Annotated in this window: 46 protein-coding genes, 1 tRNA gene, 2 rRNA genes and 3 pseudogenes (1 of these 52 running past the window's edge); 26 read left to right on the top strand and 26 right to left on the bottom strand. The window is 63.6% G+C overall.

Going from position 1 to position 57,671, the window contains the following annotated elements:
* Positions 1-582, top strand: partial view of an alpha-hydroxy acid oxidase gene (locus GD627_RS14750; protein ID WP_152273166.1) — the 3' portion only. 492 nt of this gene lie to the left of the window's left edge; the window shows 582 of its 1,074 coding nt (coding positions 493-1,074); its start codon lies beyond the left edge, outside the window; it ends in the stop codon at positions 580-582.
* A 549-nt stretch (positions 583-1,131) separates the two neighbouring features.
* On the opposite strand, the gene GD627_RS14745 is transcribed toward GD627_RS14750, so the two are convergent.
* Together GD627_RS14745 and GD627_RS14740 are read right to left on the bottom strand one after the other, a co-directional pair.
* Entirely contained in the window at positions 1,132-2,142 is a 1,011-nt protein-coding gene (locus GD627_RS14745; RefSeq protein WP_152273165.1) for a hypothetical protein, read from the bottom strand.
* Positions 2,143-3,092: 950 nt separating this feature from the next.
* On the bottom strand, positions 3,093-3,638 hold the full coding sequence (locus GD627_RS14740) for a LysR substrate-binding domain-containing protein (protein WP_152273164.1): 546 nt from the start codon (positions 3,636-3,638) through the stop codon (positions 3,093-3,095).
* Here GD627_RS14740 and GD627_RS14735 point away from each other — a divergent pair.
* From GD627_RS14735 to GD627_RS14720, 4 genes and pseudogenes are all read left to right on the top strand, one after another.
* Positions 3,619-3,825: pseudogene (locus GD627_RS14735) on the top strand (helix-turn-helix domain-containing protein); the annotation flags it as partial. The gene GD627_RS14740 and the pseudogene GD627_RS14735 sit on opposite strands and share 20 nt — an antisense overlap.
* A gap of 61 nt (positions 3,826-3,886) precedes the next feature.
* The gene (locus GD627_RS14730; RefSeq protein ID WP_152273162.1) at positions 3,887-4,594 is read left to right on the top strand and encodes a histidine phosphatase family protein; all 708 of its coding nucleotides are present in this window, start codon (positions 3,887-3,889) and stop codon (positions 4,592-4,594) included.
* A gap of 9 nt (positions 4,595-4,603) precedes the next feature.
* Positions 4,604-5,164, top strand: coding sequence for a DUF3090 family protein (locus GD627_RS14725; protein ID WP_152273161.1), 561 nt, complete (start codon positions 4,604-4,606; stop codon positions 5,162-5,164).
* Positions 5,164-5,931 carry an SCO1664 family protein gene (locus GD627_RS14720; protein WP_152273160.1) on the top strand — a complete coding sequence of 256 codons (768 nt, stop codon included), beginning with the start codon at positions 5,164-5,166 and terminating at the stop codon, positions 5,929-5,931. The genes GD627_RS14725 and GD627_RS14720 overlap by 1 nt, the downstream gene beginning before the upstream one ends.
* A gap of 24 nt (positions 5,932-5,955) precedes the next feature.
* Here GD627_RS14720 and GD627_RS14715 read toward each other — a convergent pair whose 3' ends face one another.
* Positions 5,956-6,213: a hypothetical protein gene (locus tag GD627_RS14715; RefSeq protein ID WP_152273159.1), complete on the bottom strand. Its 258-nt coding sequence runs from the start codon at positions 6,211-6,213 to the stop codon at positions 5,956-5,958.
* Positions 6,214-6,471: 258 nt separating this feature from the next.
* On the opposite strand from GD627_RS14715, the gene GD627_RS14710 reads away from it, so the two are divergent.
* Positions 6,472-8,655 carry an acyltransferase family protein gene (locus GD627_RS14710; protein WP_152273158.1) on the top strand — a complete coding sequence of 728 codons (2,184 nt, stop codon included), beginning with the start codon at positions 6,472-6,474 and terminating at the stop codon, positions 8,653-8,655.
* Between the two features lie 325 nt (positions 8,656-8,980).
* On the opposite strand, the gene GD627_RS14705 is transcribed toward GD627_RS14710, so the two are convergent.
* Complete coding sequence (locus GD627_RS14705) at positions 8,981-9,190, bottom strand: DUF4177 domain-containing protein (RefSeq protein WP_152273157.1); 210 nt, start codon at positions 9,188-9,190, stop codon at positions 8,981-8,983.
* Positions 9,191-9,406: 216 nt separating this feature from the next.
* Here GD627_RS14705 and GD627_RS14700 point away from each other — a divergent pair, with 216 nt between their 5' ends.
* Positions 9,407-10,210 (top strand): hypothetical protein, encoded by an 804-nt coding sequence (locus tag GD627_RS14700; RefSeq protein ID WP_152273156.1) that lies wholly within the window; start codon positions 9,407-9,409, stop codon positions 10,208-10,210.
* Positions 10,211-10,243: 33 nt separating this feature from the next.
* On the opposite strand, the gene GD627_RS14695 is transcribed toward GD627_RS14700, so the two are convergent.
* Positions 10,244-10,489, bottom strand: a complete 246-nt coding sequence (locus tag GD627_RS14695; RefSeq protein ID WP_152273155.1) for a hypothetical protein — start codon at positions 10,487-10,489, stop codon at positions 10,244-10,246.
* Positions 10,490-11,141: 652 nt separating this feature from the next.
* Between GD627_RS14695 and GD627_RS14690 the strand changes: the two are divergent.
* Positions 11,142-11,336, top strand: a pseudogene (locus GD627_RS14690) (DUF3090 family protein); the annotation flags it as partial.
* Positions 11,336-11,853 (top strand): annotated as a pseudogene (locus GD627_RS14685) (SCO1664 family protein); the annotation flags it as partial. The pseudogenes GD627_RS14690 and GD627_RS14685, both read left to right, overlap by 1 nt.
* Before the next feature lie 340 nt (positions 11,854-12,193).
* On the opposite strand, the gene GD627_RS14680 reads toward GD627_RS14685, so the two are convergent.
* From GD627_RS14680 to GD627_RS14655, 6 genes are read right to left on the bottom strand one after another with little or no spacing between them, the layout of a single operon-like run.
* On the bottom strand, positions 12,194-13,438 hold the full coding sequence (locus tag GD627_RS14680) for an NAD(P)/FAD-dependent oxidoreductase (protein WP_152273153.1): 1,245 nt from the start codon (positions 13,436-13,438) through the stop codon (positions 12,194-12,196).
* Between the two features lie 7 nt (positions 13,439-13,445).
* Positions 13,446-14,102: an amino acid ABC transporter permease gene (locus GD627_RS14675; RefSeq protein ID WP_194266073.1), complete on the bottom strand. Its 657-nt coding sequence runs from the start codon at positions 14,100-14,102 to the stop codon at positions 13,446-13,448.
* Positions 14,099-14,737 (bottom strand): amino acid ABC transporter permease, encoded by a 639-nt coding sequence (locus GD627_RS14670; protein WP_194266072.1) that lies wholly within the window; start codon positions 14,735-14,737, stop codon positions 14,099-14,101. The genes GD627_RS14675 and GD627_RS14670 overlap by 4 nt, the downstream gene beginning before the upstream one ends.
* Before the next feature lie 5 nt (positions 14,738-14,742).
* Entirely contained in the window at positions 14,743-15,516 is a 774-nt protein-coding gene (locus GD627_RS14665) for an amino acid ABC transporter ATP-binding protein (protein ID WP_152273151.1), read from the bottom strand.
* A 29-nt stretch (positions 15,517-15,545) separates the two neighbouring features.
* A complete protein-coding gene (locus tag GD627_RS14660; protein ID WP_152273150.1) occupies positions 15,546-16,571 on the bottom strand; it encodes an ornithine cyclodeaminase family protein in 1,026 nt (341 codons plus the stop codon).
* A 23-nt stretch (positions 16,572-16,594) separates the two neighbouring features.
* Positions 16,595-17,443, bottom strand: a complete 849-nt coding sequence (locus GD627_RS14655; RefSeq protein WP_152273149.1) for a substrate-binding periplasmic protein — start codon at positions 17,441-17,443, stop codon at positions 16,595-16,597.
* 278 nt (positions 17,444-17,721) lie between these two features.
* On the opposite strand from GD627_RS14655, the gene GD627_RS14650 reads away from it, so the two are divergent.
* From GD627_RS14650 to GD627_RS14625, 6 genes are all read left to right on the top strand, one after another.
* Positions 17,722-18,390: a GntR family transcriptional regulator gene (locus GD627_RS14650; protein WP_152273148.1), complete on the top strand. Its 669-nt coding sequence runs from the start codon at positions 17,722-17,724 to the stop codon at positions 18,388-18,390.
* A 734-nt stretch (positions 18,391-19,124) separates the two neighbouring features.
* On the top strand, positions 19,125-20,315 hold the full coding sequence (locus GD627_RS14645) for an NAD(P)/FAD-dependent oxidoreductase (RefSeq protein ID WP_246165544.1): 1,191 nt from the start codon (positions 19,125-19,127) through the stop codon (positions 20,313-20,315).
* A 39-nt stretch (positions 20,316-20,354) separates the two neighbouring features.
* Positions 20,355-21,773, top strand: a complete 1,419-nt coding sequence (gene hglS / locus GD627_RS14640; RefSeq protein WP_152273146.1) for a 2-oxoadipate dioxygenase/decarboxylase — start codon at positions 20,355-20,357, stop codon at positions 21,771-21,773.
* 55 nt (positions 21,774-21,828) lie between these two features.
* Positions 21,829-23,358 carry an L-piperidine-6-carboxylate dehydrogenase gene (amaB, locus tag GD627_RS14635; protein ID WP_152273145.1) on the top strand — a complete coding sequence of 510 codons (1,530 nt, stop codon included), beginning with the start codon at positions 21,829-21,831 and terminating at the stop codon, positions 23,356-23,358.
* 170 nt (positions 23,359-23,528) lie between these two features.
* Positions 23,529-24,674, top strand: a complete 1,146-nt coding sequence (locus GD627_RS14630) for a Glu/Leu/Phe/Val family dehydrogenase (RefSeq protein WP_246165543.1) — start codon at positions 23,529-23,531, stop codon at positions 24,672-24,674.
* A 121-nt stretch (positions 24,675-24,795) separates the two neighbouring features.
* Complete coding sequence (locus GD627_RS14625; RefSeq protein ID WP_152273144.1) at positions 24,796-27,687, top strand: FAD-binding and (Fe-S)-binding domain-containing protein; 2,892 nt, start codon at positions 24,796-24,798, stop codon at positions 27,685-27,687.
* Positions 27,688-27,886: 199 nt separating this feature from the next.
* Here the strand turns inward: GD627_RS14625 and poxB are convergent, their stop codons facing one another.
* From poxB to GD627_RS14600, 5 genes are all read right to left on the bottom strand, one after another.
* The gene (poxB, locus tag GD627_RS14620) at positions 27,887-29,605 is read right to left on the bottom strand and encodes a ubiquinone-dependent pyruvate dehydrogenase (protein WP_152273143.1); all 1,719 of its coding nucleotides are present in this window, start codon (positions 29,603-29,605) and stop codon (positions 27,887-27,889) included.
* A gap of 1,099 nt (positions 29,606-30,704) precedes the next feature.
* Positions 30,705-31,778, bottom strand: a complete 1,074-nt coding sequence (locus tag GD627_RS14615; protein WP_152273142.1) for an amidohydrolase family protein — start codon at positions 31,776-31,778, stop codon at positions 30,705-30,707.
* Between the two features lie 14 nt (positions 31,779-31,792).
* Positions 31,793-32,920 (bottom strand): ABC transporter substrate-binding protein, encoded by a 1,128-nt coding sequence (locus GD627_RS14610; protein WP_152273141.1) that lies wholly within the window; start codon positions 32,918-32,920, stop codon positions 31,793-31,795.
* A gap of 27 nt (positions 32,921-32,947) precedes the next feature.
* A complete protein-coding gene (locus GD627_RS14605; RefSeq protein ID WP_152273140.1) occupies positions 32,948-33,790 on the bottom strand; it encodes an ABC transporter permease in 843 nt (280 codons plus the stop codon).
* A 2-nt stretch (positions 33,791-33,792) separates the two neighbouring features.
* Positions 33,793-34,488, bottom strand: a complete 696-nt coding sequence (locus tag GD627_RS14600) for an ABC transporter ATP-binding protein (protein WP_210250515.1) — start codon at positions 34,486-34,488, stop codon at positions 33,793-33,795.
* A 300-nt stretch (positions 34,489-34,788) separates the two neighbouring features.
* Between GD627_RS14600 and GD627_RS16610 the strand changes: the two genes are divergently transcribed.
* From GD627_RS16610 to GD627_RS14560, 8 genes are all read left to right on the top strand, one after another.
* Positions 34,789-35,352, top strand: a complete 564-nt coding sequence (locus tag GD627_RS16610) for a MarR family winged helix-turn-helix transcriptional regulator (RefSeq protein ID WP_152273139.1) — start codon at positions 34,789-34,791, stop codon at positions 35,350-35,352.
* 344 nt (positions 35,353-35,696) lie between these two features.
* Complete coding sequence (locus GD627_RS14590) at positions 35,697-37,142, top strand: DUF3375 domain-containing protein (protein WP_152273138.1); 1,446 nt, start codon at positions 35,697-35,699, stop codon at positions 37,140-37,142.
* On the top strand, positions 37,139-37,924 hold the full coding sequence (locus tag GD627_RS14585; RefSeq protein ID WP_152273137.1) for a DUF4194 domain-containing protein: 786 nt from the start codon (positions 37,139-37,141) through the stop codon (positions 37,922-37,924). The genes GD627_RS14590 and GD627_RS14585 overlap by 4 nt, the downstream gene beginning before the upstream one ends.
* Positions 37,921-41,232: an ATP-binding protein gene (locus tag GD627_RS14580; RefSeq protein ID WP_152273136.1), complete on the top strand. Its 3,312-nt coding sequence runs from the start codon at positions 37,921-37,923 to the stop codon at positions 41,230-41,232. The genes GD627_RS14585 and GD627_RS14580 overlap by 4 nt, the downstream gene beginning before the upstream one ends.
* Before the next feature lie 45 nt (positions 41,233-41,277).
* Positions 41,278-42,195: an oxygenase MpaB family protein gene (locus GD627_RS14575; protein WP_152273135.1), complete on the top strand. Its 918-nt coding sequence runs from the start codon at positions 41,278-41,280 to the stop codon at positions 42,193-42,195.
* Between the two features lie 165 nt (positions 42,196-42,360).
* Positions 42,361-43,050: a DsbA family protein gene (locus GD627_RS14570; protein WP_194266070.1), complete on the top strand. Its 690-nt coding sequence runs from the start codon at positions 42,361-42,363 to the stop codon at positions 43,048-43,050.
* A gap of 95 nt (positions 43,051-43,145) precedes the next feature.
* Positions 43,146-43,757 (top strand): DUF305 domain-containing protein, encoded by a 612-nt coding sequence (locus tag GD627_RS14565; RefSeq protein ID WP_152273133.1) that lies wholly within the window; start codon positions 43,146-43,148, stop codon positions 43,755-43,757.
* A gap of 105 nt (positions 43,758-43,862) precedes the next feature.
* Complete coding sequence (locus tag GD627_RS14560) at positions 43,863-44,942, top strand: phosphatase PAP2 family protein (RefSeq protein WP_152273132.1); 1,080 nt, start codon at positions 43,863-43,865, stop codon at positions 44,940-44,942.
* A 199-nt stretch (positions 44,943-45,141) separates the two neighbouring features.
* On the opposite strand, the gene GD627_RS14555 is transcribed toward GD627_RS14560, so the two are convergent.
* The 5 genes from GD627_RS14555 to GD627_RS14535 all read right to left on the bottom strand — a co-directional run bounded on the left by GD627_RS14555 (position 45,142) and on the right by GD627_RS14535 (position 51,000).
* A complete protein-coding gene (locus GD627_RS14555; protein ID WP_152273131.1) occupies positions 45,142-46,374 on the bottom strand; it encodes a beta-ketoacyl-[acyl-carrier-protein] synthase family protein in 1,233 nt (410 codons plus the stop codon).
* A complete protein-coding gene (locus GD627_RS14550) occupies positions 46,367-48,055 on the bottom strand; it encodes a class I adenylate-forming enzyme family protein (protein WP_152273130.1) in 1,689 nt (562 codons plus the stop codon). The genes GD627_RS14555 and GD627_RS14550 overlap by 8 nt, the downstream gene beginning before the upstream one ends.
* A gap of 44 nt (positions 48,056-48,099) precedes the next feature.
* Positions 48,100-48,936 (bottom strand): SDR family oxidoreductase, encoded by an 837-nt coding sequence (locus tag GD627_RS14545; protein WP_152273129.1) that lies wholly within the window; start codon positions 48,934-48,936, stop codon positions 48,100-48,102.
* 118 nt (positions 48,937-49,054) lie between these two features.
* Positions 49,055-49,699: a response regulator transcription factor gene (locus tag GD627_RS14540; protein WP_146363840.1), complete on the bottom strand. Its 645-nt coding sequence runs from the start codon at positions 49,697-49,699 to the stop codon at positions 49,055-49,057.
* A complete protein-coding gene (locus GD627_RS14535; protein WP_152273128.1) occupies positions 49,687-51,000 on the bottom strand; it encodes a sensor histidine kinase in 1,314 nt (437 codons plus the stop codon). Before GD627_RS14535 ends, GD627_RS14540 begins: the two co-directional genes overlap by 13 nt.
* A 147-nt stretch (positions 51,001-51,147) precedes the next feature.
* Between GD627_RS14535 and GD627_RS14530 the strand changes: the two genes are divergently transcribed.
* Together GD627_RS14530 and GD627_RS14525 are read left to right on the top strand one after the other, a co-directional pair.
* The gene (locus GD627_RS14530) at positions 51,148-51,903 is read left to right on the top strand and encodes an ABC transporter ATP-binding protein (RefSeq protein WP_210250514.1); all 756 of its coding nucleotides are present in this window, start codon (positions 51,148-51,150) and stop codon (positions 51,901-51,903) included.
* A 2-nt stretch (positions 51,904-51,905) separates the two neighbouring features.
* A complete protein-coding gene (locus GD627_RS14525; RefSeq protein ID WP_152273126.1) occupies positions 51,906-54,383 on the top strand; it encodes an ABC transporter permease in 2,478 nt (825 codons plus the stop codon).
* A 58-nt stretch (positions 54,384-54,441) separates the two neighbouring features.
* On the opposite strand, the gene GD627_RS14520 is transcribed toward GD627_RS14525, so the two are convergent.
* The 4 genes from GD627_RS14520 to GD627_RS14505 form a co-directional block, all read right to left on the bottom strand.
* Positions 54,442-54,529: transfer RNA gene (locus tag GD627_RS14520), tRNA-Ser, on the bottom strand.
* 104 nt (positions 54,530-54,633) lie between these two features.
* Positions 54,634-55,275, bottom strand: a complete 642-nt coding sequence (locus GD627_RS14515; protein ID WP_152273125.1) for a TMEM175 family protein — start codon at positions 55,273-55,275, stop codon at positions 54,634-54,636.
* Between the two features lie 100 nt (positions 55,276-55,375).
* Positions 55,376-55,492, bottom strand: a 5S ribosomal RNA gene (gene rrf, locus GD627_RS14510).
* A 70-nt stretch (positions 55,493-55,562) separates the two neighbouring features.
* On the bottom strand, positions 55,563-56,078 hold the full coding sequence (locus GD627_RS14505) for a winged helix-turn-helix transcriptional regulator (RefSeq protein WP_152273124.1): 516 nt from the start codon (positions 56,076-56,078) through the stop codon (positions 55,563-55,565).
* Positions 56,079-56,198: 120 nt separating this feature from the next.
* Here GD627_RS14505 and GD627_RS14500 point away from each other — a divergent pair, with 120 nt between their 5' ends.
* Positions 56,199-57,080, top strand: coding sequence for an oxidoreductase (locus GD627_RS14500; RefSeq protein ID WP_152273123.1), 882 nt, complete (start codon positions 56,199-56,201; stop codon positions 57,078-57,080).
* A gap of 156 nt (positions 57,081-57,236) precedes the next feature.
* On the opposite strand, the gene rrf (GD627_RS14495) is transcribed toward GD627_RS14500, so the two are convergent.
* Positions 57,237-57,353 (bottom strand): 5S ribosomal RNA (gene rrf, locus GD627_RS14495).
* Positions 57,354-57,671: the final 318 nt, after the last annotated feature.

Below are 57,671 nucleotides of genomic sequence, written 5' to 3'. Positions count from 1 at the left end.
GCGTCGAGTGAGTTGGTTATTGACCCTCAGCTGTGGCCTGAGACGCCGGGAAAACGGAGGCTTGCCAACCTGCTCGAAGAGGACCTGTCTGGACTTTCGGAGGATGCAACCCGGGGAGCGGAGGATCTGACACTCGACATTATCGGCGAACTACGTGAACGATCGGGAATTGAGGTCATAGTTAAAGGTATTCTGCGCGGTGACGACGCCCGGAGGGCCGTAGACGCGGGGGCCGCCGGCGTCTTGGTGTCTACCCACGGGGGTCGGCGTCTGGGCAAATCAGTCACTTCCATGCAGGCTTTGCCCGAAGTGGTTCAGGCCGTGGGAAACGACTGCGAGGTGTATGTTGACAGCGGTATCCGGACCGGGGACCACGTCGCTGCTGCCCTGGCCATGGGCGCCCGGGCGGTTTTTGTAGGGAGGCCGGTGATGTGGGGACTAGCCACCGGAGGCGAAGACGGCGCGGCGGCCGTGCTCGAACGCTTCACCGAGGAACTGCGCCTGACCATGGCCGCTATCGGTGCCAACACGATCCGAGACATCACCTCTGACATGCTCTGGCGTCCCCAAGCCACCTGCTGAGGAGATTCCGCGAGATTCTGCCCGGCCCAGTGCCGTCAAGTGCCAACCGCTGCCCATGACCTTTCTTCTGACGCTGACATTTGCCGCCCGGACAGCGTAGCGAAGAGCCAAACCACCTGACACTTTTGCGGACGCTTACTCACAGCATCGCTGAAGAACCTTTTGTGCGGGCTGCTTACAGGCTCACCATGAAGGAGTCCTCCTGGGCGAACCGCGTGACCAGCCCTACCCGGATGCCATACGAACGTTTGACGCATTACTTGGCCGGGCGGCCGCCGCGTGCGAGCTGGTGCCGGCATCAACGTCGAGAACCTTTGCCTGCTATGTGGGGTCTTCATCGGAGTACAACACGTCTCAACCACACTGACCAGCCGCACCGGCCTGATCCAACGGGCAGCCCAAATGTGGCTGTTCCTGCTTCCCCCTATTTCCGAAGCCGATTGCCTGCATCACCATGTAAAGGCGGTCCGCAGCATTTTCATTTTCCACTACGTGAAATCGCGCTCGGATCTTTTTGAGGAATGGCCGGTTCGCTGTTGCTCTCCGGCCTCACTTCAGGGGCACACCGAAGAAGGCTGGGAGGAATTCGTCCTTGAACAGGGCGAGCCCGTCATCTGTGATCCCGGATGGCAGATCGTGAGGTACGTCGTCGAACTGCGGTTCCATGTGGTCTGGGAACTTCAGGTGCCCGGTCCGGCCGTCTGAGCTTGTTCCGTAGACATCGCCGGCATTGGATATGACCGAGGGATGGAAATCGAAAGCCGGGTCGATCTGCTGTTGTTCTCCTGTTGTGAGATTAACGATCCATCGTGACTCAACGTTCTGACTGTCGTTCCATCGCATGAGGACGAGTTGCCCGTTGGGGCTGCTCGCACTGTCATAGCTGTGGAGGTTACCTCCTGGGAAGGCACAACCATTGAGGGCGCCCTGGAATGTGAGCGTCTGCCCTGTGTGCAGGTCAAAGGACTCACAGGTGTCGTCGGGTTTTTGTACGGTCATGAACGTCGGACCGAAGAAGACAGAACCGTCCGTCGGTCGGTCGGCGAACGGCGTGGACCATTCGCGTGTTCCGATCGTCGCACCAACCTCAGGATCACCGGAATTCGGTGAACGGAAGATGTCGACTCCATCGATCCTGGTCAGCCAGGTCTGCCCCTGGAGCTCGGGGATAGGCTCCAGTGTGGCGGTCTCGGGATTCAGCACCCGAACGTAGTTGGTGTCCTGTGCGTTCACCTTTGGGTTTTCGTGCATGGCCAGGCCGCCATCGGTGGCGGTGAAGGACACTGCACTGTCAACGTCATCAGCCGGGACCGGTCGGTACCGGGTCACGTCTTCCTCAACAGGAGTTGCACGACCTGAGGAATCCACGACGATGAGCTGCGCGACAGGTTTGCCAGCTTCCTGAGCGGAAGCTGCCTCAAGTGGGACGCCGATCTGATAGAAGACGAAGAACTCCTTACCGTTCTGCAATACGCGGTAGAGAGAAGGCTTAACGCTCTGCTCGGGGTCAAGGCCCAGAGACGGAGATTGGTAGACAATATCCCCGTCTCCGTTAGTCACAGCCAAAGTTTGGTCACCATCAGGTACCTTGGCGGTGTAGGCGGCAAGAGTGCTGGTGATTTCTGATCCTTCGCCGAGGAGCCCGGCGCGCCAGCCGGCTCCACCGGACCAGGGCGCAGGAAGAACTCCGCTGGTGTAGTCCGCGGGATCGAGGAATGCTAGAGGTTTCCCGAGAGACGGCAACGCAGTAGCTGACGTCGCTGCGGACGCGCTGCTGCTTGGCCTCGAGCTGCTAGGCGTCGCGGTTTCCGCGGCAGGTTCGTCACTCGCACACGCGGATGCTGAAAAGGCTATGGCAAACGTTATGACTCCGGCTACGACGTAGTTTTTCGTTTTCGACCGCATTGGTCCCCCATCGGACTCAGACTAGTTACTTCTTCAAAATATCAAATGGCGGACCATACTGATTGCCGTTGAGCAGAACCACCACAGCTGTGATTCTGTGCATGGCCGTCTACGTCCTAAGGAGCTTCATTCGTTAGGGAGCCCCCACCTCGACACTGTAGAAGCCTCTGGTGGCTAGAGCAGCCCTATACCAAGGCAGCAGTTATCACCCGGCAGCTTCGGTTATCGAATAGGGGTATGGTCATCTTGACTCCTACGTTGGATATAAATTGATCACAAAATAGCCTGGAGTGGTCAACGCGCTGCGTGTGAGTTACGGCGGCAAGCCGCAAGGTTTGAGCAACGCTTTGTGGCTTGACCAACCAGTTCCGTTCTCCAATCCGACCCACCACAAAAATCTCCATTTGTGAGTCGCAGCGGTAACCAAGCATTTTCTTGCAGCGCTTTGTCGCCGATTGCCTAGTCTCATAAGCCGACAGGTTACGGACAACTTCAGGCCCCTTTTGAAGGATCACCCATTAGATTCTCGAACCGAGCTGGCTCGGGCGACCGCCTTGTTCCCGCCCGTTGAGACCCCGAAGTCGATTTGCTACATTCCATCCCATCTATAGGGATCCGCGGTACAGGCCTTTGAGGAGCGCGATAATCCCCTGCCGCGCGTGGGGCGGGTCTGTCTTGATCCACGCTGCGTAGATGGGAACGGGTGGTGCGTCTCTGACGGGCCGGTACACGAGGCCTTGGCGGCGGTATTGGTGCGCGGTTGACTCAGCGGTAATCCCGCGGGCTGTGCCGCTGCTGATGACGGTGAGCCAATCGTCCACGTCGTCGGTGCTAATCGTTTGCTTTGGTTGCTCCCCTTCAGGCCAGAGATCCAGCCGGGTGCTGCCGGTGCGTTGGTCCACTGCCAGGGGCAGAGGCGCGACCTGGGCAAGGGTGACGCTGCGCCTGTGTGCCAACGGGTCAGTGACGGCCATTGCGCAGTAACGTTTCTCTTCGCCGATAGGAGTCAGTTCCAGGGCTGTCGTAGCGGGAATGCGGCGCAGAATCGCCAGGTCACTGGTTCCTTCGAGCAGTCCTGCAGTGGATGTGTTGGTCCTGATCAGGCGCAGGTCACTGTGCGGGAAAGAAGCGGCCCACCGGCGCTGGAACATGCAGGTTGCCAAAGCCAAGGGCAGGCTTCGCGGTAAGCAGCCCAAACTCTCGAAGCTGCAGGAAGCACACGTGGTCTCCCTATACAACGCAGGGGAACATACCACCTCCGAGATCGCCGAACTCTTCAAAGTCGCTCGAAGTACGGTGTACCGCATCGTTCAACGAACACGCCCCACAGGCAGCTAACGTACGACGCCGGCCCCACTCACCGTCCGCACCGCTCCGGCCGCATGACTAGGCTGGGGGCATGGCAACAGTAATCCTCGTGCGGCACGGCCGCACCACCGCCAACGCCTCCGGGCTGCTGGCCGGCCGCACCCCCGGCGTCGAACTCGACCAGGCCGGCCGAGACCAGGCCGCCGCCACCGGTGACCGGCTCGCCGTCGTCCCCCTGGTCGGTGTGGTCTCCAGTCCGCTCGAGCGCTGCCGGCAGACCGCGCAATTCATTCTGGACCGGCAGAAGGCCGCCCCGCATACCCCGGTCGAGGCTGGGCTGACGGAGTGCGATTACGGCTCCTGGCAAAACCGCACGCTGGAGGAGCTGGCGAAGGAAGAGCTGTGGAAGACGGTGCAGTCCCAGCCCTCCGCCGTCACCTTCCCCGGCGGGGAGTCCATGGCCGCGATGCAGGCCCGCTCGGTGGCGGCGATCCGGCGCCACGACGCCGCGTTTGAAGCCGAACACGGGCCCGGTGCCGTCTGGGCGGCGGTGAGCCACGGCGACATTATCAAGTCCGTCCTCGCCGACGCCCTCGGAATGCACCTGGACCTGTTCCAGCGCCTCCACGTGGGTCCGGCCTCCGTGTCGATCGTGCACTACGGCAAGGGACGGCCCACCGTGTTCGCCACCAACACCGACGCCGGGGACCTGTCCTGGCTGGCGGCCGCTCCCGCTGCGGAGGATGCGCCGGTGGGCGGCGGCGCCGGACATACGGCGCCTCCGGCCCAAGGAGCCTAGAGTAGTTCTATGCCTACAACTGTTCACGATTTCGACTGGCCGGACCGCGTTGTCGTCGGCACCGTCGGCGTCCCGGGCCAGCGCACCTTCTATCTGCAGGTACGCACCGGGAAGCAGATTGTCAGTATCGCCCTGGAGAAACTGCAGTCCGCCCAGCTTGCCGAGAAGATCGACGAGATCCTCGACCAGCTGATGACCGTCGACGGCAACCCCTTCCACGTTCCCGCAAGCACTCCGCTGGAGCTTGTGGACAATGACGATCTCGACACTGTGGAGGAACAGTTCCGTGCCGGCGTGATGAGCCTGGGCTGGGATCCGACGACGGCGCAGGTGGTCATCGAGGCCTACCCTCTCGGCGAGGTGGATGAGGACGACGACGGCTTCCTCGAGGATGACGACGACGAGACCGGCGACGCCGAAGAGGTGCTGCGGGTGCGGATGCCGGTCGGCACGGCCCGGGCCTTCGCCAAGCGCACCCGAGAAGTAGTGGGCGCCGGGCGTCCGATCTGCGTGATCTGCGGGCAGCCGATCGACCCCGACGGGCACACCTGCACCTTCCCCGAGGCCTGATGCCGGAACCCGACCTGGTCACCGCCGAGCTGACGCTCACCGGCCGCCTCACGACGGCGTCCAACGCCACCTTCCTGGGCAGCATCGGCGACGCCGCCGTGGTCTACAAACCGATCGCCGGGGAGCAGCCGCTCTGGGATTTCCCCGACGGCTGCCTGGCCCACCGGGAGGTTGCCGCCTACCTGGTGTCGGAGGTGTTGGGCTGGAACATCGTGCCGCGCACCTGGCTGCGGGACGGACGGTTCGGTGAGGGCATGGTCCAGCTCTGGCAGGAGACCGACCCGGAACAAAACGCCGTGGACCTGGTGCCGGAGGAGGACGTGCCGGCCACCGGCTGGAAAGAAGTCCTCCAGGGCCAGGACGACGCCGGGCGGATCGTCTCCCTGATTCATGAGGACACTCCGGCGCTGCGGCGGATGGCGGTGTTCGATGTCCTGGTGAACAATGCCGACCGCAAGGGCGACCACGTGCTGGCCATGCCCGGCGGGCACCGGTACGGGGTGGACCACGGGCTGACCTTCCACAGCGAGCACAAGCTGCGGACGGTGCTGTGGGGCTGGATCGGTGACGAGCTGAGCGCCGAGGAAGTTGCGGGTGTTGACCGGGTGCTCTCAGGACTGGACGGTGAGCTGGGCCAGCAACTGGCGAAGCTGCTTACCGCCGAGGAGATTGAGGCGTTTGCCGCCCGCTGCGCCCGGTTGCGCTCGACGGCGCGGTTCCCGGAGCCGAGCGGCGACATGCCTGCCGTCCCCTGGCCCCTGTTTTAGGCAGAACAACGGCCAGACGCTGATTTACTTAATGGGTTCCCCGAAGTAGAGAACCGTTCCATTGACCTCATTACGTATCGCGAACTGGCCTCCTGAGATAGCAGCACTTGGCACCTGGATAGCGAAGCGGCCGGTCGATTCAATCCCTGTCTTGGCAATGATGTCGGGCTGTCCGATCCAGTCCTCTTCCATTACGGCGGCTGAGTTGTCGTCGTTCCATATGTCGTAAATCTGTCCGCCGCTGCCAATGAATACCGGCACAACAGATGCTGTTGGAGACATCGGTTCACCAGCATCCGCACTTGGATGGTCTTCATTCTCGACCTCGTTATACGGGTTTTCGGCGAGGATCAGCGCCGCACCCCCAGTCGTTACCGTCTCAAAGCCCTGCTCGATGCCGCCGACTTCGCCATCGATCTCGCCGTTTTACTCGAACCACGTACTGATTCATTAGAGTGGCTGACTCTCTACCCGATTGCACCCGCGAGCACTACACTGTGTGAAAATTTCGCGCGCTTATGCCGATGGGGGAACAACTAAATGCCCGTACTTGACGTCGCCCTTCCTGCTCCGACGCAAAGGGTTCATCGTCCATCCACCAACTCCGCACGCTTGGACATTCAGGGACTACGGACAATCGCCGTCCTTGCCGTTATCTCCGATCATTTGCTTGGCTATCCGTTCGGCGGATTCGTTGGAGTGGACGTCTTCTTCGTGATTTCCGGATTCCTTATTACTGGACTGTTATTGCGCGAACACGAAAGAAGCACACGAATCTCCTTCCGCGGGTTCTATCGGCGCCGCATCAAGAGAATTATCCCCGCTGCACTGATTGTCATCATGACGACAATCGTTCTATCCTGGTTCCTTTTCCAACGAACGCGGGCCGAAAGTATCACATGGGACGGCATATATGCTCTGATCTTTGGTGCAAATTGGCACTATGCTGCTGCCGGCACGGACTACATGCAGGCTGGCGGACCGGTGTCGCCGCTTCAGCATTTCTGGTCCCTCGCTGTTGAAGAACAGTTTTATGTTTTCTGGCCATGGCTAATTGTTCTCGTGATGGGTGTACTCGCGCCCAGACTCCATCTTTCTACGGCTGCTGCTCGCCGCCTCCTGGCCGGGGTTTTCGGACTTGTTATTGTGGCATCGTTTACTTTTTCCCTATGGGAAACCGCAGCGCGGCCAACGGTCGCGTACTTTTCCACAACGTCACGGACCTGGGAATTAGCAGTCGGGGCGCTGCTCGCAGCGACGGCCAACAGCCTTCCAACTCTTAGCGTGACAATGAGGACCACCTTGGGCTATGCGGGGCTCGCCGGCATCATCTGGAGCATAATATATGTCACTCCTGAAATGTCATTCCCCGGACCGTGGGCCGCCGTACCCGTATTGTCTACAGCGCTGGTTATCGGCGCCGGCATAAAGGGGAACCAGCCCTACCTGTATCCCCTGACCAACCGAGTGAGCAACTATATTGGCAACATCTCGTACTCGCTGTATCTATGGCACTTCCCGGTAATCATCCTGATGGGTTCGGTTGTCCCGCAGGAGAATCTGACCGCGTCGATAGTCGCGGTACTGGGAATGGTCGCCTTATCAATTGCTTCCTACCATTTTATAGAGGATCCCATCCGGAAATCCTCGTGGCTGGACCCCTCGACCCGTCCCCAAAGGAAGAAGCGGCCTGTCCGCATTGACCAGTCGTCCAAGCAGGCCGCCATGGGTGTTCTCGTTACAGTGGCAGCTTTAGTGGTCATTCTCGCCATGACGAGGACAGCTGCGACGGAACAGTCGCTTTCCGTACAACGGGCACCTGCTTCGATCTCCGACCAGGATGGTGCGGCTCCTGAAACACAACCGGACACCGCGGCGGGCAGACTATCCGCCGAGATAGAGGCGGCCAGTGCGTCAACGTCCTGGCCGGAACTAGCGCCATCTCTGGATGAGTTGTCATTCGTCCCCGAGTGGACGGTCGATAAATGCATGAATGTCACCGACGCAAACGTCAGCCAGTGCATCTATGGGGACCTCGCGGCTACAAAAACGGCAGTCGTCATCGGTGATTCCGTGGCCATCAGCTGGATGCCGGGGCTACGCGAATCACTGGGAAAACAGGGTTGGAAGATCCAGTTGCTAACCAAGGAGCAATGCCCTGCCATAGAGCTGCGCGTTGAGCGGTCCGATAAAAAGGCGGGTTTTGCGGATGAATGCATCGCACACCAACAGTGGTCCATGATGAAGATAGCCGAGATCAAGCCTGACATGGTGATCGTATCCAGTGCCCTCAATACGCGTGACCGTCTCGTGGGAGCGCCCAAAAAAGACGAAGCCCTTTCACTCTGGTCCGAAGCGACAACCCGAACGCTAACGAAAGTTGGAGGCGTCACGGATGCGAAGATCGTATTGATGTCGGTCGCCGCGACCGGCAAAAACCTGCTCGAGTGTGCCACCAAAGTGAGTGAACCGAGCGACTGCGCGGTTGCGGCTGACGACATGGATAGGTACGTCAGCACGGTCAACGCGGAGAAAACTGCGTCGGAGGGCGTGGAGGGTACCCATTTCGTTTCGACCGTACCGTGGTTTTGTGGTTCAGTCTCGTGCCCTGCATTTTCCGGGACCACCCCGATATTCGCAGACCCGCAACACATAACACCAGAATTTTCGACGAAGCTGGCACCCGTCCTATCCGATGCCATACTCGGGCCGGCGGAGGATTGAGCACCGCCGGCGAGCTGGTCGTCTATGACGATCTCGACGCTGTGGTGGAACAATTCCGTGCCGGCGTGGTGAGCCTGGGCTCGGATGGATCCGACGACTGCCTTTGACAGCACCTCGAAGGCACTCCCGACGGCCACGCCGCGGACACGAGTGCCTCGTAGCCCAGACGTACTTGGCGCGTCGGCGGCCGGAGGCCACGGGGAGTCAGGGCAGCGTCACTCGCCTGCATCACGGCTGCGCCGCCTGCGTTCGGTAAGCACCATGCTGACAAGCGCCGCAGGAAAGACGCCCCGCTGCTTCAATCGATTCCGTTACGGCCCGACCTTCAACGAAGGCTTTCGAACACCATGGTCGCCTGGATACGGTCCCCACCGCCAAGACCCTTGCTGCCACTACTGGCTGTAGTGATGGTGTGAAGCCGGTAGCCTTTCGCGGCTTGATCATTGATGGCTTTCTCCACGGCGGTCAGATTCCCCGAGCCGGTCCCGAACAGTTTCTCTTTCAGGATCACCTGTAAAACGACGTAGTGCGGCATTTGTGCTATACCCTTCCAATGGATGGCTAATTGAGGGCAACCATACTCGATGCTGCAAGTGATCATTCTGCTGGAGTTGGACTATTTCATCCGTCTCCAAGTTCGGCGGCTAAACTGCAGTTCCGCTTAGGCCAGCCACAGGGACCATGCGGTCACAAATGTCTTCCGGCTCAGAAACATCAGTTCTGACCGCCCCCATCGCTCGAGAGGATAACGATGTCCCGGTACACCGTTGCGAACATCGTCAAGGTCACCCTTGCTATCGCCTTTTTAATTTTTATGCCCTTCATCGTGCCAATTCTCGGCATGGTCAAAAAGAACTGGAAAGTAATCGCAGAGGGAGTCCTTTACTCCGTCCTCTTCGTAGCCGCTTTGTCAATCGACACGGAGAGCTCGCTTAGCACTTTGTCCGCCTTTGTTGGTCTCGGTTCCATCGTTGTATCAGCCGTACGGTTCTACATGCTTCGAGATCTTTGGCTCAGTCGAAAGGCTAAGGGCACGGGACGGAACGTCACTTCTCAGCCCAATACAGCGTGGCCGTCTGCAACGCACCCGTCTGCGGTGGCGGAGCCGATGGCCCCCTCCACGGAACACTTGTCGCAGTCATTGGCATGGGTCACCACGCAGGCCAAACAGAGCAAGAACCGTCTTCCTGCGGACGGGTATGTCAGCATTTTGGAAACCTGCCACACACTGGACGCGGTCATCGATGCGGAAGCGCGCCAGCCGCTGGGTGACCCCCAATTTGAGTACGAGCTGACAGCCACAGTGCGGGAGTACCTGCCGGCCGTCGTCCGGGGCTACCTGGCCATCCCGCCGAGCATGGTGGACACTCGGCAGGCGAACGGGCGGACCGCCAACGAGGAACTGGTCGAGCAGCTGCAGCTACTCTCCCGGCAGGCTGAAACGTTACACGCCAGTCGCCACCGCCAGACATCCAGGGACCTGACCAGCACCGGAGACTTCCTACGGGAGCGGTTCGGCCAGCAGCAGGGCGGGTTCGATTTCGGCATCAAGTAGTTTACGGTGCCGGACCCAAGCTCCCCACCCAGGTCACCTCGCGGTGCGCACCAGATAATCCAAAGCCCGGCAGGCCCGCCATCCAGTCCATATGGCAAAGATGCCTGCTCCTACGGCGGCAACAGCGGCAAGGACTGCCAGCAGCGACTGCTGCCCCGCCAGTCCGGCGCCCAGGTCGATCCCAACGGTGAACGCGGCAAATAGTGTGCAGCCGACAGATACAAGCCACAGCACCAGCGTGGCGGCGAACATTCCGGCGACCGGGTGCGGGCGCTTCATTAGTTTCCCCCTGAAGATGACAACCGGCTCAGCCTATCCCACCGTCCAAGTGGAGCCGTCGTGCCATGCCGGTTATTCGGGGTCACCTTGGCGTGACGGCAAAACACCGGCTGCTAAATCCGTCCTACTGGGAGTTCAGATACAGTTCGTAGTCGGCCGCCGCTGCCATGATGTCGTCATAGGTGACGAAATCGTATCCCTCCAGAAGATAGGGGCGGTGTGATTCCATCCCGTTGCTACAAACGACGTCGTCATGCCAGTCGTAGTTGAACGTTTCACTGTACCGACAAGTCCATCCGGGGGCTTCAGGGACGTCATTCATCAGCCTGCGGATCTCATCTTGGTCCGGTTCCCAGTACGAATCGGGTACGTCATCGCTGGGGGTATTGTCGTCAAGCTCTTGATATCCAGAGCCAAAAAGCGGGACACACCCGCTTACCAATAGAGTGGCGATTAGCAAAGATGCTGTAGCCGTGAACCGTTTCATGGACACAACATAACAAAGGAAACACAAATCACGGCTTCATTGCGAAGAATTCCCAGTTGTTTATATAAACCGATGTTTTATGCATAAGGCCGTGTCTTGTTTCCTCAAACCTGATTGATGTGCGCCGACCAGACTGAAAACTGACCAAAACCAACCCTGAGTGTGGACGTGGATGGATTCCTTGAGGAGGACGACGACGCCCACCCCGCCGAGGTGCTACGGGTCAGCATGCCCGTGGGCACCGCCCGGGCCTTCGCCAAGCGCACCCGCGAAGTAGTGGGCACCGGGCGTCCGATCTGCGTGATCTGCGGTCAGCCGATCGACCCCGACGGGCACACCTGCACCTTCCCCGAGGCCTGATGCCGGCACCCGACCTGGTCACCGCCGTGGTCTACAAACCGATCGCCGGCGAGAAGCCGCTCTGGGATTTCCCCGACGGCTGCCTGGCCCACCGGGAGGTTGCCGCTTATCTGGTGTCCGAAAGGCTGGGCTGGAACATCGTGCCGCGCACCTGGCTGCGGGACGGACGGTTCGGTGAAGGCATGGTCCAGCTCTGGCAGGAAACCGACCCGGAGCAGAACGCGGTAGATCTGGTGCCGGAGGAGGACGTGCCGGACACCGGGTGGAAAGAGGTCCTGCAGGGCCAGGACGAAAACGGGTGGATCGTCTCCCTCATTCACGAGGACACCGCGGCGCTGCGGCGGATGGCAGTGTCGACGTGCTGGTGAACAACGCCGACCGCAAGGGCGACCACGTGCTGGCCATGGCCGGCGGGCACCGCTACGGGGTGGACCACGGCCTGACCTTCCACCGGGAACACAAGCTGCGGACGGTGCTGTGGGGCTGGATCGGTGATGCGTTGAGTGCCGAGGAAGTTGCGATCGGTGGCATGCCTGCGGTGCCCTAACCTCTGTTCTAAGGAATATGGACAGAGGGATTCGCGGACTACGTCGCCGATCAAGACGACACCAGAAATCCCCGTACGGCCCGGTCGGCCGCACTATAGCGATCATCCCACCAAGAAGTGGGTCATCAGCAAAAGCGCCATAAAACATCACACAGAATCGCTGCCCCGCTGGTTTCGAATAAGCGCATAATGCGCCACCTGGATTTTCAGCATCAGTTTGTCTCACCAATTGCTACATGAATGGAATTCGACGTGGACATGAGCTGTTCGCAAAGCTCGGGCGGCGAAGAGAGCCACGACCGCTGGCCTGCTATCGCCGCAGCGGGTTGAAGGGGGCCAGATCGATCGGAGTGCAGCCCTCGGCTATGAGTCCGGCGAGCAGGCGACCGCTCACTGGTCCCAGTACGATCCCCCACATACCGTGGCCGCCGTTAGCAAAGATCCGAGGAGAACGGAGTGCACCCAGCACTGGCAATCCGTCGGCGGTCACGGGCCGTGGGCCGACCCAGAAATCGCGCCATGTAGACCAGTCGATGCCACGCACCATCGGCTTGGCCGCGGCGGCCACAGAGTCCAATCGGGCAGTGTTCAGCGGGTCGTCGAATCCCGCAAACTCCATGGTCCCAGCGACCCGAACGGCCCCGGCATAGGGCGTCAAGACAACCCGCTCAGCCGGCAGGTAGAGCGGTCCATCCAGCGGTAGCTCGCAGTCCACGGTGAACGAGTAACCGCGCCCCGGCTGCAGCGGCGTCCGTAGACCCCACGCCCGGCCAAGCCTCGGTATGGAGGCACCCGTGGCGAGCACTACAGCGTCCGCCACTTCAGTGCCTCCGTCGGCGGAGACGACACTCACCCCAAGGCCGCTGCCCGTGTCTGCGACACCGTGAATCGGCCAATTCTCCAGGATCCTACCGCCACGCTGCTTGACCGAAGCAGCCAGGTTGACTACATATGCCCCTGGATCAATGAAACCCTGCCCCATCACCCGTAAGGAGTCCGTGACTTCCGCTGAGAACTGAGGTATGGAGAAGCCGTTAACGTACTCCACAGGTTGCCCCATGCCGCGGAGTTCCTCCAGATGGTTCCGGTAGTGGTCGGCAGCGGCCGGGGAGCGGAAACCGACAGAGTACGGCGCCTCGATAACGGCTGGGGCCGCGCCTGCGGCATGCAACTCGCCGAACGCGTCCAGGGCTCGGGCGACCAAGGGCTGCAGACACTCCACGGTACGGCGCCATCGCCCGGCCGTCATATTGCGGGAGAATCTGGCGAGGAAGCGCCACAAGGCAGGGTCGAAGCGCGGCGGAATGGACACCGGCGCATCCTTGCGGAACAAGGCCTCAACGCCGTGCTTCCAGCCGCCGGGCTCGGCCAGCGGAGTAACTAGCCCGGGAACGACCCAGCCAGCATTACCCCAGCTGGCTCCGCCTCCTACAGGCCCGCGGTCTACGACGGTGACCTCGATTCCGTGTTCCTGTAGGTACCACGCCGTGGAGAGACCGACTATGCCTCCGCCGATCACGATCACGCTGTTGGGGGGAGATACTGATCCAGACATGGTTCTCCTAAAGATGACGGCTGAGGCGCTTCTCAGCGAGCACTGAAAGCCACGTGGCAGGTACGGAGATAGCCAGATAGAGCAAACCCGCAGCGACGAAAGCGGGGAGGTACTTAAACGTGGAGGAGCCGGTCGAATAGGCCTGGCTCATCAACTCCGGCACGGCCACGGTGTAGGCGAGCGATGTGGCCTGGAATAGCAGAACGGCGAAGCCCATGAGTGACGGCAGGGCAATGCGCAGCCCCTGCGGAATCTCAATGAACCGCAGCCGGTCGCGCATGCTCATACCCAAGGCGTCGGAACCTTCAATCTCGGCAGCGGGCACCGCTTGAATGCCACCGCGAATGAGTTCAGCGGTGTATGCAGCCGTCGTCCAGACCAGTGCCAGGCAGGCAGAAGCCAGTGAAGAGAGCGTGATTTCAACATTCGGCAGCCCGTAGTACATCAACTGAAGCAAGACCAAGGCCGGGGCGCCGCGGCCCACCTCCACGAAGAAGACGGACACATAACGGAAGGCCCTGTTCTGGGCGATGACACCAAAGGAGAACAACAGGCCGAGGGGCAGCCCGAACAGGAGGCTGAGGAACGTGAGCGTCAGACTGACCTGCAAACCGCCGAACAGTGTGGGCAGGATTGAGGCGACGTCTGGGAACAGGCCCTTCATCGGGCGACCGCCTTCCGCAGTTTGGTGTCAAGGTGCCGGGAGAGCATGCCCAGCGGCATGCTGAGGAGGATGTAGACACCGGCGGCGATGAAGAAGACGAAAATTCCCTCCCCGGATTGCCGTGCGTACTGGTTGGAGAAGAAGACTATCTCCGCAACGCCAATGGTGGAGGCGATCGAGGAGTCCTTGAGCAACCCGATTCCGTAGGCTGTATACGCGGGGATGGCGGTACGCCATGCTTGGGGACCGATAATTCGGGCCCACAAGGCACCCCTGCGGAAGCCGAGCGCAGAACTCGCCTCCCACTGACCCTGGTGCACTGAGCCAATGGCCCCACGAAAAATCTCCGCCAGGTATGCAGCAGACACCAAACCGAGCCCGATGACGGCAGCCTGCAGCGCGGACATCCGCAAGGCGCCCAGAGAGACTCCGTAGTAGAGAATGAACAGCCACACCACGGGCGGGATACCGCGCAGCAGATCCACAATTCCTCGGGTGAACAGCCAGACGGCACGGTTCCCGCTGCGCAGCCCGGCAACCAGCGGCAGCGCGAGCACCGTGCCGAGGCCGAGAGAGAGCACAGTAACGAGGATCGTCAACGGTAGGCCCAGTGCAACGGCGTGCAACATCTGCATGCCGATCATCGCTCCAGCACAGCGCGCAGGAAGCGACGGGTCCGCTCATGCTGCGGATCGCTCATTATCTGGTGCGGGTCACCGGATTCGATAATCCCCCCATCAGCCATAACCACCAGCTCATCCGAGACGTTGGCTGCGAAGCCCATCTCATGTGTGACCACCACCATGGTCATGCCCTCGGATGCAAGCTCCTTCATGACCTCCAGAACTTCAACGCCGACCTCAGGGTCCAGCGCGGACGTGGGCTCGTCGAAGAGCATCACACGCGGACCGAGAGCTAGAGCCCGGGCGATCGCGATGCGCTGCTGCTGTCCGCCCGAGCAGCGCGCCGGGTAATGGTCCGCCTTGTCGGCCAGGCCCATGCGGGTCAGCAGCTCCATGGACTTGGTGTTGGCCTCGTCCTTGTTGCGGCCGAGCACGCGTTCCTGGGGAAGACTGATGTTGCGCAGCACGGTCATGTGCGGAAAGAGATTGAAATGTTGGAACACCATGCCGGCACTGCGGCGCAGCGCGGCAAGGTTCTTTGGCGAGATTTTTTCCCCGGCGTTGATGGCATGGCCGTCGATTTCGATCTCCCCGCTGTCAGGCTTCTCAAGGAGGTTCATACAGCGCAGCACGGTGCTCTTGCCGGCTCCGCTGGGGCCGATCATCGCTGTGACGGATCCTTCCGGTACCGCCAGCGATACGTCGCGGAGAACGACAGTATCCCCGTAGGACTTAGCCAAGTGACGCACCTGGATGACATTCTCGGTAGTGGTGGATGCTGGTTGTACCATGGTGTGCAATCCTTCGGGAGCGGGCCGCCTCAGCAGCCGGGATTCAGGCCGTTCGCGGGAATGGATAGGCGGGCGGCGACAACGGCTCGGGCGACGGCCAGATCCTCCCACGGCATCCCCGTGGTCTTGAAAACTGCTGGACGTCCGGTCTGGCGCCCCCATCCGCCCGACACGACTTCTGCCAGCGTGTGGAGCTCCTCCGGGCCGGAGATGGCGCCGGATTTCAGGGCCTGCACCACCTCGCCGGCCTCTCGCAAAGCCGAGTCTCGAGATTCAACGATTACTGCCGCGCGCGCCATCAGTGTGTCGTCCAGTTCGCGGCTCGTTTGGGAGTGAGATCCGATGGCAATGACGACCCCAGAGTCCGGCACCAGCGCCCCGTCGAAAAGTGGCTGCCGGGCAGCTGTGCAACACACCACAAGATCCGCACCTACCACGGCAGAAGCGTCCCCCACGGAAGTCGGCAAACCCAGCTTGCTACGGGCCTGTGCCGCCAGTCTGGCCGCGGCGGTGGGATTGCGCCCCACCACCGTTACCCTGCCGAGGGTGAAAACGTTGTGGAACGTCAGGATGTGCTGCCACGCCTGGACGCCGGTGCCGAACAGCACCAAGTGCAGACCACCATCCGCTGCCGGGGCGTCTGCATGGTCCTGGCCCCGAGCACCCAACAACAGACGGGCGCCGAGCGCTGACACCGCGGATGTCCGCAGATTAGTCAATTCGATCCCGTCGAGCACCGCTAGCGGCGCCTTGACCGGTCCGCCAAAGAGGGCGTACAGGCCCTGGATGACCGGTGCGCCGAGATTGGCGTTGCCCGGGGTGATCGTCAACAGCTTCGTGCCGACCGCGCCGTTCCAAGCCGAAGGCATCTGCAAAAATTGCCCGGTTGTTGTATCTACCCGAGTACGGGGAGCATCCTGCTCGGGATCGAATCCGGCTCGCAGGGTCTCTTCGAGCGCCTCGAGCGCGCCGGCGGGAGACAGGACTGCGCGGATTTCCTCGCCGTCAATGAACACAGTTCGGGTACGCTCCCCCTTGGCGTCCACCTCATTCATAGCGGTATCCCTTCCGCCCGGCATTACTTGATGAGCCGGGGCTCGCCGGTCTCCGCGGCTGTCTCCGGCAGGCCGTTGGCAGTGAGGATCTCAACGATCTTGTCATCGGCTTTCATGGACTCGATACTGGCGTCCAGAGCCTGGGTCAGGCTGGTGTTGCCCTTGGTATGCGGGAAGCCGATCTGCGCCGGCTCAGTGGAGGCAACCACCCGTTCGTCAGGCTCCACCACAAGGACCTTGTAGTCGGGGCTGTCCTTATACATTTGGGCTGCAGAGCCGAACCCGTCGAGACCGACCTGGATGCGACCTGCCTTGAGGTCCGCCTGCATTTCCACGGCGCTCGGATAAACGGTCAGCTTATCGCCGAGGACCGCCTTCATATCGGCCACCCATAGGTACCCATCCACAGTGCCGACTTTAAGCTGCTCCATGGCGCGGATCGAGGTGACGCCGTCGGTGGAGACCACACCCATGTCATCCGTGTAGACGGGAGCGGAAAGGTCCACAATCTCCGCACGCTGCGCAGTGCGGTAGTAACAGCCGATGGCGACGTCTGCGCGTTTGCTCTGTACGGCGGGGATGGTGCCTGCATAGGACGTAGGTTCCATCCGGATCTCAAGACAGTTGTCTTCCGCGAACTGCTTGATAATGTCGGCGTCCGCTCCAGTCGCCTCCCCATCGGATATCGACGAGAACGGAGGAAACTCGGGGGCAGCTACGGTTAGGACGCCTTCCTGAAGAGTCTTGACCTCACTCTGCGGGACACAGTCATCGGCCACGGAGGTGGCGTTCGTCTGTCCGCTGCACGAACTCAACGCCAGAGCGGCGAAAGTAGCGGAAGCACCTATAGCGAGAACTGAACGGTATGTCATGGATCATCCTTCGGTAGGAACTCGGGGGAGCAAGTGATCTGTAACCGGTTGTCGATTACTCTTAGGGTGGAATCGGTTCCTGTCAAGAGTCGATGGGATTCTGTCAAGGGCACCCATGGTTCCTTGAGGCGATTCAAAAGTAGTTGTTGACAGGTCATGTAGCGTTCCCGCGGACATCATCCGGGCACACGGGGCAGGAGCGGAACACGGACGATCATGCAATGGCTCTGAACGCTGGCCTATTGTGAAATGTAATCTCGCTGAGAAGGAGCATGCCCATGCAGGAGAGCAATGTGAGGGAAATAGTCGGCGTCCACGCCTTGCGGCTCCGGAGGGGGACGCTAAAGGATGAGGCACTCGGCGTCGTGCGCTCTGCCCTGTTGTCGGGGGAAATGAAGCCCGGGCAAATCTATTCGGCCAACTCCCTCGCCACTCAACTCGGCGTCTCGAATAGCCCGGTACGCGAGGCGATGATGGAACTCGCGGTGAAGGGTCTCCTGGAAGTGGTAAGAAATCGCGGTTTCCGGGTGGTGGAGATGAGCGACGCGGACCGGCAGGAGGTCTACGATCTGCGCATGATGATCGAAGTCCCCGCCGTCATGAAGGTTGCGGGCAAGGGGCTGACGCACGAGCAGCAGGAAACTGTCCGGCATCTAGCCCAGGCGACAGTCGAAGCTGCCCAGCCTGACCGCCTGCCGGAATACCTCGATGCTGATCAGGCATTCCATATGGGAATAGTTGGGCTCCTCCGCAATCGCCGGCTCAATGACATCGTCGAAAACCTCCGAGATAAGAGCCGGGTTCGTGGCTCCTACCGTCTGGCAGAACGTGGAGTTCTGCGGCAGAGCGCCGAAGAACACCTGCCGATCGTGGAGGCGCTCGTGGCCGGTGACACCGAGCACCTCCACGCCCTGATGGTCCAGCATCTGGATTATGCCAGGCCGTAGCCTCGCTCTCGGTGCACCTCAGTGCCGAAACCACCCCACGCTGCCGACCGCCGGGTGACGGCGGAATGGGTCCGGCGCGTAGGGAGGAAGGCCCCACCTGCAGCATCTCTCAAGCCGAAGCCAACCCATGCCGATTCGATGGCTAACGCGGGACCGGTGCCGTACTCCACTTCTAAAGAGTTCGTCGCAAGCCCCATACTCGCTGCCGCACCCAGCCCCGGCCGACCATGCGGGAAGAGCCAATCTGCGCCGCCAATGACCACGAAGCGCAGTGTCACACCGCTGCCTGGAACCACGACGCAGCGACCCGAGGCCGGCGCATCACTTGCCACAGGTCTACCGTCCACCAAATGCGGCACCGCACTCAGCAGAGAGACAGACTCGACGCCGCGCCCGTCACTCAGGGGTATGACAACTTGATGCCCTATGGGTCCAGCGACCCGCTCCTGACGAATAACCGATGCCCTGCCTCGCGTGGCCTCCCATCTGCTGGGTGGTCGGCATGCGAATTTCATCCCATGGCCCGCGGTGCCGCCTAACTTTTCTGCCTGCTCCTGCCCCTCAGACAGTGTTTGCGGAGGTGAAATCCCCGGCATGACCGTCCATTTAGGAGTGCTTAGAGCTTTTGCTCATGAAATTTAACTTGACCTAGATCACATTGCGCTTAGGCTGCTTGTATATAACCCATTACCGATGATCATTCACGCATGTTGTCATCACATAGGAGGTCCGCCTTGGCGAACCAGGTGGTTTCCCTCGCCCTTCCCGACGGCACTGCCCAGCCGAAAGACGCCGATGTCGTCATCGTCGGTGGTGGCATCATGGGTGTCAGCGCCGCCTTTCACCTGGCTGAGGCCGGTGTGCGCAACATCGTGGTGATCGAGCGTTCCGGCCTCGGCACTGGTTCTTCCGCTAAACCGCTGGGCGGTGTCCGTGCCACTTTTTCGGACCCCGCGAACGTTGCGCTGGGCAAACGCAGTCTGGACGCCTACGGCCGCTTCGGCCAACGCTTCGGCGTGGACATCGGACTGCGACGGGTCGGTTATCTTTTTCTCTGCCGCAGCGTTGCTGAGGTTGCTGACTGCGAAGCCAGCGTGATCGTTCAGAACCACTTCGGCAGCAACAGTCGGATGATCTCCCCCGCTGAGGCAGCAGCTATCAATCCGTTCCTGAACCCCGCCGTACTGCAGGCGGCCTCGTACTCACCGGATGACGGCTTCGCTGAGCCAGCCAAGGCCGTAGAGGCCTACGCACATGCTGCAAAGGCAGCGGGGGTCGTGTTCCTGACCTACACCGAGGTGCTCTCGGTGGAGACCGCCGCCGGAGCCATCCAGTCCGTGACCACCAACCGTGGCACCATCCATACCGATGCGGTGGTCTGCGCAGCCGGCGCATGGTCACGGCACGTGGGCCAGATGGTCGGCGTCGAACTGCCCGTCACCCCAGTGCGCCGCCAGATCGGTATGACGCGGCAGCAGCCCATGCCGTACCCGGACGTCCCGTTCACCTTGGATCTCTCGACCACCATGTACTTCCACAACTACCGCAATGGCATGCTCCTAGGTGTCTCCAACCAGCAATCCCCCGGTTTCGAGCGGGACTTCACCTACGGATGGGTCGCTGAGTTCTCCGCAGCCGCCCGGATCTGCGCCCCGTCCCTCGCTGAACCGGACCTCGAGTTCGGCTGGGCGGGGCTGTATGAGAACACGCCGGACCACAACGCACTCATCGGTGCGTCCGAGGAAGTCTCCGGGTTCTTCTACGCCACGGGGTTTTCCGGCCACGGTTTCCTCCAGGGGCCCGCCGTCGGGGAACTGGTTCGCGATCTATATCTGGGCCGGGATGGGTTCATCGACCTTTCCACGTTCTCCGCCGAGCGTTTCAACAATGACGCGGCGCTGGTCCGCGAAGTCCACATCATCTGAACACCGCCAAAGTCACACGCCCCCTGAAAGGACTAATCCATGAGTTTCCAGAGCCTGTGGGAATTGCGGGCCGCGTTCGCCCGAAGCCTCTCAACCATGTACGGCACTGAGGTACCGGCCTACAACACCTTGGTAGAGGTTTCTACAAAGGTGAACCAGGAGCACCTGCGCCAGCACGGCGCGGACGCTGAGCGGTTGGGCAGCATCAGCCGCGTCACCGCTGAGCGGCACGGTGCTATCCGCGTGGGCTCCGAGCGGGAACTGTCCCAAGTGGCTCGAGTCTTTGCGGCCTTCGGCATGCACCCGGTGGGCTTTTACGACCTGCGAGACGCGGCGTCCTCCGCCGTGCCGGTCGTATCCACAGCCTTCCGCCCCATCGACGCCGACGAGCTAGCCAAAAATCCGTTTCGGGTTTTCACCTCGATGCTCGCCGTAGAAGACCCGCGATTCTTCGACGCGCAGCTGCAGCGGGAACTCGATGACTTCTTCAACCGCCGAGAGCTCTTTGGCCCCGAGCTTCTGGAACTCGCCGATCGCGCGGCCGCCGCGGGGGGGCTCCCGGACGCGGAAGCGAAGCGACTCCTGGAGCTCGCCACGAGAGCGTTCGAGCTGTCCGCCGAACCGGTGGACTACGACTGGTACCGCCGGCTCGAGGCGATCTCCGCGGTGGCCTCGGACATCGGCGGCGTCACAACTACCCACATCAACCACCTCACCCCCCGAGTATTGGACATCGATGCGCTGTACGCCGGCATGGAGGCCCTGGGCATCACTATGATCGACGAGATTCAGGGCCCGCCGCGTTGGGACGGACCCGACGTGTTGCTCCGCCAGACCTCTTTCAAGGCTCTCGGAGAAAAACGGATGTTTCGCCATTCTGACGGCTCCGTGAGGCCTGGAGAGCTGCGGGTACGTTTCGGTGAGGTCGAAGCGCGCGGCATCGCACTCACCCCGGCAGGCCGGGATGTGTACGATCGCATGGTCGCCGAAGTTGACGCCCGACTTGCCGCCGACGCGGACGTGGTACGGCAAGATGTTGCCCGAACTGTGTGGGAGGAGAATCTTCCGAACACCGAAGCGGAACTCGCCGCCCAGGGTTTGGCCTACTTCACCTTCAAACCACATCCCGAGGTCATTGCCGGGCGCCCGGCCGGACCCATCACCCTAACGGAACTGATCGTCTCCGGAGCCGCTGTCCCCGAACCGATCGTTTACGAGGACTTTCTGCCGCGCTCTGCGGCTGGAATCTTCCAGTCCAACCTCACCGACGGGGGAACGAAGAACGACGCCGAACAAGCCACCGCGTATGACATTGATCGGATGAGCCGCATCATCGGCCGTGAAGTACTAGACCCCAATAACCTCTATCAGGCCCAGCAGGACGTCTCCGTGACAGAACTCGCCAAGGACCTCGGCGTCGAGATTTCCCCTGCCTCGGCAGCGATCTCCTCCCACTAGTCCGAATCGACCGGACGAACCTCCGACTAACCGTATTCGAAACAAGGAGCACCAAATGCCGTTGACCCAGACCGAAATCACGGAACTCGCCTCCAGCGTCCGCGCCTCCCTCACCGCCTGTGGTGTCACGGAGTCCGCCTACGGGACCGACCACGACGCTTTTTCCCCGCTCACCGGCGAACGCCTCGCCGGACTGCGTACTGCCACGAATGAGGATGTGGATGCGGCAATCGCCGCAGCCGCTGAGGCGTTTAAGACCTGGCGGGACGTTCCTGCTCCGTTGCGCGGCAACGTCGTCAAGCGCTGGGGGGAGTTACTCACTGAGCACAAACAGGACCTAGCGAACATCGTGCAAGCCGAAGCCGGCAAAATCACCTCCGAGGCACTCGGCGAGGTACAGGAGATGATTGATATCTGCGACTTCGCTGTCGGACAGTCCCGCATGTTGTATGGCAAGACCATGCCCTCCGAGCGCCCCGGACATCGCTTGATGGAGACCTGGCACCCCCTGGGCGTTGTCGGCATCATCTCAGCATTCAATTTCCCGGTCGCCGTGTACTCCTGGAACACCGCGCTGGCCTTGATTGCCGGAGACACCGTGGTCTGGAAGCCTTCTGGCATCACGTTCCTCTCCGCGCTGGCTGCGGATGCCCTGCTGGCCCGCGCGGTCGCTGAATCCGGTGCCCCGAAGGACATTCACCGGCTCGTGGTCACCGACCGCGCAGGCGGACAAAGGCTCGTCAAGGACCCTCGCGTTGCTCTTGTCTCCGCCACCGGCTCGGTGCGCATGGGCCGCGAGATCGCTCCGCAGGTCGCTGAACGCTTCGGACGCGTGATCTTGGAACTGGGCGGCAACAACGCCGCCGTCATCACCCCCAGCGCCGATTTGGATCTGGCACTGCGCGGAATCGTGTTCGCCGCCGTCGGCACTGCAGGGCAGCGCTGCACCTCAATGCGACGGCTTATCGTTCATGAATCCGTCGTCGACCAGCTCACCGAGAAACTCGTCACGGCCTACGGCACGCTAAGCATCGGTACCCCGCTGAAGGAAGAGAATCTCGTCGGTCCGTTGATCAACGAGGGCAGCTACGAGGCTATGCAGCAGGCGCTGGCCGACGCTCAGGCTCAGGGCGGCACGGTGCTCACCGGCGGAAACCGTGTGCTGACGGACGAATTCCCTGAGGCCTATTACGTCGAGCCAGCAATCGTGCGGATGTCGGAACAGAGCGCCGTGGTCCACAATGAGACGTTCGCTCCCATCCTCTACGTCATGACGTACACGGATCTTGACGAAGCGATCGCGACGCACAACGCCGTCCCGCAGGGGCTGTCCTCGGCGATCTTTACCCAGGATCAGGCCGAAGCCGAGCGATTCATCTCCGCCTCCGGCTCCGATTGCGGCATCGCCAATGTCAACATCGGTACCTCCGGCGCCGAGATTGGTGGTGCGTTCGGTGGTGAGAAGGAGACCGGCGGTGGACGCGAGTCTGGCTCGGATTCCTGGAAAGCTTACATGCGTCAGGCCACTAACACCGTGAACTACTCCGGCCAGCTGCCTCTCGCCCAAGGCGTGAAGTTCATCTAGCGATCCGGGTCCGCCATCTCAACGGTCTGGAGGCCAAGAGGCTCCGTCTTCAGGTGGCAGACGGTGCGCCCCTAAGCTGGCTGGCGCGCCGTCTTACCTCTACCACCGCTGGTCTGCAGGCCACCTGAGCAACGCAACGAGTATGCCAGTGCTATCAAGGAGTAACCAGCGTGAATAATGTGTTCGACCTGATGGACGAGTGGGGACCGGAAAAGATCGTCGCCGTGAGCGATGCGAAGACGGGCATGAAAGGTGTTCTGGTCATTGACAATACCGCCCGTGGCATCGGTAAGGGAGGCACACGGATGCAGCCCACAGTGTCCGTGGATGAGATAGCCCGCCTGGCCCGCGTGATGACATGGAAGTGGGCCAGCGTGGATCTCTTCTACGGAGGCGCCAAGGCAGGCATCCAGGCAGACCCTGTCTCTCCCTACAAGGAAGAGATCCTAAGAGCTTTCGTCCGTCGCCTACGCAACGAGGTCCCGGAGGAGTATGTCTTTGGGCTCGACATGGGTCTGACGGAGAACGATGCTGCCATCATCAATGACGAGCTCGGGACCCGCGGTGCCGCCGTCGGCACGCCGTATGAGCTTGGCGGGATCCCTTACGACCAGCTTGGGATCACCGGGTACGGGGTGGCCGAAGCCGTTGACCAGGCTGTCGCGACCACCGCTTTGGCTGGACGTCGCGTTGCCCTGCAGGGATTCGGAGCCGTTGGGCATGCAGCTGCCGAGCGGCTGCATGCCTTGGGCTATCAGGTGGTATCCGTGTCTACCGCCGCCGGGGCGTTGCACGACCCGAATGGCTTGGACATCCCTACGCTGCTAGGGCTGCGTCGGGAGCTCGGCGATGCGTTCGTCAGCGCGCTACCGGAGTTGAAGATCGAATCCGGAACCGAGTTGTTCGTCGACGCGGATATCGTGGTGCCCGCTGCTTTGCAGGACGTCATCGATGTCTCCAATGCCGGAAACATAAAGGGACGGCTGCTCGTCGAGGGTGCCAACCTGCCCACAACTGTGGAGGCCCAGGCTGTGCTGCGCGCCGCAGGGGTCACCGTAATCCCGGACTTCATTGCCAACGCCGGCGGCGTTGTCTCCGCCGCGTTCGCCATGGATGCCCGGCACTCCGCTTTTCGACCGGAAACGGGACAGATCTTCGAGGCAGTCTCGACGAAGTTGCGGGCGAACACCATACAGGTGTTGGAAGAGACCCAACGTCGCGGCGGAACCAGCCACGACGCCGCTCGATCTTTGGCCCAGGAACGAGTTAAGCAAGCTATGCAGCTACGCGGCAAGCCGCTACCAGTGAACGCTTGAACCACGCATCCACGTTGGCAGAAGGAGTCAAAAAGTGACGAGCAGTGGGGAAGCCACGTCCTCCGGTGACGGTCGACCGAAAGCAAGCGGCAATCCTGCGTGGCCTGCTCGGCGGCCAGACATGGACGCCATCGTCAGCGAGCTTAGCGCAGCGCTGGAGGGCGAGGTTGATGCCAGTCCCGTACGGCTGGCTCAATACACGAGCGACGCTTCCAACTACAGGGTCCCCCCGCAAGTGGTTGCGATGCCGCGCACGGAACAGGATGCCGTCTCCGCCGTGCGTATCGCTGCGCGGTATGGGCTGCCCGTCACAGTCCGGGGAGGCGGTACCTCCTGTGCCGGAAATGCAGTCGGGCCCGGCTTGGTACTGGATGTAAGCCGGTATCTGAATCGGATCGTGTCGATCAATCCGGAGGCGCGCACCGCCATCGTGCAACCTGGTGTCGTGCTCGCTGATCTGCAGGCTGCAGCAGCGGTGTACGGGCTGCGCTTTGGACCGGATCCCTCCACCTCGACGCGCTGCACGCTCGGCGGGATGATCGGCAACAACGCCTGTGGACCTCATGGGCTTGCCTACGGCCGGACCGCAGACAATGTGCGCCGGCTACGCTGGCTGACTGGTACCGGGGAAGTCCTGGATCTCGGTGTCGGCCGCGACTCTATGGACGCTGTTCCAGGACTGGAACAATTCATGCTCGCCAACCTTGGGACCATCCGCACCGAGTTCGGCCGGTTCGGCCGGCAGATCTCCGGTTACAGCTTGGAGCATCTGCTGCCGGAAAACGGCCGCAACCTAGCCGCCGCACTCACCGGAACCGAGGGTACCTGCGGGATCATACTGGAGGCGGAGCTGGACCTAGTCCCGCGTTCCGCCGCCCCGGCCTTAGCGGTACTTGGATACCCGGACATGGCCAGCGCGGCCGACGCCGTCCCAGCTCTGCTGAGGCACCGGCCGCTCGCCCTTGAAGGTCTGGACGCGGCACTCGTAGAAGTCGTGCGTCGTTCGTCGAGCGGCGAGTCCATGCCGGCCTTGCCCGCGGGGGGAGGATGGTTGATGGTGGAGGTAGGCGGGGCCACGGACGCAGAGGCCCTCGCTGCGGCACAAGCGATGGTAGTGGACGCGGGCGCCTTGGAAGCTGTCGTGCTGCCTTCTGGTCGCGAGGCCACCAGGCTGTGGCAAATTCGCGCCGACGGCGCTGGGTTGGCCGGCCGCACCGCCACCGGCGCTCAGGCTTGGCCTGGTTGGGAGGACTCCGCCGTCCCGCCCGAGCATCTTGGCAATTACTTACGTGACCTCACGGCGCTTATGGATGCACGCCAGCTCTCAGGCTTGGCCTACGGACACTTCGGTGACGGCTGCGTACACCTGCGAATCGATTTTCCGCTGGGCCAAGACGGCGCAGCCATGCGTTCCTTCCTTGAAGCAGCAGCGGATCTCGTGGCCCGTTATGGCGGCTCGCTGTCAGGCGAACACGGAGACGGGCGAGCCCGCAGCGAGCTGTTGCCCACCATGTATTCGTCCCAAGCTATCGCAGCGTTCTCCGGTTTCAAGGCGCTGTTCGATCCGCACAATGTGCTTAACCCGGGCGTGGTGGTGGACGCGGAACCAATGGACGCCTCTTTGCGCCGGCCACACGCGGTGGAACTGCACGCGAGCGATGGATTCGCGTTCACCCACGATGCCGGCAATGTCACCGACTCGTTACACCGCTGTGTCGGCGTTGGTAAGTGCCGCGCGGACCTAAGCGAGCAGGGTGGCTTTATGTGCCCATCCTTCCAAGCGACTCGAGACGAGGAGCATTCCACCCGGGGGCGGGCGCGTGTGTTGCAGGAGATGCTCAACGGAGGGATCGTGACCTTGGGCTGGTCCTCCCCCGAGGTCCACGATGCCTTGGACCTGTGCCTGAGCTGTAAAGCGTGCGCGAACGACTGCCCCACCGGCATCGATATGGCAATGTTCAAGTCTGAGGCGTTGCACCAAACCTATAAGGGCAAGCTCCGGCCTCTGACGCATTACACCTTTGGAAGATTGCCGCAGTGGCTGCGGCTGGTCGGACCATTCGGACCGCTGATCAACGCGGTTGCCAAGGTCGGCGCGGTGCGTCGGATGATGATGCGGATCGCTGGTGCGGACCCGCGCCGCAGCCTTCCGGCGTTCCCCACCAGGCCCTTCCGGGCGCAGGCCACGTCGACTCACGAAAAACCGCGGATAGCGGTGGAGAGGCGTGTACAGAATATTCCTCAAGGGCCTGCGATGGGACTCGTGGGGGGCCATCCTGTCTTGCTGTGGGTGGATTCGTTTTCCGACGCTATGAGCCCCAATGTCGCATTTGCGGCATTGGAGGTGCTCCGTGCGGCCGGCTGCGATGTACAACTTGCCAGCCCGGGAGCTTGTTGCGGACTGACGCTAATCACCACGGGCCAACTAACCGCGGCCAAGGTCAAGCTGACTAAGACCATGGACATCCTGTACCCGCATGTCGCGGCGGGCAGGACCGTCGTAGGACTGGAACCCTCGTGCACTGCCGTTTTGCGGTCAGACTTAGTGGAGCTGCTGCCCGACGACCCACGATCAGCCGAGGTGTCCCAAGCGACAAAAACCGTGGCCGAGTTCCTCCGTTCCATTGATTGGACCCCGCCACCCACATCGGAAAGACTGTTGGTTCAGCCGCACTGCCACCACCACTCAGTCATGGGTTATCAGGAAGATCTGGCTCTGCTCTCAGACATGGGCTGCGACGTCGAGGTTTCCAGCGGCTGCTGCGGCCTCGCCGGGAATTTCGGCATGGAGCAGGGACACTACGAGATTTCGGCCAAAATTGCGCAGGAAGGCATTCTTCGTAAAGCCGCCTTGGCCCCGGACCGCACCATTTTGGCCGATGGTTTCAGCTGCCGCACCCAGGTAGCTGATCTCGCCGGGCTCGACGCGCGGCATCTGGTCCAGGTGATCGCAGACGCCCTTAAGCCGGATGCACGCCCGAAAATTAATGACCCGATCGGCAGGTCCATGTGAACGCCCGGATGCGCTGCATAACTGTGGTTTAGAACAGGAGAACGCGACGACGGGGCTAATGGACTCGTCCGGGGTATCAATCCGCAGTGATGCGCCCGTCGTTGCCCCTGCATGGTGATGAAGCCGAACGACTTGCGCAGGTCGAAGCTGTTCAGAGCCGTGCGGCGAAGGGCCGCATCAGCCCAAGCAAATGCAACCCTCAGAGCAGCTGGCGCGCGTTAGCCTTTGCCAGGTCGATGAGCTCGCGGCCGTTCCCGGCGAGCACCGTGCGCATCGCGTAGACCGCAAAGCCCGTGGCCTGCTTCGCGTCGATCTTCGGCGGCATGGACAGCTCCTGCCGCTCCACCGCAACGGAGACAAGCGCCGGTCCGTCGTACGCGAACGCCCGGCGCAGGGCGCCCTCGAGGTCCTCCGGACGCGTCACGCTCTCGCCGTGCATCCCCACCGCCTGCGCCACCTTGCCGAAGTCCGGGTTCTCCAGTCCGGTGCCGAAGTTGACGATGCCCGCCGCCTTCATCTCCACCTCCACGAAGCTGAGCGCCGCGTTGTCGAACACCACGATCTTGATCGGCAGATTGTGCTGCACCGCCGTCAGCAGCTCGCCGAGCATCATCGCCAGGCCGCCGTCGCCGGCCAGGACCACCACCTGCCGGTTGCGGTCCACCGCCTGGGCACCCAGGCCCAGCGGGGTGGCCGCCGCCATGGTGCCGTGCCAGAAGGAACCGATCAGCCGCCGTCGCGCGCCGATGTGCAGGTGCCGGGACGCCCAGATGACGGGAGTGCCGACGTCGGGCAGGAAGACCGCGTCGTCGGCGGCGAGCTCGTCGATCAGGTGGGCGAGGTGCTGCGGGTGGATGGCGCCCGGACCCTGCTTCTGCAGGCCATCGAGCTGCGCGCGGGTGCGGCGGTAGTGGTCCAGCGACTTCTCGAGGTGGGTGCGGATGGACTTCCGCTCGAGCAGGGGAAGCAGCGCGGCCGCCGTCTCGCGCACTCCGCCGACCAGGCCCTGGGTAAGCGGCACGCGGCGGCCGAGCTGTTCGCCGCGGATGTCGACCTGCAGGATCTTCGCGTGCTTCGGGTAGAACTGCTGGTACGGGAAGTCGGTGCCGAGCATCAACAGGGCGTCGCAGTCCTCCATCGCCCGGTAGCCGGATGCGAAGCCCAGGAGCCCGGTCATGCCGACGTCGAACGGATTGTCGTGTTCGATGAATTCCTTGCCGCGGAGGGCATGCACAATCGGCGCACCCAGGGCGTCGGCGAGGGCGAGGACCTCCTCGCGTGCCCCCTCGACGCCGGCGCCCGCCAGGATGGTGACCTTTTCGCAGGAGTTCAGCGTGGTGGCGGCCTCCTGCAGCTCTGCCGGGGAGGGCACGGTGACCGGGTCGGTGCGGCGGACCGTGAAGACGCGCTCGTCCGCGGCGTCTTCCAGCGCGGTGTCGCCTGCCATTATGAGCACGGCGACGCCCCGCTTTTCGATGGCCGTCCGCATGGCGATTTCCAGCAGCCGCGGCATCTGGTCGGCGCTCAGGACCATCTCGCAGAAGACCGTGCAGTCACGGAACAGTTCGGTGGGCCGGGTCTCCTGGAAGTACTGGCTGCCGATCTCGTCGCTCGGGATGTGAGAGGCGATCGCGAGCACGGGAACCCGGCTGCGGTGCGCGTCGTAGAGCCCGTTGATCAGGTGCATGTTGCCGGGCCCGCAGCTGCCCGCGCACACCGCGAGCTCACCCGTCAGCGCCGCCTCCCCGGCGGCGGCGAACGCGGCCTCCTCCTCATGCCGGGTCAGCATCCACTCGATGCCCTTCTCCCGGCGGATGGCCTCGGTCACCGCGTTCAGGGAGTCACCGGGAACTCCCCAGATCCGCTGGATCCCGTTGGCGGCGAGGTTGTGGACAACGGTCTCGGCGATCGTGGGCATGCTGCTCCTCTGTTTGATGCGTTCAGACGGCCCCGTCAGTCTAGGCGGCGGGATCGGGCTGTGCCAGAGGTGGGGGGGGAGTGCGTGCTTGGTCAATGGGTCGCGTCATTGCCTCTTCACCCCGCCGCCGTACCCGTGACCAGGCTGGGCTAGGAGCGACATTTTCATCGACCGGACAGCCTACATCGATGCATCTGAGTAATTCCGAAGAGCCAACAGTCATCCATCATGGGCAAACACGGCACGTAAATACCTTCTATACCTTCGGTGGTGGCGAGAGTATTCTCCGGATCGCATGGAAAGACGATGATGGGGAACACTCGATGACTACCACGTCGACTGAACTCGGCGTCCCGGTGCCGGTTTAGGTTTAGTGCTCCATTGATGCCGCCCTTCTGCTGTCCGCAAGCGGATCCATCGCTGTACGCTTTTGAGGGCGGAGTAAATGAAGCAGTGCGGGTTACGTCGGAGGAATCTTGTGGGTTGGCCTAGTTTCTGACACCTCTAAAGTGGTTGTTTCGGGGGAGCGGCGGGTGTTGATGACCTGGTGGAGCCCCGCGTCATCGGTAATGACCAATGAGAGAAGGCGATCGAGGCTCGCAGGTAGATGCACGGTGCGGGCAGAAAACCTCGCTGCGACGGTGGGCGATCGACTGCCCCCAGCACAACGAAGTCCCGCCAGGATCATCCTCGGCGCTGGCTGCCAGTGACTCAATGTCACGAGCTACGGTGGCCACGTCGAGGCTTAGCCGGAGGATAGATTCCCTGGGCTTCTTTGCGCTTGTGACCGGTCGACGGAAGCGCAGCGAGTTCAGCCGGACACGCGGCGTGCGGGTGGCATTAGCACGAGGAAAAGGAAGACCTCCGGGTTGGTGTGCTCTCGAAAAGTACAACCTCACCCGGAGGTCTTTTTGTCACTCTGCCGCGTCGCGTGTATATAGCATCCTTAGTTCTCACATCTAGACAGAAACTTGGACGAACAACACTTACTCGCACAAGAACTTCGGCCGTACTGAATGGACTAGTAACTAGCTCACCTACATGTGCGACCCTACCCATCATTTTTGATTAGATGGGTAAGTGGAGTGTGCCCGCCTCTTCAGAGGCGAAAGACCTGCGCAGCCGTCCCCTGGAAGAATTCCTTCTTGTCTACCAAGGGCCATGCAATAGCGTCAGTGTCAGCAACTTCCTTGGGGCTCCACTGGTAAGGGTAATCCCATGCGAACATGACCCTTTCCTTGCCCACAACGTTGCGGACGAAGTCTAGCGCAGGTGCCCATGGCATACCGCTGGAGGTGTACCAAATGTTGCGTTTGAGGTAATCGCTTGGGCGCATCTTGAGTGGTTTGATCGCGTCGTATCGTTTGGTCCTCACCGCTGTATCGTGCATAAAGTCGATGCGCCACATCCAGTACGGAAGGGCTTCACCGAGATGCCCGACGACAATCTTCAGGTTGGGGAATCGATCGAATACCCCGCTAGTGATGATGCGCAGCAGGTGCAATCCTGTCTCGGCTGAGAAGCCGAATATGGCGCCGTCCAGACCAGCCTCGACGTAAGGCTGAATCATCTGGGCCGATGGGGTGTTTGGGTGCAGATAGATGGGTGTGTCCAGACTTTCGGCCGCCTCGAATATCGGCCAGAACTTTTTATCGTCCAGATACTCACCTTGCGTGTGAGAGTTAATGATTACTCCCTTGAAGCCAAGCTTGTCGTGGCCTCGACGGATCTCCTGTGCGGCATGCTCGGGGTCCTGCGGAGCGATGGCGGTGAGACCGTAAAAACGGTCCGGGTTGGCCTCAACGGTTTGTTTTAAGATGTCGTTGGCGTCCTCTGCCATTGGCTTCGCAATGTCTGCTTTCAGGATTTGGACTCCTGGGCAGGTTAGGGACAAAATCTGGACGTCTACGCCGGCGGCGTCCATTGCTGCGATACGGTTTGGACCGGCTTCGACAATGCGCTCGGCCAACAGTGATGCTCGTTGACTATCGCCCAAATAGTAGCCCCACAGGCTTTTGAATCCCGGATCAGTGATGTTTCCTGCTGCGAGCTCGGTGCGATAGAGATCGAGTAGTTGTTGGGGCGCCCATGCTTCCTCGACCGCGATACGCTTGTAGTCACTGCTGAATGCGAGGGTCTTGGGTGCCTCGAAGGTATTCTGAACGTCAGTCATTTTTGCTCCTGGTCTTAGTTATCCTGGGCATCAGCTTCGACCGCGGCCCGGTCGAAATCATTGATCTGTGAGATGAGTTGATCCGTATAAAGGCTTTGAGGATCGACGTCAGCCTTGACCTGTTCTGAGTCCTTCATATATTGGACAAAGCGCTGCCACGTTCCATCCGGGAACGCACCCCACTGGTCTTCTCCGTCCTCCAGCACGTAACTTCCCTCCATGCGGACTTTGAGAACGCTTACGTCGTTCGCGAGAGCCTGGTCTTCGGGCAAATTGTTGGCCTTCGTGGAAGGTTCCATGTCCCAGAGGTGCCGGACACAGCCTTCCGGGTCCGTGTCGCAGTAGTGGATGCCCTTGAAAATTGCCCGGGCGACTCCGATGTACATGTCAGGGTCAGCATCAATCTTCTCCGGCAATGCCGCCAAGCCGCCGGCATTGAGGCCGTTAACAAACTCAGATTCGAGCTCCTGCACGTCAAGGTCGTTGTTCCGCATGACCTGATACTGCGAGTCGTACATCGACAGTGCGTCGACGGTTCCTTGCCGGACTGCTGCTATTGCCTGAGCACCGGCACCTATCTCGATGAACTGGAGAGTATTGGGATCGATGCCAGCTTCTGCGGCAACGCCCTTGGCGATCTGGACGCCGGCACTGGCCAAGCTGACGACGCCAATCTTCTTACCAGCCAGGCCTTGAGCCGAACTCACCGTGGATCCGCTTGGGATAGCCACGCCGAAGTGGGATCTGCGCATCATGAGGGCAAAATACTCCGCGTCGAAGCTGCCTTGAGAGCGACCGATTACGACGGGCTCGGGTGACATGACGGCGATGTCCGCGACTCCTTGCTCCAACTGCGTGGCTGTTGTTGTCCCGCCGGCAAGGTTGATGAATTCAACGTCGTACCCTTCAGCTTCGAAGTACCCCAACTGCTTAGCAGCAGCCAAGGGTGCATAGCTGGGGCTCCACGCAGCCTGGGTCACAATGAACTTAACCTTTTGGAGTTCTCCTCCGCTTCCCGGGTTTCCACCGGCAGATGTGGCCGATCCGCTGCATGCGCTCAAAGCCAACGCGCCGGCCAGGGCCAGAATTGCCGTTTTGAAGCTTTTTCGATTGGATACGTGTGTGTGACTGGTTTTTCTCACGGTGCGTTCCTTTGCTTGGTGCGATGGTTACTGCCCGGAAATTGCATCGAGGCCTTTGCCCTGCCAGAAAACGACTTTGGTGCTGAGCCAACTGACGGCAGTGGACATAATCATTCCGATAGTCGAAAGGATGACCAGCACCGCAAAGGTCGTGGAGACGTCGAGTGACGTCGACGAGGCCTGGATAAGGTAACCAAGGCCTGACTGGGCGCCGACAAATTCGGCCACAATGGCGCCAATGATGCTGAAGGTGACGGCAATCTTCAAACCTGCAAAGAAGTACGGCAGGGCATTCGGCAGTCGCAACATAGTGAAGATCTGCCATTCGGATGCTCCCATTGCTTTGAACATCTCAACCCGATCTTTGTCTGCGGATTGCAGGCCGGTGATGACGTTGATTAGCAGCGGAAAGAACGCCAGCAGTGCTGTCGTAACAATTTTCGATGTCATTCCGAACCCAAACCAGGTAAGCAAGAGCGGTGCCAACGCAACCTTTGGTACCGTCTGAAGGGCTACCACCAAGGGCAGGACGCTTTTTTCTGCCCACGTCCATCTCGTGACGCCGGCGGCCACGATGAGGGCAGCCAAAATTGCACCGGCAAACCCAAGAAGTACCTCCTGCAAGGTCGTCCATGTATGCGGGATAAATGTACCGTTAGAGAAACCGGACACAAGGGAGACGGCAATTTTTGTCGGGGCAGGCAAAATATATTCGGGAACACGGAGCATCCATACCGAAACTTCCCAAACCAGGAGCAGAGTAACAACGAGAACGATGAACGGTCCGCCGTTGCTCAGGAAGCGCTGCCTTACGGTTTCGCGTCCCGCGGGGGCAAGCGGGGAAGAAACATTACGAATGGTGCTGGACATATTTAGCCCTCCTCGGGGTTATTGTCCTCGAGTACTTGCCTTACTTTGGCTGCATACGCACCGAACTCGGGGGTATTGACTACGCCAAGAGTTCTCGGGCGGGATAGATTTACGTCGATTACATCGCTGATCTTCCCTGGACGAGGGGTCATAACGGCCACGCGGTCGGCCAGTAGGACCGACTCGACGATGCTGTGGGTCACGAAAATGAGGGTCTTCCGGAACTCACTTTGAACCCTCAGCAGTTCCATGGTCAGCTGGTCCCGGGTCATCGCGTCCAAGGCGCCGAAGGGCTCGTCCATGAGGAGAATTTCGGGGTCTTGAACCAAAGCCCTGGCGATACCGACGCGTTGCTGCATGCCGCCTGAGAGCTGGTGCGGGTAGCTTTGGGCAAAGTCTGAGAGCCCCATCGTTTCCAGAAGGTCTTCCGCGACCTTCTGGAACGCTCGTGGATCGCGCTTTTGAACCTTGATGGGAATCAGTACGTTATCCAACACAGATTTCCAAGGAAGAAGAAGCGGCTGCTGATAGACCACGCCGATCTTTCGACTGGGCCCCAGATGCTGTTCACCGGCCAGCGTCAAAGATCCTTCGCTCGGCTTTATGAGTCCAGCAAGGACCTTGAGCAGCGTGGTCTTTCCGCAGCCACTGGGACCAACAAGTGTCACAACCTCCCCAGATTGAATGGATAGATCCACACCCTTCAGAGCAGTGACTGCTGTGCCCCGTTTGGCAACGAATGTTTTTGTAACCCTGTTTAGTCGGACAATAGGAGCCACGTCCTCCGTGGCTGTGCGCTCCCCTGGTATCCCCATATTGGCTTTCACCGGTACCCCTCGACCATGACAATATTCCTATTCAGCTCCACGGGCGCGGAGCTGAAACTCCCCACAAGTTCAAGCAGTTGATATAGCAAGTTGTGCGGCATGTCACATCTTGCTCTGTCAACTCTCGTAGCGCAAGATGTTCTTAACAGGTAATTAAGTGAGGAGAATTAGATGGCCGAGTCGGCTTGTGACCAAAGGGCTTCCTCTGCCCTTCCCCCAGGAGGAGCAACAACTGTGCAGCGAGAACCCTTAACTGATGCAATCGTCCGAGCCGCATACGCCCCGTCGCTCATAACCTCCATTGCGAACTCGTTTATGTATGGAGGAAGCCGTGTTTACTTCCAAAAGTTCGGCGTGCGCATCAACGAATGGCGAGTAATGAACACCTTGGCCGCAAGGCCAGGAGCGGTCGCCACTGAGATCGCCACTGCCCTAGGCCTAGACAAGGGTGTCATCTCCCGAACCGTAAGCTCTCTCGAGAAAAACAAACTCATCATTATTGAACGGGAGGTCGGCGCGAAGCGTCTGTACCTGACGAATGTCGGCGTGAGCATTCAGAGGCAGATCGTACCCTTGTCCAGACGGCGGCTCCAAGAGCTCCTAAAGGGGTTCAGCGACGCCGAAACCGCGGAGTTCATGGGCTATCTCGGCCGTGCCACCGACAATCTGCAGAACCTGAGAGAGTTTGACCAGGAGCTCATCCATGAAGTGGGCCAGGCTCGGGAAACCGCATAGCGGGAACGGGATAGCACAGTTCATAACACCCGCAATCCTGGTGGACCTACGCCGCTGGCGGCTGAAGACTTCATCCAACTCGCGATGGTCGACAAAAGGAACTAGCGAATCACCCTCGCATCCAAGTCCTTCGGACCGAGCGAGAAAGCGCCAGCTCGAGAAGCGGCTATAGAGGAGGGGCGGCAACCCGGAAAAATGCCGGATTTGCCGAGGAGCCGCTCCATACTCGAGTCGCAACACCCACCAGCCCCCGACACCGCACGCCGCTGACCCGCCCCAGCCTCCCGCCCGGCTAAAATCGAGGAGGCCCGTTTCACCCCCACCGCACGGGCGGAAAGCGCAGAATGTCCTTCATCGAGAACGCCGTTGCCCGCTGGGCCGAACTGCAGCGGCTCCAGGCCTCCCCCGGCTGGAAACTGACCAACGCCAACGCCTGGGTCCCGGCGCTCTTCCGCGAGGCCTTCACCCGCACCCGGCCGCGGGTTCCGCTGGACGACTTCCACGCGATGACGGACTCCTTCCTGACCCGGCTCCGCATGGACGGCGTGCAGCTGCGCGAAGACTGGACCGGCCGGAACTACGCCGATGACTGGGTGGCCCGCCGCTTCCTCGCCCGCCCCCGTGCCGACGGAAAGTTCGTCTACGAACTCACCGAATCCTCCGCCCGCTTCCTCTCCTACCTGGACGGCTACACCAGCGACAAAACGTCCCTGAACTCATCCCGCCTGGCCACCCTGCTGGACCGGGTGGAGAACCTCGCGCAGGAATCCAACCCGGACCCGGCCGCCCGCATCGCGGTCCTCAAGGAAGAGGTCGCCCGCCGCGAGGAAATGATCCGTGCCCTGGAATCCGGCGAGGCTCCCCCGCCCCTGCCGGACGACACCGCCGTCGAAGCCGCCCGCGACATCCTCGACCTCGCCGCCGCCCTGCCCGCCGACTTCAAACGCATGCGCGACGGCCTGGAAAAGATGCTGCATGACCTGCGCCAGGAAATGGTGGAATCCAACGCCGCCAAGGGCCTGACCATGGGCGAAATCCTCGAAGCGGACAAGAAGCTGCGCAGCACCGCCGAGGGCCGCACCTACGAGGGCTTCACCGCGTTCCTGAACGACGCCGACCAGCAGGCCCGCTTCCGCGCCGCCATCGCGGAGGTGCTGGAACGGGATTTCGCCGATGACATGAGCCCCGAGGACCGGCAGAGCCTGTACCGGCTGATCAGCGACATGCGGGACCAAGCCACCGAAATCCACCGCATCTACGGCCGGCTCTCCGAATCCATGCACACCTACGTGCAGAGCGACGAGTACCGGGAATCCGTGCAGCTGCGCCAGCTCATCCGCGCCGCCGAAACCGCCATCCACAAGGCACCGCGCGGACGCCGCCGCGCCGCCGTCGTCCCCGCACCGCAGCTGCACGGCTCGGGCTTCGAATCCCTCAGCATGGTCCGGGTCTACAACCCCGAGGACCACGCGGCCCCGCGTACCCTGCCCGAACCGCCGCAGTTCACCGAGGCGGACATCCACCGCTCGGTCCGCACTCCGCGCGCGGACCGGCGGGTGCTGGCCGACGCCGTCTCCCGGGCGACGGCGACCCGCGCCAGCGCCACCGTGGCCCAGGTGTTCGAGCAGCTGCCGCCCGAACACCGGCACCTGAACAGCATCCGTGCCCTGCTCGCCGGCGGCTCAGCTGCCGGCGACACCCTTGAATCCGTCATCTTTACCCAGATCGACGGCAGCGAGCGCACCGCGCTGCTGCCCGACGTCGCCGTCGCGAAAGCCCCCGAAAAATGAGCGAGACCACCGCAGACCTGACCGCCGCCCCGGAGGAATTCCACCCGGAGCGGGAAGAAGAGCACGCTGAACCCGCCCCGCGCGACCTCCTCGTCGACGGCCCGGAACTGTTCCCCGGCGACACCGGCACCCTGCCGCTGAAGCTGCGCCAGGCCCTCATCCGGCTGCTGCGCGGCCCGTACCTCGACGCCAGCTCGAGCGACAGCGTGTACGAGACCGTGGTGGACAACCAGGAGCAGCTGCGCGTCCGGTTGAGTGAACTGTTCCTGACCCTGGTCATTGACGAGGACCGCAAGGTCGCCCTGCTGCGCCCGGTGGAGATGGCCGAGCCGCATACCTCCGCCCTGCAGCGCCAGCGCGAAATGACCCGCGAGGAAACCCTGCTGCTGCTGCGCATGCGGCTGATCCTGGACCGCCACACCGGCACCGGGAATGAGGCCACCATCGCCCGGCAGGACATCCTCGAGGTGCTCGAGGGCTACGTGGATCCGGGCCAGCGCGACGCGAAGTCCGTGGAGGACCTGGCCGACGCCGCCATCCGCAAGCTCGTGCAGGACCGCCGCCTGCTGCTCCCCACCGAGCTGGACAACGTCTGGGTCATTTCCAACGCCCTGCCGCTGGCCCTGCCGTATAGCCAGATCGGCGACATCATCACCTTTATGCAGACCCTCGGCGGGGACGACACGGGGGACGACACAGCCGCTCCCGCCCTGGAGCTGGACGGCACCCCCGACGACGAAACCCCCGCTGACGAAATGAACGACGGCGAGGAGCCGGCATGAGCATCGAAACCACCCTCCCCATGGGAGACCTGATCAACCCCGGCCAGAACCGGCTCGCCTCCGTGCAGATCGTCAACTGGGGAACCTTCGACGGCGCGCACACCATCAAGGTGGACCGCGCCGGCACCCTGCTCACCGGCGACTCCGGCGTCGGCAAATCCACCATCTTCGACGCCATGCTCCAGGTCATGGACGCCCGCCCGCGGATGAACGAGGCTGCGCAGAACAACTCCGGCACCAACGCCGAGGAAAAGCGCAACGCGTTCTCCTACATGCGCGGACGCCTGGGCACCCAGGGAGCCGACGACGGCGCGGGCACCGCCTACCAGCGCCCCGGCGCCACCTGGTCCGCGGTCTGCCTGACGTTCGACAACGGTCTGGGGCAGATCACCTCCCTCTCTGTAGTCATGGACCTCCCCGCCACCGGCACCGAACACAACCTGGGCCGCTACTACCTGGTGCACAACCGCCCGCTGGACCTTCAGGCCCTGCAGGCCGGCATGCGCGGCCGCTTCACCAAGGGAAGCCTGGAAACCCTGCTGCCCGGCGCCGCAGTGTTCGATTCGCACAAGATGTTCGCCGAACGCTACCGCCACGCCCTGGGTGTGGAGGACGAGAAGGCCTTCAACCTCCTGCGCATCCTGCAGACCGGCAAGGGCCTGGGCGGCACCGTCAATGACTTCTTCCGCAACAACGTGCTGGACACCCCGCGCACCCTCACCGCCGCCGAAGAGGCCGTGGAGGACTTCAGCCACCTGCGCAGCATCCGCCGCCAGCTCGAACGCGCCCGGCAGCAGCGCGACCACCTGCAGTCCGTCCCCGAACTGCACACCCGCTACCGCGAAGCCGCGGACGCGCTGGCCCACAACCGCGCCCTGGCCAAGGAAGGCCTGCCCGCCTACCGGCAGCGCCTCGCCCTCGAAGGCGCGCAGCGCACCGCCGAGAAACTCGAGCAGGCCGCAACGGCAGCCCGCTCCGAACTCTCCGCCGCCGAAACCCGCCGGGCCACGCTGAAAGACCAGCGCGATGCGCTCAGCACCCGGTACACCGAAGAGGGCGGCGGAGCCATCGCCACCCTGGAACGGGAACTCGCCGCCGCCGCCGCGCAGCTGCGCTCCCGCGAAACCGTGGAAAACGCCGCCAAGGACGAGCTCGCCGCCGCGGGGATCGACGTCGACTTCTCCCCCGCCGGGCTGGTCACCGCCCGCAGCCGTGCCACCGAGCTGGTGAAGTCCCTCAGCGCCGATCTGGACGCCGTCAAGGAGCGCAGCAGCAACGCGCACGGAGAGGCCTGGTCCCTCAAGGGGCAGATCGCGAAGCTGGAAAACGAAATTGGCTCCTTCCGTCGGCGCAAGTCCAACATCCGGCAGGAATCCCTGGACCAGCGCGCCCGGATCTGCGCCGCCACGGGCATCAACGAAGCGGACATGCCCTTTGCCGCGGAACTGATCGACCTGCCCGCCGAACACGCCCAGTGGCGTCCGGCGGCCGAACGCACCCTGCGTTCCCTGGCCACCGCCCTGCTGGTCCGCGGCGAGCACATGGCTGCGGTGACCCGTTTCCTCAGCGAAAACGACATGCAGGGCTACGTGCGCTGCATCGACGTCTCCGTCCCCGTGGACGGGCCCACCGAACCCGGTCCCGATGACCTGATCACCAAGCTCATCACCCGGGACACGGAGATGGGCCGCTGGGTGGCCCGGAAGATCACCGCGCACTACGACTTCGTCTGCGTCGAGGACCCGGCCGGGCTCGCCGACGTCGCCAAGGGCGTGAGCCTGGGCGGTGCGGTCAAGCGCAACCGCAGCACCACGGAGAAGGACGACCGGCACACCAAGGCCTCGGACAATGTCCTGGGCTTCGACAACAAGGACACCGTCGCGGCGCTCGGCAACGAGCTGCTGGCCCTGCGCGGCGTCTTCGAGGAAGCGGACAACCTCTCCCGGCAGCACGCCTCCGAACAGGACGAGCTGGTCCGCCGGCTCGCCGCCGTGCGCGCCATCGCCGCCGATGAGCGGACCTGGGAGGACCTGTCGGCCGACGCCGCACGGGCCGCCGTCGCCGTCGCCACCGACCGGCTGGAATCGGCCCGGGATGCCAACGCCGATCTGGAGCAGATCCGCTTCGAACTCGACACCGCCGAGCTGGACCTCACCGCAGCCACCGAGAAGGTCGGCGTGCTCAAGGGCGACGCCGCGAGGCTCGACGCCGACCTCGCCGCCGCCGTCGAACGCCGCACCGCGCTCTCGGCGAAGGCACCCGAGGCCCTGTCCGAGGGGCTGCGGTCCGCGTTGGCCGAGCTGTTCGAACCCTTCGGGGACCTGACCGATCCGGCCCGCCTGAAGGAGGCCGCCGGCGAGGTCGAGCGGTCCCTGATCACCGAGCAGGGCCGGCTGGAAAAGACCCTGCTGGAAACCCGCGCGAAGCTGGAACGCACGTTCGAGACGTTCAGCGACAAGTGGGGGTCGGACTTCGGCACGTCCGTGGAATCCGCCGGCGCCTACGAGGACCGCTTCGAGGACATCATTTCCGAAGGCCTGCCGCAGCGCGAAGCCGAGTTCCGCGAGTACTTCAACAACCGCACCTACGAGCGTTTCAGCGACCTGCTGCAGCTGCTCGATGAGGAACGCCGCAGCATTTCCTCGCGCCTGCTGCCGCTGAACTCCGTGCTCCGCCGGGTGGAATACTCCGCCGGCAGCCACCTGGAAATCGAGGTGGCCACCACAGTTCCCGACGCCGCGTACAAGTTCCGCACCGAGCTGAAGAACGCGCTGCCGATGATGGGGTCACGGCAGGACAAGGCGGACATGGACGCCCGGTACGCCGCGCTCGAGGGTCTGGTGGACCGGCTGAAGGATCCGGAGGAGAAGCGCTGGCGGGCGGAGGTGCTCGATGTCCGTTCGCACGTGACCATCACCTGCACCCACCGCCTCGCCAGCGGGCACACCTACACCAACCTGCAGGCGTCGCTGATGTCCGGCGGCGAGGGCCAGCGGTTCACCGCGTTCATCATGGCCTCCGCGCTGGCCTACCAGCTGGGCATTGTGTCCCAGGGCTTCAGCACCTACGGCACGGTGATGATGGACGAGGCGTTCGTGAAGTCGTCGCTGTCGTTCGCGGAAGCGTCCATCAACGCACTGCACGAGTTCGGCTTCCAGCTGCTGCTTGCCGCGCCGGAGGACAAGGTGGACCTTTCCCGGTTCCTGGGGTCGGTCACGGAAATCCTGCGCGACGACGTCACCAACCGGTCCGGTGTGCTGGAGCGCGGGCTGGGCAATTCCCGCTCGGTGGACATCCTGCTGCGGTAGCGGGCGCACTGGCGTTTCGGTGCGGCCGGGCCGAGACTGGGGAAGATGAGTCCTCTTTCCCCTCCCCGGTTCATCGATTCCTGGCGCCGTCAGCTGATCGGCACGTTCAGTAACAACGCCGCCGAAATTCCGCAGTGGGAACTCGATCTGGCGAAGGGCGACGACGTCGGGCACTTCGGTCCCGAGTCAGCAGTCTGGGCGGTGCACGGGTCCATGACGCCCATCATCGCAGGCATCCGCGCCCTGCTGCTGCAGGCCCTGCATCCCGGGGCGATGGCCGGGGTACACGATTTCTCCGACTACAAGGAGGATCCGCTGGGCCGGCTGGCCGGCACCATCCGCTGGATCTTCACCGTCACCTACGGGGATACGCATGCGGCGAAGTCCGGGTCGGACTGGGTGCTGCGCCTGCACGAGCGGGTGCACGGCACCTATGTGGACGCCGACGACGACGTGCAGCCGTATTCTGCGAACGATCCGGAGATTGCCCGCTGGGTCCATCTGGCGTTCACCGATGCCTTCCTCTCCTCGCATCAGCGCTACGGCGGGCCGATTCCCGGCGGTCCGGACGCTTACGTCGGCGAGTGGGCGGTGGCCGGGGAGCTGATGGGCATTCCAAATCCGCCCCGCTCCGAGTCGGAGCTGCGCAAGCAGATGGCCTCGTATGACACCCAACTGCGCAGCAGCGACTACGTGCAGGAGGCATTGGGCTTCCTGCGCCGTCCTCCCCTGCCCCGGAACCAGCGGTTCGGTTACCGGGTGCTGTTTGCCGGTGCCGTAGCCAGTCTGGAGCCTCGGCATCGGGAGCTGCTGGGATTGCGGGCTCCCCGTCTGGGACCCGTTCCGCTGCCCGTAAGGTTTCCCGTGAAACTTGTCCTGGGCGTGATCCGGCTCGGGCTCGGGCCGCAGGGACCTAGCGAGCGGTCGGCGCGGGAGCGGATTGCCCGGCTCACCGAGCAGTAGCCACCAGTAGCTTCCGTCACGCGCCCGTTCGCTCAAGATCACAGGGGTTGGCCGGAAAAGCCCCTTTCGCACCCCGCAGCGACGATGGAAAAATTAAAGAACAGCATCTCCGAACCCGTACCTGGCGCGTGCCCGAGCGCGCTTCCCCGATACAGGAAAGGAACCATGCACAGGGCTGTACCTTCGCTAATCATCGCCGGCCTGCTCGTGAGCGGAGGAGTGGTGTCCTGCGGGACACCGGACGAGACCTCCTCCCCGGATACCTCGGCCAGTGCCTCAGCCTCCCCCTCCGCAGAAGCCACCGTGCCGGCGGACCAGATGGACAGGCTGGTCCCCGCGGACGCCCGGACCATCGCCGATCCGGCCGACCCGCAGGCCACCCTGGTACTCTTCACCGACTACCAGTGCCCCTACTGCGCCATGATGGACACCTTGATCCAGCAGGCCAAGGCCGACTACGGGGACCAGGTCCGCATCGTGGTGCGGAACTACCCGCTGCCGAAACACCAGAATGCGGAACCGTCTGCCCGCGCGGTGGAAGCCGCCGCCGAGCAGGGTGCCATGGAGGCCATGGCCACCACCGTCTTCGAGCACCAGCAGGATTGGAAGGGCGCGTCCAACGTGGACGAGATCTTCAGCCAGTACGCTCAGGACCTCGGCCTGGACATGGATCAGTTCCGAGCCGACTACTCTTCCGGCGCCGTTAAGGAGCGCGTGGCCCGGGATCTGCAGGATGCCCAGGACCTGGAGGTTCGCGGCACCCCAACTCTGTACCTCGACGGGACGGCCGTACAGCTGGAGACCGGCGCCTACAGCGAAATCTCCGAACCTCTGGACAACACCCTGAAGAACTGAGCGCGCAGAATCCGGTGCAGCCCAACGTTGCCCCACCCTGGTGTGGTGGATACGCTGGGCGGCACCGGTCTCAATGCATCACCTCAGGGGGAACCATGAACACACCGTCCAAGGCCAGTTCCCGGGGTCGCTCCCCGCGCTCACTGCTCAGGCTGCTTCCCGCCCTCGTCCTGGCGGTGGTTCTTAGCGTCAGCGCCTGTACGGATGCTGCTGCGCCGGAAACCGCTGCACCCACCGGGCCGCTCGGCCACAATGATGCTGATGTGCTGTTTGCGCAATCGATGATTCCGCACCATCAGCGGGCAGTGGAGATGAGCAACATGATTCTCGCCAAGGACGGCGTGAGCCCGGACGTCGCGGAGCTGGCCGGGGAAATCAAAGAGACCCAGGGGACGGAAATGGAGACCCTGACGGTCTGGCTCGAAGCCCGGGACCAGCCGGCGGAGGCCACCCCTGATGCCGAAACCGCCCAGGGAAAGGGCCTGCTCAGCACGTCTGAGGTGACCGCCCTGGAAGCAGCCCAGGGGGCGGAAGCCTCCCGCATTTTCCTGGAATCCATGACAGCGCATCACGAAGCCGCGCTCGACAAGTACCGGCTCCAAGTGGGCAGCGGACAGAACGAGGAGGTCCTGATAGTGGCTCACAGCGTTTACCAGGACCGGTTCCCGCGAATCGAGCGCATGAACGCGATGCTCGCCGCGCTGTAGACCCGCCGGCACCGTCGAGACGGCGTTACGGTGTGATCGAAAGCATGCTGACCATGGGGGCATCTGATGCCCTTGGTTGCTGCCATCATGCGGTAAAACAGTCTAATGACTATCGAAGCCGGGCATGCCCGATCCGCCTGGCGGAGCCTTTTTGGTGTTCCTCTCCTGGTTGCAGCTGCCTTCACCGTGCTGATGCTGGTGACCGCCGTCGTCGCCGATCTTCCCGTCCGGGACCCCGAAGGTTTCCTCGGCCCGAGCTATGTTCGCCTGCCGCTGATGGTGCTGCTGATGATCGCCGCCGATGTGTTCCCGCGGGCCTTCACCCGACGCCGGAACCTGGGCGGATTCGGAGCCGCCACGACCTCCGTGCTGCGCACCCGCTGGGCAGGACCCCGGCTGGCCGTGGCCGTGGCCGGCCTGGGTACCTTCTACCTGGCCTACATGTCCTACCGGAACCTTAAGAGCTTCCTGCCGTTCCTCCGCGACGGCCTGACGGACCCCCTGCTGGAAGACACCGACAAGTGGCTGGCCGGCGGCGCCTACCCCGCCGATGTGCTGCAGGGGCTGCTGGGCACCGGCTTTATGGCGGAGGTGCTGGCCGGGGTCTACATGCTGTTTATGATGTTCGTTCCGGTGTCCCTGGCCGCAGCCCTGGTCTGGTCCAATGACCTCCAGCGCGGCGCCTGGTACGCCACGGCACTGTCCTTCAACTGGATCCTGGGTACAGCCAGCTATTACGCACTGCCCGCCCTCGGCCCGGTGTACGCCGACATAACACCGTTCTACGATCTTCCCGAAACCCCGGTTTCCGCCCTGCAGGACACCCTGTATGCCGAGCGGGTGGAAGTGCTGGCCAACCCGTTCGCCACCGACAACGTGCACGGTATCGCCGCGTTTGCTTCCCTGCACGTCTCCATCATTTTCACCGCGGCCCTGATGGCCCACCTGACCCGCCTGCCCAAGGTGGCCCGCTGGCTCATGTGGATCTACACCGCACTCACTATGCTGGCCACCATCTACTTCGGCTGGCACTACGTCCTTGATGTGATCGCCGGATTCGCCCTCGGCGCCGTCTCCGTCTGGCTGGCAGCAAAAGCCGTGGGGACCGGCCGGAAGCACTTCCCCGCGCGCACCCCGCAGGCGGAGCCCGACGTCGAGCCGGACCGGGTGACCACCGGCGCCTAGGTCTGGGGTACGCCGCGGTGCACGCTGACGGACCGGGTCCCGGGAGGCTGGCAACCGAGGGGCACCGGAGGGCCCGGAGGAAGGCGGCTTTAATATTTCCCGCGAGCTCTGCGAGCGCGGAAATTTCGTTGCCGCCGTTCCGGGCCCGCAGGCGCCCCGCAGGCGCCCACCCACCAAAAAGCCCCGGACAAACCCCGGCTCAGACCGGCCCGAACGCCGCCACGGCGTTCTGCCCGCCGAACCCGAACGCATTCGTCACCGCGTACCGCACCGTTGCGTCCCGGGCCGTCCCAGGCACATAGTCCAGGTCGCACTCCGGATCCGGGGTGCTGTAGTTCAAGGTGGGCGGGATGACGCCCTCACGGATCGCCATCACGCACAGCAGGGATCCGAGGGTGCCCGCCGCGCCGATGAGGTGCCCGGTCATGGACTTGGGTGCCGTGACCGCGAGCGACGCCGCGTGCTCGCCGAAGGCGGTGTGCAGGGCGAGGGTTTCGGTCCGGTCATTGGCCAGGGTCGACGTTCCGTGGGCGCAGACCAGGTCCACGTCCGCGGGGTTCAGCCGGGACCTGTCCAAAGTCCGGCAGATGGCCTCCGCCGCATACTGCCCGGTGGGGTCCGGAGCCACAATGTGGAACGCGTCGGATGTCAACGCACCGCCCAGCAGCTCGGCGTACACCTGGGCACCGCGGGCACGGGCATGGCTGAGCAGTTCCAGCGTGCACACCACCGCACCTTCCCCGAACACAAACCCGTCCCGGTCCGCATCGAAGGGACGGCTGGCCTCCTGCGGGGAATCGTTGTTCCGGGACAGCCCGCGCATGGCGGAAAGCCCGGCGAACATCACCGAGGTGATGGCCGCATCCGTGCCGCCGGCCACCACCACGTCCGCGTCCCCGGCCAGCAGCAGGCGGCGGGCTTCCAGCAGGGCTGCGGTTCCGCTGGCGCAGGCCAGGGCACTGGCATTCACGGGCCCGTGCACCGCCAGATCAATGGCCACCTCGCAGGCCGGCATGTTGGTCAGGGAGGACGCCACAAAACTGGGGCTGATGGGCCGCAGACCGTCGCGTCCCAACGTCTCAGTGGCATCCTGGATCTCCGGATACCCGGACACGGCACTGTTGATCAGTACCGCCGCTTCGGTACCCTCCAGCGATTCCCCCAGTCCGGCGTCGGCCACCGCCTCGCGGGACGCCGCGACGGCAAGGTGGGAGGCCCGGGAGGACCGGCGCAGGCGTTTGACCGGCAGATACTGGGCGGCGTCGAAATTCTTCACCTCCCCGGCAATCCGGGTGGGGAACTCTGAAGCGTCGAACGCGGTGATCTTGTCGATCCCGCTGCGCCCGGCCAGCAGCCCCGCCCAGGTGTCCGGCCAGCTGTTCCCGAGCGGTGTCACCGCCCCCATCCCGGTAATGACAACACGCTCAGCCATCCGTTGGTGCCTTCCGGGCAGCGCCGGGCACATGCATCCGGCCATCCAGCCAGTCCTGGGCGGCGGAATCAGCCACCTTGTAGTGCATCTTCTTGCCGGTGGCGGTCATGGGCAGCTCGTCCACGAAACGGTAGCCGCGCGGGCGTTTGAAGTCCGCCAGTCCCGGATGCTCACGGCAGAAGGCATCCAGCCCCGCCGCGTCCACCTCCTCGCCGCGGCGCACCACATAGGCCACCACGCGCTGGCCCCACTGGCCATCGGGCACACCCACCACCACGGAATCCAGCACGTCCGGATGGTCGGCGAGCGCGGCCTCCACCTGCACCGGGTGCACGTTCTCGCCGCCGGAAATGATCATGTCATCGGTCCGGCCCATGATGGTCACGTACCCCTCGGCGTCCCAGGTGGCCATGTCCCCGGGATACAGCCAGCCGTCGTGGAACTTCTCCTCCTCCACCTCCGGCAGGTTGGCGTAGCTGAACCCTGATTTCGGCGAGCGCATGATCACTTCGCCTATTTCACTGCCGTCCCGGGCGGCCAGTTCGTGCGGCTGCCCGCGGCGGCCTTCGAAGACGCGGACGACGGCGACGTCGTCGTCCGTGCACGCACGCCCGGCACTGCCGGCGTGGGCCGGAAGATCCTCCGGCCGCAGGAACGTGTTCCAGAAGCCCTCGGTGGTGCCGTAGCCGTTGAAGATCCGGGGCGTGAGCAGCTCCTGATACCGGATGGCGGCGGCCCGGTCCAGCGGTGCACCCATGGTGACAATCCCGTTCAACGACTCCAGGTTCCGCGGATTCTTTTCCTGTTCAACGGCGATCATTTCCAGCGTGGTGGGCGCGCCGATCAGGTAGGTCAGTCCCTGCTCCCCCACCCAGTCCAGCACCGTGGCCGCATTGAAGCTGCGCAGCGGCACCACGGATCCGCCGATGTAGAACACCGGATTGGGTCCGCCGGAGTGCAGGCCGCCGCGGTGGAACCAGGGGGTCATGTTCAGGGTCCGGTCGGACGGGCTGAGCGGGAAATGCATGATCACGTCATGCGCGCTCATCACTTCGGCAATGGACGGCAGCGGCACCCCCTTGGGCATGCCGGTGGTGCCCGAGGTATAGAAGCGGGTGCTTTCCTCAAAGGTGGAGAAGTCCGCCGGCAGCTCCGGCAGCGTGCCCGCAGCCTCGGCCACCGCGGCGTCGAAGTCCTGCCCCAGGTGCCCGGACCCCATCCCCCAGTGTCCGGCGTCGTCCCCGCCTGCCACCAGCACCACCGGGGACACCCCGGCCAGTTCCAGGGCGCGCTGCGCACCGTCCGCATGCTCGGCATCGATCACGAACACCGTCGGGTCGCTGTCGCGCAGGATGTGCGCGGTTTCAGCCGGTGCGAGCCGGTAGTTCACCGGGACGCTGACTGCGCCCAGCCGCTGGGTGGCCAGATAGAGCAGGGCGAACTCCACGCCGTTGTAGAGCTGGTACAGCACCCGGTCACCACGGCCGACGCCGCGTTCGGCCAGGGCCCGCGCCACGGAATCCACGGCGGTGCCGAGCTCGGCGTAGCTCCATTCGCGGCCCGACGGCGGATCCACCAGCGCGGTGCTGTCCCCGTACCGGGCCACATTGCGCCCGAACCCGGCGGCATAGGTGAGGGAGTGCTCGAAGTAGTTCCGGTAGCGGGCTGGATCGTAACTCACGTCTGGCTCCTTTAAGGGGTCCGGCTACTGACTAAGGGGTCCGCCTACTGACGGCGGTCCCGGGTGGGCCGGTCCGGAAGTTGAATCGGCGGGCCCGAAGCCTCGGAATGGAACGGCGGGGCAATCACGGACAGACCGCCGTCCACGGCCAGCACCTGCCCGGTGATGTACTCGGCGCCGGGTGAGAGCAGGAAGTCCACGGCAGCGGCCATTTCATCCACGGTGCCGGCCCGGCGTTTCGGAATGCGGGCGAGCACGCTCTCGATGGCCGCCATACCGTCCATGGAGTAGAAGTAGTCCAGTGAATCCGAGTCAATCAGTCCGCCGTTGACGGCGTTGACGTTGATGCCGTAGCCGGCAAATTCCACGGCCATAAAGCGGACGAACGACTCCACGGCGGCCTTGTAGGAGCCCAGCGCAGCGTAGGTGGGGAAGGCACGGGTGCTGCCGTAACTGGTCAGCGCGACTATCCGCCCGCCCTGATCCATCAGCTTCACCGCTTCCTGGGCGCCGAGTACAAACGGCCGCACATTCACGGCATAAGCCCGGTCCAGGTGATGTGTTTTCAGGTCCACCACGTTTTTGAACGCAGCCGCGGCAGCGTTGTTGACGAAGTAGTCCAGCCGCCCGTACTCATCCACGGCGGCATCAAAAAGGCGGACAATGTCTTCGGGATTCTCCACGTCCGCCTGCACCGCAATGCCGCCGCCGCCCAGTTCCTGCAGCTTCGCCACGGTTTCCTTGGCCATTTCCGCGTTCTGCTTGTAGCTCACCACCACGTGGGTTCCGTGCCCCGCGAGACGCTCGGCCACCCGCCGCCCGATACCGCGGGAGGCGCCGGTGATCAGCGCGATCTTTGCCTCGCTTGGTTCCACGTGCATGCCTCCTGCGCCGGTGTGTGCCTCACACCTTGTCACCGGAGTCCGCCGGGAAACAAGACCCGGAGGGCAACCCGGGCCAGGACCCGTGGCACCCGCTGCGGGAGAGCGGGTAACCGGGCTAGGAACGCAGGTAGGCCAGCGTTGCCAGTACCCGGCGGTGGCCGCTGTCCGACGGCGCGAGCCCGAGTTTCGCGAAGATGTTGCCGATGTGTTTGCTCACCGCGGTTTCGGAGACCGTGATGGCCTGGGCAATCGCGGTGTTGCCCAGCCCTTCGGCCACCAGGCCCAGCACTTCGAACTCCCGCGGCGTCAGGGACCGGATGGGATCCTCGGTGCTGCGGCGGCTGAACAGCTGGGCAATCACCTCCGGGTCCATCACCGTGCCGCCGTCCAGCACGCGGCGCAGGCCGTCCACAAACTCGCCCACGTTGCCCACGCGCTCCTTCAACAGGTAGCCCACCCCCTGCGCACCGGAGCCCAGCAGCCGGCCGGCGTACCTGTCCTCCACATACGCGGAAAGCACCAGGACCGGGAAATCCGGCACCTGGGCCCGCAGTTCCAGCGCAGCCTTCAGTCCTTCGTTGGTGAAGGTGGGCGGCATCCGGACGTCCAGCACCGCACCGTCCGCTGAGCCGGGCTCAAAGGCGGCCAGCAGGTCATCCGCGTTGTCCCAGGCCCCCGCCACCTCGAAACCTTCGCTCTGCAGCAGCAGCTGCATTCCGGCACGCAGCAGGGCGTCATCCTCGGCAATCAGAAGGCGCATGGCAGCTCCACTCGCAGGTGTGTCGGTCCGCCGGGCGGACTAGTCAGGATCAGTTTGCCGCCGAAGGCCGCCGCCCGCCGGGCAATTCCGGCCAGGCCGGTGCCCGAGCCGCCCCGGTCGGATCCAGCAGCCAGGTCATCGCCTGCCCGGGCATCGCCTACTCGAGCGTCGGCTACCCGGGCGCCCCCGTCGCCGTCGTCGTCCACCTGGACCACCAGGATCTCCTCCCGTGCGGCCGCTTCCGTCCGCAGCACGACGTCGATCCGGCTCGCGTTGGAGTGCTTGGCCGCGTTGGTGAGGGCTTCGGCGAGGACAAAGTAGGCGGCCGATTCCACCGCTGCGGGGGCGCGCTGCAGGCCCGTGACATTCAGGGAGCAGGGAATGGATGAGCGGCTGGTCAGGGCCGACGCCGCTCCGCCCAGACCAAGCTCATCCAGCACGGGCGGGTAGATGTCATGCACGGCGGCACGCAGCCCGGCGAGGGCCTCGGAAGCGGCGTCCTGGGCCCGGCCGAGAAACGGCACGGCGGCGGCGGGATCGGTTTCCGCGGCACGCTGCGCCAGCCCAAGCATCATCACGACGCCAACCAGCCGGTTCTGCGCGCCGTCGTGCAGTTCCCGCTCAATCCGGCGCAGCTCGGCGGCGTGGGCGGCGAGCGCACTGGCCCGGGCCGCGGAGAGTTCGGAGATCCTGCGGGCCAGGTCGGCGTAGCGCCGCGGCGAGAGAATCGCGAGGGTGGCCGAGCCGACGCGCCGCGCCATCCACGGCAGCAGCAGCCACCCGGCCGCCACATACACCAGGCCAAGAAGCATGGTGAGGACGGCGTCGGTCCAGCTGCGGACGGTCAGGGTCAGCTCCAGCGGCGCGTCCGCCGGGAACAGGGGCCAGAACGGGGCAACGAGAATGTACAGGACCCCGCCGACGGGCAGGGCGAGTGCCAGGACACCGGCCAGCAGGGCGAAGGCGCTGTGGAAGCCCAGCCAGGCCGCATCGCGCTTGGTCTCGGGGGCGCTCACCAAAGCTGCCAGCTCGCCGAAGGAATGCCGGCCGGAAAGCCGGCGCCGGTCAAACGGGATCACTGCAGAGGTAAATGCTGCAGCCCGGCCCTGTGCCCCGGCCGCCAGCCGGTTCAGCGTCCCCAGCAGGCGCGGCACCGCGTACAGGCCCACGCCCAGGGGCAGGAAGGGCAGCAGCACTATTCCGGCCACCAGCACCCCCAGCGACGCCGGCCAGTGCCCGGCCTCGCGCAGCAGGAAACGCGCATCCCGGAGGCGGGATTCGAGGCCGGCACGGATAGTCACCTGCCTGATTATGCCGGAGCCGCCGGGCCGTGTCGGTATAGCCAGCTATACCCCCAACCGGCCGCCTGGCTGTATCGGAACCGGTCTTCCCGATCCGTAGCGTCGAAGGCAGTCAGCTTTGCCCGCCCGAATCAAAGGATGATCCCCATGTTTACCGATGCCGACGAATTCTCCGCCCCCGCAGCCCTGCAGCTGCGGGGCGTCTCGAAAAGCTACGGCTCCGGCCCCGCCGCCGTGCCCGCCCTGCGGAACATCTCCCTGGCCGTTCCGCAGGGCAGCTTCACCGCCGTCATGGGGCCCTCCGGTTCCGGTAAGTCCACGCTGCTGCAGTGCGCGGCCGGGCTGGACGCCCCGGACAGCGGTGAGGTGTTTCTGGGCGCAACGGAGATCTCCCGCCTGCGCGGCAAAGCCCTGACCCGGTTCCGCCGGGACCACGTGGGGTTTGTCTTCCAGTCCTACAACCTCCTGCCGCAGCTGACCGTGGCCCGCAACGTCACCCTGCCCCTGCTGCTGGCCGGCCGCGAAACAGACACGGCATGGCTCGGCTACGTGCTCGAAGCCGTGGGACTGGACGGTTTCGGCGAGCGGAAACCGCAGGAACTTTCCGGCGGCCAACAGCAGCGGGCCGCCATTGCCCGGGCACTGATCACCCGGCCGGCAGCGGTCTTCGCGGATGAGCCCACCGGCGCCCTGGACTCGGGCACCGCCCGCCAGGTCCTTGACCTGCTGCGCCAGACCGTTGCGGAGCTGGGACAGACAGTGGTGATGGTGACCCATGATCCGGTGGCCGCCGTCTCCGCGGACACCGTCATTTTCCTGGCGGACGGGCAGCTGGACGGCAGTATGGCCGGCGCCACCGTCCGCGACGTCACCGACCACGTGGCCTACCTGGGCGGGCGCTGATCATGTGGTCCTTCGCCAGAGAATCGATCCGGCACCACCGCGGCGGATTCGCCGGAGTGTTCGTGGCCGTGTTCCTGTGTGCTGCACTGATCACCGCCATGGGCGTCCTGATTGAATCCGGCCTGCGCGGCGGCACCGCCCCCGAACGGCTGCAGGGTGCCGAGGTGGTGGTGGGCGCCCCGCAGTCCCTGCCCGTCGTGGAGGACATGGACGCTCCGCTCTCCGAGCGGGTCCTGCTTCCTGCCGATCTGGTGGCCCGCATAGCCGAGGTGCCGGGGGTGGAGCAGGCGGTAGGCACCGTCACTGTTCCCCTGACCGACGACGCCGGCCGGAGCCTTTCGGCCTCGGACTGGGACTCCGCCGTGCTGGCACCGTACACACTGGCGTCCGGGGAGGAGCCCCGGGCCGCCAGGGACGTGGTGGTGGACGGGTCCTTCGGAGCCGCCCCCGGTGACCGGCTGGTCCTCTCTTACGGCGGCGAGCCTACCGAATACACCGTCTCCGGCATCGCGGAGGCAGAGACGGCCTCGGGCTCCCCCGCGGTGTTCCTCAGTTCCGCCGGTGCCGCCGCCCTGTGGCCGCACGCCGATACGTTCGCCACCGTGGGCGTAATTGCCGATGGGTCCGTGGCACCTAAGGAACTGGCTGCAGACATCGAAGCCGGCGTGGACGGCGTCGTCACCTACACCGGGGACCGCCGCGGCGACGTGGAGAACCTGGGCGGGTCCGCTGCCCGCTCCACATTGCTGCTGCTCAGCGGGTCCCTGGCCGGGGTGGCCCTGATGACCGCCGTGTTCGTGACGGCCGGAACCCTGTCCCTGTCCATCCTGGCCCGCCGCCGGGAATTCGCCATGCTGCGCGCCGTGGGCGCCGGCAGCGGGCAGACGCTGGGCATGATCGTGCGCGAGGTCCTGCTGGTTTCCGGTGCTGCTGCCGTCCTGGGCGTGGCGCCGGGCTTCGGGCTGGCGTACTTCCTCGGCGCACAGTTCACCGCGGGGGGCGTCATTCCCGAGGACTTCGCCCTGGCCTACGGTCCGCTGCCGGCACTGGCTGCGGTGGCCCTCAGCATCGCCGCCGCGGTAGGGGCCTCGCTGGTGTCGGCCCGCGGCACCGTTCGCATGTCGCCCACCACGGCCCTGCGTGAAGCCGTCACGGAGAAGTCGCAGCTGGGCCGGGGCCGCCGGCTGGGCGGCTTGGTCCTGCTGGCGGCGGGGATTGTTGCAGCGATGCTTCCCGTAGCCATTCCCGGCACCGCCGGGCTGGCGGTTGCCGCTTCCAGCGTGCTGCTGCTGATCATTGCCGCAGGGATGCTGGGCCCGTGGATTGTCGCCGGTGTGCTCCTGCTGGTGGGGCCTCTGCTGGGCCGCAGCCCCTCCGCGTCCCTGGCCCTGGCCGAAGCCAACGCCTCCGCCTTCCCCCGGCGGCTGGCCGGAGGCATCATTCCCCTGGCCCTGGCCATCGCCCTGGGCTCGGTGCAGTTGTTTATGCCCACCACGGTGGAGACGGAAGCGGACCGGCAGTCCCGCGACGGCATGGTGGCCGACTATATGGTCAGCGCACCGGGCGCCGGAATCTCCGCAGACCTGGCCGACGAGGTCTCGGGCCTGCCCGCCGTGGATACCGCCACACCCGTGGCCCATTCCGCGGTCCTGGCCGACCTGCGGTTCCTGGGCACCGAGGACGGCCTGGAGTCCTACGGCATCCAGGGGGTGGATCCGGAGAACCTGGACTCCACCCTGGACCTGGGCGTGAGCGAAGGCAGCCTGCACCGGCTGTCCGATCCGGAGACCGTGGCCCTGAGCGTGAACCTGGCCCGGGAATCCGGCGTCGGCGTGGGTGACCGGTTCGCCTTCCACTACGGCGACGGAACCGGAACTTCCGCCGTCGTGGTGGCTACCTATTCCCGGGGGCTGGGGTTCGGTGACGTGACGGTGGCCAATGAGACCCTGCTCCAGCACACCACCGCGGGACTGAACGACTATCTCCTGGTGAGCGCCGCCGACGGCGCTGACGGCACCGAGGTCGCCGGGCAGCTGGCAGAGCTGGGCCTTTCCCCGGTGGACCGGGACGCCGCCGGTGCTGCGGGCGCTGCGGAACGGCAGGCGGAATCCTGGGTCAACATCGTGGCGATGCTGGTGCTGCTGGGCTACGTGGGCCTGTCCGTGGTGAACTCGCTGGTGATGGCCACCGCGCGGCGCCGGCCCGAGCTGATGCTGCTGCGTTCCCTCGGTGCATCGGACCGGCAGCTGCGCCGGATGACCGGGGCGGAATCGCTGCTGCTGGTGGTGGCCGCCGTCGTCCTCGGCACCGCCCTGGCGGTACCGCCGCTGATGGGCATCGCGGTGAGCGTTTCGGGGCTGCCGCTGCCGACCATCCAGCCGTGGGTGTACCTGGCCATTGCGGGCGCAGCGGCTGCCATCGGGTTCGGCTCGGTGGCGCTGGCCACGCACGCGGCTCTTCGGGCGGAGAAACAGGGGTGAGACCGGGACCCCGAAGACAAAGAAACACCCCGGCCCAAAGGACCGGGGTGTTTCTTTTTGGCGGAGGATGGGGGATTTGAACCCCCGAGGGCGTTAACCCAACACGCGTTCCAGGCGTGCGCCATAGGCCGCTAGGCGAATCCTCCAGGCTTGCTCCCGAAGAAGCAGATATAAGACTACCCGACGCAGGGCCAAACCAACGAATCGGGCAATCCAGGGGCTTTTTGGATCCGGTCCACAGCGGCCCGGCTCACTCCGCCCCGGCGTGCTGCCTTCCCGCAATATGCAGCAGGGAGCTGATGATAATGATGGCCAGCCAGGACAGGATGGCTGCCTGCGGACCGAAGAGGAACGCCACGGGAATGGAGGCGAAGAACACGGCGGGAGTGACCGGGGCACGGACCGTGGCATAGGCGGGCAGCCGGGGATCGACGTCGGCGGCGAACAGGCGGGCGTGCCGGCAGTAGATCCACAAACCCGTATTGGCCGTACCGATCAATCCCAGTGCCGCTGCGTAAATCACGACGCCGAGCACCTGGTCCCCGTAGAAGGCCAGCATATCCGTGGCATACCCCAGCAGTGCCACAAAGAGCAGCAGGACCAGGTTCAACTGCTGCAGCCGGCCCGTGAAGCCCCTCAGCAGGCGGAAGAGCCGGTGGTGGTTCAGCCAGTAGGCAGCAGTCACGGCAAAGGACAAAACGTAGGCTGCAAACTCCGGAAGCTGCTCGGCGACGGCTTGTCCCAGCTGGCCGGCCGGCACCTCAGGAACCTTGATATCCACAGCCACCAAGGTCATGGCGATGGCAAAAACCGCGTCGCTGAAGAACATGGTGCGTTCCAGATCAGGCCCGGAGTCCACCCGACGCGGGGAGTGTTCACTGTTTCCCGACACGGGACCAGTGTGTCCTGTTCCCACCCCCGGGTCAGGATCGGGAGCGCTTAAACGGATAAGGACCCGCACATCTTTGTGCGGATCCTTATCGTCAACGTATGTCCGGCGGTGACCTACTCTCCCACATCCTCCCGGATGCAGTACCATCGGCGCTGTGGGTCTTAGCTTCCGGGTTCGGAATGGGACCGGGCGTTTCCCCCACGCTATGACCGCCGTAACCCTTGCCCCGGCTGCTCTCGCGGCGGGAAATCTTCGGTTACAGGCTGCCCTTTCGGGTTTCTGCTCTTCTATTCTACCGCGTACTGCGAGGACTTTTGACCACCGTCCGCGCCGTCGTCGTACTTTTGGCGGTGGGCGGCCACTTCACCCATATTCTCCTGCGCCCAGTACCGCAGGCCCTGCACCACGTTGTACAGGGAACGGCCCAGTTCCGTCAGCTCATAGGACACCGTGACCGGTACGGTCGGCGTTACGGTGCGGGTCAGGAGCCCGTCGCGCTCCAGTGAACGCAGGGTCTGGGTGAGCATCTTCTGGCTGACGCCTGCCAGCATTCTGGAGAGGGCCGAGTACCGCATTGCCATGCCTCCGGCCGGGGAGGCGGAACCGACGGCCGCATTCCCGGCAGTGTCCCCGGCAGTGTTCCCGGCTGTGGTCCCGGCTGTGTCCCCGGCGAGGGCGCAGAGCACCAGCACCACCCATTTATTCGATATCCGGTCCAGGAGTTGGCGGCTGGGGCACACAGCGAGGAACGCGTTGAAGTTTGCGGCGGCCTCAGCCCGCCCGGTGGAATTCGCTGAAGTCACGGCTCCTCTTTTCCTGAGTGGCGGGTACGCACTTTAAAGTGCCTACTTCCCAGCAGGAAGCAGCTCTCCAATACTGGTGCAGGACTAGCCGAAGCACCACTCCCTCGTGAAAGGCGCATCATGAATACATCCACAACACCCGCCACCCTGCTGCCGGGCGGAGACTGGGCTTTGGGGGCCCGAACCGTTTCCCGCTTCGGGTACGGCGCCATGCAGTTGGCGGGCCCCGGGGTGATGGGACCGCCTGCTGACCGCGCCGGAGCCCTGGCCGTCCTGCGTGAGGCCGTCGATCTGGGCATTACCCACATCGATACCAGTGACGCCTACGGACCGCACTACACGAATCAGCTGATCCATGAAGCCCTCCATCCCTATCCGGAGTCCCTGGTCATCGCCACCAAGGTGGGGGCGGAGCGTGATGCACAGGGCGGATGGCCGACGGCGCGGGAACCGTCGGCTCTGCGCCGGCAAGTGCACGACAACCTTCGGACCCTTGGCGTGGAGCGACTGGACCTGGTTAATCTGCGGATGGGTGACGCCGCCAGTCCCCGGTCGGGATCCCTGGCCGAGCCGGTCCAGACCTTGCTCGAGCTCCAGCAGGAGGGACTCATCCGCGACCTCGGGCTCAGCAACGTCACGGATGGGCAGGTTGCCGAGGCTCAGGGTATTGCCCGCATTGTCTGCGTCCAGAATATGTATAACGTTGCCCACCGGCACGACGACGCCCTCATCAGCCGGCTTGCCGGAGAGCAGATCGCCTACGTTCCGTTCTTTCCACTGGGCGGGTTCACACCGCTGCAGTCCGAAACCCTCTCCCGGGTGGCCGCCGGCGCAGGCGCATCTCCGCTGTCGGTCGCGCTGGCCTGGCTACTGCAGCGTTCCCCGAACATCCTCCTGATCCCCGGAACGTCTTCCCAAGCACACCTTCTCGACAACATTGCCGGGGCAGCAGTGGTGCTCTCCGGGCAGGACATCGCAGACCTGGACGGTTTCGGCAGGTAGTGAGGATTCTCATGCCGTGGGCCTATGCTCCGGGTTCTCTTGGCCTGGAGCCGACGCCGGCCCTTCCCTCCCCCACTGCGGGTAGAAGAACAGTGCGGGTTAAACAGGTCAGGCCCCGCACACATGGTGCGGGGCCTGACCCTCTCAACAAAAATTGTCCGGCGGTGACCTACTCTCCCACATCCTCCCGGATGCAGTACCATCGGCGCTGTGGGTCTTAGCTTCCGGGTTCGGAATGGGACCGGGCGTTTCCCCCACGCTATGACCGCCGTAACCCTTCCACCCGCACCACACACCCAAAAACCCGGGTATGCGTGGGGAAAACAATGGTTACAACACGTCCCGACCCCCCAAAAGAGGTGCCGGCAGTGCGGTAAAAGTTGTGAACCCGCCCCCCGGACAAGGGGGACACGGTTCGTGTTCCAGGCCAACAACGGGTTGTTGTCCGGGAACCACATAGTGGACGCAAGCAGCATGATCACAGCACCCTTTATACTTTGACGGACCGTTTGAAGTCGTGTCCGTCCAGGTGCTGGTGTGGTGTAAGTTATCGGCCTATTAGTACCGGTCAGCTTCACGGGTCTTTAGTCC

Origin of the sequence: Arthrobacter yangruifuii (assembly GCF_009192775.1) — a bacterium.
Taxonomy (GTDB): Bacteria; Actinomycetota; Actinomycetes; order Actinomycetales; family Micrococcaceae; genus Arthrobacter_B; species Arthrobacter_B yangruifuii.
Note: the sequence above shows the minus strand (reverse complement) of the source record. Positions and strands in the feature narration are given on the sequence as shown.

Excerpts from the sequence above, each read along its gene's own strand:
- GD627_RS14555 (WP_152273131.1), bottom strand. The coding sequence starts at position 46,374 with ATGGCTGAGCGTGTTGTCATTACCGGGATGGGGGCGGTGACACCGCTC.
- GD627_RS14585 (WP_152273137.1), top strand. The coding sequence starts at position 37,139 with ATGAGCGAGACCACCGCAGACCTGACCGCCGCCCCGGAGGAATTCCAC.
- GD627_RS14580 (WP_152273136.1), top strand. The coding sequence starts at position 37,921 with ATGAGCATCGAAACCACCCTCCCCATGGGAGACCTGATCAACCCCGGC.
- GD627_RS14680 (WP_152273153.1), bottom strand. The coding sequence starts at position 13,438 with ATGTCTGGATCAGTATCTCCCCCCAACAGCGTGATCGTGATCGGCGGA.
- GD627_RS14625 (WP_152273144.1), top strand. The coding sequence starts at position 24,796 with ATGGACGCCATCGTCAGCGAGCTTAGCGCAGCGCTGGAGGGCGAGGTT.
- GD627_RS14655 (WP_152273149.1), bottom strand. The coding sequence starts at position 17,443 with ATGACATACCGTTCAGTTCTCGCTATAGGTGCTTCCGCTACTTTCGCC.
- GD627_RS14575 (WP_152273135.1), top strand. The coding sequence starts at position 41,278 with ATGAGTCCTCTTTCCCCTCCCCGGTTCATCGATTCCTGGCGCCGTCAG.
- GD627_RS14675 (WP_194266073.1), bottom strand. The coding sequence starts at position 14,102 with ATGAAGGGCCTGTTCCCAGACGTCGCCTCAATCCTGCCCACACTGTTC.
- GD627_RS14710 (WP_152273158.1), top strand. The coding sequence starts at position 6,472 with ATGCCCGTACTTGACGTCGCCCTTCCTGCTCCGACGCAAAGGGTTCAT.
- GD627_RS14665 (WP_152273151.1), bottom strand. The coding sequence starts at position 15,516 with ATGGTACAACCAGCATCCACCACTACCGAGAATGTCATCCAGGTGCGT.
- GD627_RS14720 (WP_152273160.1), top strand. The coding sequence starts at position 5,164 with ATGCCGGAACCCGACCTGGTCACCGCCGAGCTGACGCTCACCGGCCGC.
- GD627_RS14560 (WP_152273132.1), top strand. The coding sequence starts at position 43,863 with ATGACTATCGAAGCCGGGCATGCCCGATCCGCCTGGCGGAGCCTTTTT.
- GD627_RS14740 (WP_152273164.1), bottom strand. The coding sequence starts at position 3,638 with ATGTTCCAGCGCCGGTGGGCCGCTTCTTTCCCGCACAGTGACCTGCGC.
- GD627_RS14605 (WP_152273140.1), bottom strand. The coding sequence starts at position 33,790 with ATGTCCAGCACCATTCGTAATGTTTCTTCCCCGCTTGCCCCCGCGGGA.
- GD627_RS14500 (WP_152273123.1), top strand. The coding sequence starts at position 56,199 with ATGAATACATCCACAACACCCGCCACCCTGCTGCCGGGCGGAGACTGG.
- GD627_RS14650 (WP_152273148.1), top strand. The coding sequence starts at position 17,722 with ATGCAGGAGAGCAATGTGAGGGAAATAGTCGGCGTCCACGCCTTGCGG.
- GD627_RS14700 (WP_152273156.1), top strand. The coding sequence starts at position 9,407 with ATGTCCCGGTACACCGTTGCGAACATCGTCAAGGTCACCCTTGCTATC.
- GD627_RS14545 (WP_152273129.1), bottom strand. The coding sequence starts at position 48,936 with ATGCACGTGGAACCAAGCGAGGCAAAGATCGCGCTGATCACCGGCGCC.
- GD627_RS14725 (WP_152273161.1), top strand. The coding sequence starts at position 4,604 with ATGCCTACAACTGTTCACGATTTCGACTGGCCGGACCGCGTTGTCGTC.
- GD627_RS14660 (WP_152273150.1), bottom strand. The coding sequence starts at position 16,571 with ATGAATGAGGTGGACGCCAAGGGGGAGCGTACCCGAACTGTGTTCATT.
- amaB (WP_152273145.1), top strand. The coding sequence starts at position 21,829 with ATGCCGTTGACCCAGACCGAAATCACGGAACTCGCCTCCAGCGTCCGC.
- GD627_RS14530 (WP_210250514.1), top strand. The coding sequence starts at position 51,148 with ATGTTTACCGATGCCGACGAATTCTCCGCCCCCGCAGCCCTGCAGCTG.
- poxB (WP_152273143.1), bottom strand. The coding sequence starts at position 29,605 with ATGCCCACGATCGCCGAGACCGTTGTCCACAACCTCGCCGCCAACGGG.
- GD627_RS14715 (WP_152273159.1), bottom strand. The coding sequence starts at position 6,213 with ATGTCTCCAACAGCATCTGTTGTGCCGGTATTCATTGGCAGCGGCGGA.
- GD627_RS14730 (WP_152273162.1), top strand. The coding sequence starts at position 3,887 with ATGGCAACAGTAATCCTCGTGCGGCACGGCCGCACCACCGCCAACGCC.
- GD627_RS14565 (WP_152273133.1), top strand. The coding sequence starts at position 43,146 with ATGAACACACCGTCCAAGGCCAGTTCCCGGGGTCGCTCCCCGCGCTCA.
- GD627_RS14705 (WP_152273157.1), bottom strand. The coding sequence starts at position 9,190 with ATGCCGCACTACGTCGTTTTACAGGTGATCCTGAAAGAGAAACTGTTC.
- GD627_RS16610 (WP_152273139.1), top strand. The coding sequence starts at position 34,789 with ATGGCCGAGTCGGCTTGTGACCAAAGGGCTTCCTCTGCCCTTCCCCCA.
- GD627_RS14590 (WP_152273138.1), top strand. The coding sequence starts at position 35,697 with ATGTCCTTCATCGAGAACGCCGTTGCCCGCTGGGCCGAACTGCAGCGG.
- GD627_RS14670 (WP_194266072.1), bottom strand. The coding sequence starts at position 14,737 with ATGCAGATGTTGCACGCCGTTGCACTGGGCCTACCGTTGACGATCCTC.
- GD627_RS14570 (WP_194266070.1), top strand. The coding sequence starts at position 42,361 with ATGCACAGGGCTGTACCTTCGCTAATCATCGCCGGCCTGCTCGTGAGC.
- GD627_RS14540 (WP_146363840.1), bottom strand. The coding sequence starts at position 49,699 with ATGCGCCTTCTGATTGCCGAGGATGACGCCCTGCTGCGTGCCGGAATG.
- GD627_RS14615 (WP_152273142.1), bottom strand. The coding sequence starts at position 31,778 with ATGACTGACGTTCAGAATACCTTCGAGGCACCCAAGACCCTCGCATTC.
- GD627_RS14525 (WP_152273126.1), top strand. The coding sequence starts at position 51,906 with ATGTGGTCCTTCGCCAGAGAATCGATCCGGCACCACCGCGGCGGATTC.
- GD627_RS14695 (WP_152273155.1), bottom strand. The coding sequence starts at position 10,489 with ATGAAGCGCCCGCACCCGGTCGCCGGAATGTTCGCCGCCACGCTGGTG.
- hglS (WP_152273146.1), top strand. The coding sequence starts at position 20,355 with ATGAGTTTCCAGAGCCTGTGGGAATTGCGGGCCGCGTTCGCCCGAAGC.